This is a genomic window from Pseudomonas sp. BS-2016, assembly GCF_001806145.1.
Classification (GTDB): domain Bacteria; phylum Pseudomonadota; class Gammaproteobacteria; order Pseudomonadales; family Pseudomonadaceae; genus Aquipseudomonas; species Aquipseudomonas lundensis.
Genome location: NZ_MLCT01000022.1, coordinates 57,672 through 99,202 on the forward strand (window position 1 = coordinate 57,672; position 41,531 = coordinate 99,202).

The following is a 41,531-nucleotide window of genomic DNA, read 5'->3' on the forward strand; positions in this document are numbered from 1 at the left end:
CCAGCATGCCTATATACCTTTTGCGGCGCTTTTCGCGCAGCCACTCACGCCATGGCAACAAATTGATTCGCGCCATCAATCGAACCCCCTCAAGGCCAGACCACAGGCTGTCAACAGCTGCGCAGCATCGCAGAAGAGTGCTTCGGGCGCGAGGCGGGGATGGATTTTCACCCCGGCAAACGGGTTGTCCGGCTGATAACCGGGCACGCCACTCAACCAGTGCAGGCCCCGGGCATGGGCGTGATCGCGCACATCAATGACCTTCGCCTGCAAGCCAGCCTGCACCAGAACCGATTGATGCCACTCAAGCGCTTGCTGGCGGCACACCACCAGCAATACGTTCGTGCGGTACGGGTCATCGGCGCAAGGCCCCAACACGTCGAAATCCAGCGCGGCTTCATCGAGGTTGTATGGGACGTAGTGTTCCGCTTCAAGGCGCACGTGCAGTTCAAGGTCCTGCTCGTTCAGGCCGGTTTCAACTTGAATGGTTTTACACATCACCAGTGTGTCTGGCATCGACATCGCGGCACTGCGGGCCTGGATGCCTGCCTTGCTCAGCGCAACGGACAACACGTGGGCGACACTTTTTGCCGTGTCGCCGGTCAGATCGTGCAACGCCATGGTCGGCAAGGGCTCAATGGCATAGGCTTGCAGCTCAAAGCCGCTGCGCGACTGGCTTAATTCGACCACATTGATCGCGTGTTGGCCGACCTCGACACCCGCGTAACGCTGAGGTTTTTGTGTGAACAATCCGGGCACTGCTGTTTTCCCTAATGCAATCCGTGACTTACGGAGGGTGAAAAATGAGATCCGTTCATAACCCGACCCGACATGAGGCCCATGACGCCCATGACCGAAAAATGCTTATAATGCCGGGCGTTTTTTCCCGCATTGTCGACCCGTCGCGCCTGCGCACTGCCCTGACGTGCAACCCACTTCTTAATCTGGAAATCCAAAAGCCTTGATTCGTCTGCTGAAGTTTTTCGGGTGGTCATTCGTTGCTGTGATCTGCGGGCTCGTGCTCGGGTTGAGTGGCGCGTTTCTCTATCTTAGTCCTGGCTTGCCGTCCGTAGAGTCGTTGAGAAGCATCCAGTTGCAGATTCCTTTGCGGGTCTACACCAGCGACGGAAAGTTAATCGCAGAGTTTGGCGAAATGCGCCGCTCTCCGATCAAGTTCGCCGACATTCCCCCCAACTTCATCAATGCATTGCTGTCGGCCGAAGATGACAACTTCGCCAATCATTACGGGGTCGACCCCAGCAGCCTGATGCGTGCCGCGACCCAGTTGGTAAAAAGCGGACACATACAATCGGGTGGCAGCACCATCACGATGCAGGTGGCGAAGAACTATTTCCTATCCAGTGAGCGGAGCTTTTCCCGCAAAACCAACGAAATTCTGTTGGCACTGCAAATCGAACGCGAGCTGACCAAGGACGAAATCCTTGAGCTGTACGTGAACAAGATTTACCTGGGCAACCGCGCCTACGGCATCGAATCGGCCGCCCAGGTGTATTACGGCAAATCGATCCGCGACTTGAGCCTGGCGCAAATGGCGATGATCGCTGGCCTGCCCAAAGCCCCCTCGCGCTTCAACCCGCTGGCCAACCCGGTACGCAGTAAAGAACGTCGCGACTGGATTCTGGGCCGCATGTACAAGCTGGGCAAAATCGATCAGGCCAGCTACGAAGCAGCGATTGCCGAACCGGTCAACGCCAGTTATCACGTGCCGACACCGGAAGTGAACGCCCCTTACATTGCTGAAATGGCCCGTGCCGAAATGGTCGGTCGTTATGGCAGCGAGGCCTACACCGAAGGCTATCGCGTCACCACCACGGTGCCGAGTGACCTGCAGGAACTGGCCAACAAGTCCGTCGAAGACGGGCTGATCACCTACGACCAGCGCCACGGCTATCGCGGCCCTGAGTCGCGCTTGCCCGGCAAGACGCTGGCGGTCTGGAAGCAAGAGCTGGCCAAGCAGCGCCCGATTAGCGGCCTTGAGCCAGCCATCGTGACTGAGGTCGACAAAGATGGCTTGCATGTCCTGACCCGCACGGGTGAAGGCCGCGTGAGCTGGGACAGCATGAAGTGGGCGCGACGCTTCCTGAACACCAACAGCATGGGCCCGATGCCCAAACAGCCAGCCGACGTGGCGCAGGTGGGCGATCTGATTCGCGTCCAGCCGCAAGCCGACGGCAGTTTCAAGTTCAGCCAGGTGCCGACCGTACAAGGCGCGCTGGTTTCACTTGACCCGAACAATGGGGCCATCCGCGCCTTGGTGGGCGGGTTCGCGTTTGAGCAGAGCAACTACAACCGTGCAATGCAGGCCAAGCGCCAGCCAGGTTCGAGTTTCAAGCCTTTCATTTATAGCGCAGCACTGGATAACGGCTACACCGCCGCCACGCTGGTGAACGATGCGCCGATCGTGTTTGTTGACGACTACCAGGACAAAGTCTGGCGGCCGAAAAACGACAACAACACCTTCCTCGGCCCTATCCGCGTGCGTGAAGCGCTGTACAAGTCGCGCAACCTGGTGTCGATCCGCCTGCTGCAAAGCCTGGGCGTCGACAAGACCGTCGACTACATCAGCAAATTCGGCTTCAGCAAACAGGACTTGCCGCGCAACCTGTCGCTGGCACTGGGGACCGCGACCTTGACGCCCATGGAGATCGCCATGGGCTGGAGCACCTTTGCCAACGGCGGTTATAAAATCACGCCGTACCTGATCGACAAGGTTGAAAGCCGTAACGGCGAGACCCTGTTCGTGGCCAACCCGCCGAGCGTGCCTAAAGAGGCCCGCAAAGACGTGCCGCCCGAAGCCGAAGCGCTGACCATCGACACCCTCAATGCCGCGCCGGGCTTGCCGACCACTGAAACCCAGGCCGTGGCCGAGCGCATCGTAGACGGGCGCACCACGTACATCCTGACCAGCATGCTGCAAGACGTGATCAAGCTCGGCACTGGCCGCCGCGCCTTGTCGCTGGGGCGTACCGATCTGGCCGGTAAAACCGGTACGACCAACGAATCGAAGGATGCGTGGTTCTCGGGCTATAACGCCGATTACGTGACCACGGTGTGGACCGGCTTCGACCAGCCCGAAAGCCTCGGTCGTCGCGAATACGGCGGCACGGTGGCGCTACCGATCTGGATCAACTACATGGGCGGCGCATTGAAGGACAAGCCGCCTCACACCCAGCCCGAGCCCGAAGGGATTCTCAGCCTGCGGGTTGACCCGATCAGCGGCCGCGTGGCGTCGCCGGGCACACCGGGCGCGTACTTCGAGCTGTTTAAAAGCGAAGACACGCCGCCGTCCAACAGCGAGTTGGGCAATGGTGTTGCACCGGGCAGCCCGCTGCCCGCAGAGGATGGCGCCCCGATCGACTTGTTCTGACGGCATCACCCTTCGCCAGAGGCCGCGCCCTTCGGGTCGGCCTCTCATGCTGACAAACCGCCCGCCTGGGCCATGCCCTTTCTCGCAGAACCAAAAAAGCCCCGACACTCGCGTGCCGGGGCTTTTTGTTTAGCGCTGTCGAACCTTAGCCGTTGAACACGTCATCCACGCTTTTGAGCGGGTAGTTCTTCGGATACGGCAGGGTGGCAACGCCGGTCTCGATGGCGGCTTTGGCCACAGCATCGGAGATCACGGTGATCAGGCGAGCGTCCATTGGTTTAGGAATGATGTACTCACGACCGAATTCCAGCTTGATGCCGCCGTAGGCGTCACACACGTCCTGTGGCACTGGCAGTTTGGCCAGTTCGCGCAGGGCGTTGGCCGCAGCGATCTTCATCTCTTCGTTGATGCGCTTGGCGCGAACGTCCAGTGCCCCACGGAAGATGAACGGGAAACCCAACACGTTGTTGACCTGGTTCGGGTAGTCCGAACGGCCGGTGGCCATGATCACGTCGTCACGGGTGGCGTGCGCCAGTTCCGGGGCGATTTCCGGATCCGGGTTCGAGCAGGCGAACACGATCGGGTTGGCCGCCATGGACTTCAGGCCTTCAGCGCTCAGCAGGTTAGGACCCGACAGGCCGACAAACACGTCAGCGCCTTCCAGGGCATCGGCCAGGGAACGCTTCTCGGTGGCGTGGGCAAACACTGCCTTGTACTGATTCAGGTCATCACGGCCGGAGTGAATCACACCGGTGCGGTCAACCATGAAGATGTTTTCGATGGTTGCACCCATGCTCACCAGCAATTTCATGCAGGAGATGGCGGCTGCACCAGCGCCCAGGCAGACGATTTTGGCGTCAGACAGGGTTTTACCGGCGATTTCCAGGGCGTTGATCATGCCGGCTGCGGTCACGATCGCGGTGCCGTGCTGGTCATCGTGGAATACCGGGATGTCGCACTGCTCGATCAGCGCACGTTCGATCTCAAAGCACTCAGGGGCCTTGATGTCTTCGAGATTGATACCGCCGAAGGTGATGGAAATGCGTTTAACGGTATCGATGAAAGCCTGTGGGCTCTCGGAATCGACTTCGATATCGAACACATCGATACCGGCGAAGCGCTTGAACAGGACGCCCTTGCCTTCCATCACAGGTTTGGAAGCCAACGGACCCAGGTTACCCAGGCCCAGAATGGCGGTACCGTCAGAAATAACGGCAACCAGGTTGCCCTTGCCGGTGTACTTGTAGGCCAGCTCGGGATCGCGGGCGATTTCGCGCACTGGTTCGGCTACACCCGGGCTGTAGGCCAACGCGAGATCGCGGGCAGTTGCGGTGGGCTTGGTGAGCTCGACACTCAGTTTCCCTGGACGGGGCTGGGCATGATATTCGAGAGCGGCGGTTTTCAAATCAGACATGTGGGCATTCCGCTTTTTTGCTGTTGGACAGACGGATCGCCGAGCATACGCGTGTCGCAAAGTCCCGACAAGACTGGCCGGTCAGCAGTGTCAAGGGCTTTACCCTACGACTTTGGGCCAAGAGCCGCAGCCCGTAAGGGCTGGAGTGTTCACAATCCACATTTAAAATTGTCTACAATTTTTAGCGAGAAACGACTTTCAGCATCCCCGGATGCGTCAAAGGCAACATCCAGCGTGCCTGCCCCGCTTTCAAACCGCCCCGGCGCGAGCGATCAAGTACCCAGCCACGCGCCTCAAGCTGCGCCCCTTGTAAACCGGATAAGGTTTTTGGGTCGAAACTGGCCAGATGATTGGGTGCAATGTGCAGCACCAATCCCCCTTCCAGGTCGATCCAGAGCCCACCGCGATTGCGTTGCACCTTGCTCACCGTTCCGCTCACCAGCAAGAAGCCCGAGCGACTGATTTGCGACGGCGCCAGCACCGGTGAATGCCGCCACAGCCCCGCCCCCGCCGAACGTGCGCGCTGTTCAGCCGTTTGTTGGCAAGCCTGCAGCTCTACGTTGGGCGCAATCGCCACCTGATACGCCAAGCCGTCGGCCAGCAATTGCGCTTCGAAATTGCTGCCATCTGCGCCGAATACGTGGGCAAGCGTGCGACCGAAGCGATCCTTGGGTTGCTTGCTCGCCAACAACCCGACCCGCCCGTCGCTGCGCGCCACCAGGGCCTGCAAACGCTTGCGGGCCGCATCCGCATAGGGCTCGGCGCTTTGCCCCTTTTTACCGGTCTCCGGCGCATTAAGGCCGATCATGCGCACACTGCGTCCGTCTTTGAGCCGCAAGGTGTCGCCATCGACCACGCGCTCGACCTGAGCGGGCGTGACCGCACGCGGCGCCGGGCACAACACCTCGGCCTGAACCGAAGAAAGCCAAATCGCGGGCACAAAAAAGGCGCCCGCAAGGGACGCCTTTTTCAATAACCCGGTCAGACCCAAGAGCCTGTCCAGAGTCATACGCCTTACTCGGCGGCTTTTTTGGTAGTACCGAAAGCACCGAAACGAGTTTTGAAACGATCAACACGACCGCCAACGTCCAGAGTTTTCTGCTTACCGGTGTAGAACGGGTGGCACTCGTTGCATACGTCAGTGTTCAGTGGCTTGCACAGGTTCGAACGGGTTTCGAACTTGTTGCCGCAGCTGCAAGTTACTTCGATCACTTCGTACGCTGGATGGATATCGGCTTTCATGGGTATTCCTCAGGCTAGCGTGCCGCCACTCAACACCATTGTTGAATACCGCACGTAAATTTAGGGCGCCGATAATACCAGACCTTTGCATTGACGCAAGCGGCCAAGCATGCTCCTTCTAAAATCATTGCGCTTTAAAGGGCCTGCCTTTTAGTCCCCAAGTACGTTGTCTGCTAGTCTGCGGGCCATCTTTGCCGTTCATCACTTGAGAGCCTCGCGTGCCCGACGCCATTTTGCGCCTTGCCCTGCCTTCCCCTTTGCGCCGCTTGTTTGATTACCGGGCGCCTGCGGGCGTGCGCCGCGATCAGTTGCAGCCGGGCATGCGCTTGCGGGTGCCGTTCGGTCGACGCGAGATGATTGGCATATTGGTTGAAGTGGTCGATCACAGCGATGTGCCCGCCGATAAGCTCAAGCCCGCGATTGCGCTGCTCGACACCACCGCGCCCCTGCCCCCTTCGTTGTTCAAACTGTGCCTGTGGACGTCGCAGTACTACCAGCACAGCCTGGGCGACACCCTGAGCTGGGCATTGCCGGTACTGTTGCGTCAGGGCGAATTGGCCGAAGCGCGTCAGGAGCGCTTTTGGCAGGTGGCCCCCGGTGCTCGCCTGGACGACCCGCGCATCGCCCGCGCACCCCGTCAGCGGGAGGCACTGGCGACCTTGGCGCAGCACCCCCATGGCGTTGCGCACGCGCTGTTGAGCAAGCTGATGCTGAGCAAGGACAGCCTGGACCTGTTGCTGGCCAAAGAGCTGGTCACCGTGGAAATCCGCCGTCATGCGCCAAGCCAGCGCCACGAACACTGGCTGGCGCAGCCCGAACTGCCGCTCAACAGCGAGCAACGGGCCGCGTATGAGGCCATCCACGCCGGGCTCGGCAGTTTTCATGCGTTTTTGCTGGCCGGGGTAACGGGCAGCGGCAAGACCGAAGTGTATTTGCAACTGATCCGCGAGACCCTGGAAGCCGGCAAGCAGGCGCTGGTGCTGATCCCGGAGATCAACCTCGGCCCGCAAACCCTGGCCCGCTTCGAGCAACGCTTCAATGCGCGCATCGCGCTGGTGCATTCGGCGGTCAATGACCGTGAGCGCCTTGAAAGCTGGCTGGCCGCGCGAGATGGCGAAGCCGACATTATTATTGGCACCCGCTCGGCACTGTTCACTCCGATGAAAAACCCGGGGCTGATCATCATCGACGAAGAACACGACGGCTCTTATAAACAGCAGGAAGGCTTGCGTTACCACGCCCGCGACCTGGCACTGGTGCGCGCACGGCAGGAAAACATCCCGATCGTGCTCGGATCTGCCACCCCGTCGCTCGAAAGTCTGCATAACGCCTACACCGGCCGTTATGGGTTGCTGCGCCTCAATGAACGCGCGGGGGGAGCCAAACAACCGCGCTTCCTGCGACTTGATGTAAAAAGCCGTCCGCTGGACAGCGGTATTTCCGGCCCGATGCAACAAGCCATTGGGCAGACGCTGGCAGCAGGCCAGCAAGTGCTGGTGTTCCTCAATCGCCGGGGTTTTGCCCCCACACTGCTGTGCCACGATTGCGGCTGGATGTCGGAATGCCAGCGTTGCGACGCACGCATGACGGTTCACCAGCGTTCGGGCGAGTTGCGGTGCCACCATTGCGGCTATGTCGAACGCGTCCCGCGCAACTGCCCGCAATGCGGCAAGGTTGACTTACGCCCCGTCGGCGCGGGCACCGAGCGCGCCGAAGAGCGGCTGGGTATTCTGTTCCCGGATTACCCGGTGCTGCGCGTCGACCGGGACAGCACCTCGCGCAAAGACGCGATGAACCAACTGTTTGCCACCATCCAGAAAGGCAAACCGTGCATTTTGATCGGCACGCAAATGCTCGCCAAAGGCCACCACTTCCCGCGGGTCACGCTGGTGTCAATCCTGGACGCCGATGGCGGTTTGTTTTCCGGCGACTTCCGCGCCAGTGAGCGCATGGCGCAGTTGATTGTGCAGGTGGCCGGACGCGCCGGGCGCGCCGAGGAGCCGGGCAAGGTGATTATCCAGACCCACCTGGCCGACCACCCGTTGCTGATCCAGCTGACGGAGCAAGGCTACTTCGCCTTTGCCGAGCAAGCGCTCAGTGAACGCCGCACGGCCGGGTTGCCACCGTTCGCGCACCTGGCCTTGTTGCGGGCCGAAGCGCATAAACCGGGGCAGGCCGAAGGGTTTCTGGATCAAGCGTGCAGCGAGGCAGAGCGCCTGCTGGGTGAGCTGAACCTGACCGGTGTCGAACTGCTCGGCCCGGTGCCCGCGCCAATGGAACGCCGGGCCGGGCGCTACCGCGCGCAATTGCTGTTGCAGGCCAACGCCCGCGCGCCGTTGCACCGGTTGCTGAATCAATGGCTGCTGGTGCTCGAACAAATGCCCGCCGGGCGACAAGTGCGCTGGTCGCTGGACGTTGATCCGGTTGACCTCTATTGACCGCACAGTCGTTGATCGAGAGCAACTGCGCCCCTATCTATATAGGCACCCTTAAAGGTGTGAATGGATCCCGGATCACACAGGGATCGTCACCACAGATCCATTACCCGACTGCCAAGGTTGGCAAGGCCGACCCGGCAACGGATAATGCCCAGTTTTTCCACCTGCGCACTGAAGCGCTACCGCGCTTGCGGTCGAAAGAGAAGACCATGAAAGACACCATTCGCCAGCTTATTCAACAAGCCCTTGCTCAACTCGTCACAGAAGGTGTGTTGCCTGAAGGCCTGACGCCAGCGATTCAGGTGGAAAACGCCCGTGACAAAACCCACGGTGACTTCGCCAGCAACATCGCCATGATGCTGGCCAAGCCTGCTGGCATGAAGCCGCGCGACCTGGCTGAAAAAATCATCGCTGCCCTGCCGGCCGATGAGCAGATCAGCAAGACTGAAATCGCCGGCCCCGGCTTCCTGAACTTCTTCCAGAACACCCAGGCGCTGGCATCGCGTCTCGACGCCGCGCTGGCCGACGAGAAAATCGGCGTGCGCAAGGCCACCCCGGCCATGCGCACGGTCATCGACATGTCCGCCCCCAACCTGGCCAAAGAGATGCACGTCGGCCACCTGCGCTCGACCATCATTGGTGACGGCGTGGCGCGCGTGCTGGAATTCCTTGGCGATGAAGTGATCCGTCAGAACCACGTGGGCGACTGGGGCACCCAGTTCGGCATGCTGATGGCTTATCTGGAAGAAAACCCGATCACCAGCGACGAGCTGTCTGACCTCGAAAACTTCTACCGTGCCGCCAAACAGCGTTTCGACGAGTCGCCGGAGTTCGCCGACCGTGCCCGTAGCCTGGTGGTCAAGCTGCAAGCCGGCGACCCGGACTGCCTGGCGCTGTGGTCCAAGTTCAAGGACATCTCGCTGTCGCACTGTCAGAAGATCTACGAACTGCTGAACGTGAAACTGACCATGGCCGACGTGATGGGTGAAAGCGCCTACAACGACGACCTGATCAACGTGGTCAACGACCTCAAGGCCAAAGGCATGCTGGTCGAGAGCAACGGCGCACAATGCGTGTTCCTCGACGAGTTCAAAAACGCGGAAGGCGAGCCGCTGCCGGTGATCATCGTCAAGGCCGACGGCGGTTACCTGTACGCCACCACTGACCTGGCGGCCATCCGCTACCGCAGTGGCGTTCTGAAAGCCGACCGCGCGCTGTACTTTGTCGACCAGCGTCAGGCCCTGCACTTCCAGCAAGTGTTTGCCGTGGCGCGCAAGGCTGGTTTCGTGACGCACCCGATGGACATGGAACACATGGGCTTCGGCACCATGAACGGCGCTGACGGCCGCCCCTTCAAAACCCGCGACGGTGGCACGGTAAAACTGATCGACCTGCTCAACGAAGCCAAAGAGCGCGCCTACACGCTGGTTAAAGAGAAAAACCCGGAGCTGCCGGAAGAAGAACTGCGTGCCATCGCCAAAGTGGTCGGCATCGATGCGGTCAAATACGCCGACTTGTCCAAGCACCGTGCCAGCGACTACAGCTTCAACTTCGATCTGATGTTGAACTTCGAAGGCAATACCGCGCCTTACTTGCTGTACGCGTACACCCGTGTGGCGGGCGTGTTCCGCAAGCTGGGCAAAAACTTCAACGAAGTTGAAGGTCATATCGTGCTGCAAGCACCACAAGAGCTGGAGCTGGCCGCCAAGCTGGCGCAGTTCGGCGAAGTGCTGAACAACGTGGCCGAGAAAGGCACGCCGCACATTCTGTGTACCTATCTGTACGAAGTGGCAGGCCTGTTCTCCAGCTTCTATGAGAACTGCCCGATCCTGAACGCAGAAGACGAAACACAAAAGCAAAGCCGCCTGCGCCTGGCTGCCCTGGCGGGCCGTACCCTCAAGCAAGGTCTGGAATTGCTGGGCCTGGAAACTCTGGAGCGCATGTAAGTTGGCCGCCAAGAAAAAACCTGCACCCAAGCGTGGCGCCAGTCGGTATCAGGCGCCCGCCAAACAACCGATTCCCGGTTGGCTGTGGATGGCCATCGGCCTGACCGTGGGCGCATTTATCGTGTTTCTGATGAAACTCGAACCCGGCAAGGGCGACGACGTCAAACGGGTCAAGCAAGAGCAGCAGAAGGCTTCGCAAACGGCACAAGCCAATAAAACACCGCCCAGCCCGACGCAACCGGCCAAGCCAAAGTACGACTTCTATACCTTGCTGCCCGAGTCTGAAGTGATCGTGCCGCCAGAAGCCGTGCCGGAAAAAACCCCGCCGACGCCGCAAACCGCGCCGCTGGCACCCGTGACCCCGGCCGAGGCTGCCAAGATCGACACCGCGCGTGCCCAGGCGGCATTGAGCGGCATCACGCCACCGCCTGCACCACCGGTGGCCAAAGCAGCGCCGGTCACCAAGTTCTTCTTGCAGGCGGGCTCGTTCCGCAAGCAGGCAGACGCGGAAAAGGTGCGCGCACAGATCATCCTGCTCGGCCAGACCGCCACGGTGGAAGCCGGGACAGTGAAGGATGAAACCTGGTATCGCGTGCTGGTGGGTCCGTTCAGCAACCGCGACCAGCTCACCGTCGCCCAAAAGCAATTGGCGGGCAGCGGCTTTAGCAACCTGTTGCTACAGCAGCGCCGCTAACCCTCGCCAGCCCGGCGCCCCTGCAGATCCCACGCAAGATCTGCAGGCGCTGGCTGACGGGCGATTGTTTGTTCACCACTCATCCGCATTCCCTCCCCACAGTTGAAATACTCGACTGCACCCCCATATGTATCTCCATCAGGCATTTTCGCCCCGCTGCGTGGAGACTCTTCCCTTGACCACCATCGTTTCAGTACGCCGTCACGGCAAAGTTGTCATGGCTGGCGACGGCCAGGTTTCACTTGGCAACACCGTCATGAAAGGCAACGCGAAAAAAGTCCGCCGTCTCTATCACGGTCAGGTCATTGCCGGTTTCGCTGGCGCCACCGCTGATGCATTTACCCTCTTCGAACGTTTTGAAGGCCAACTGGAAAAACACCAGGGCCATCTGGTTCGCGCTGCCGTCGAGTTGGCCAAAGAATGGCGTACCGACCGCTCGCTGAGCCGCCTTGAAGCCATGCTGGCCGTAGCCAACAAAGACGCTTCATTGATCATCACGGGCAACGGTGATGTGGTTGAGCCCGAAGACGGCTTGATCGCCATGGGTTCGGGCGGTGCATTCGCTCAAGCCGCGGCACGCGCCCTGCTGATGAAAACCGAGCTGTCGGCCCGCGAAATTGCCGAAACCGCTTTGGGCATCGCGGGCGACATCTGTGTATTCACCAACCACAACATCACTATCGAGGAGCAGGACCTCGCCGAATAAGCCGCCTGCCGGGTCAATTCACCGACCCGTATGTGCCCTTCATTCAGCTAGAGGAACGCCAACTACTATGTCCATGACCCCCCGCGAAATCGTCCACGAACTCAATCGCCATATCATCGGCCAGGACGATGCCAAACGCGCCGTCGCCATTGCGCTGCGTAACCGCTGGCGCCGCATGCAGCTCCCTGAAGAGCTGCGCGTTGAAGTGACCCCCAAGAACATCCTGATGATCGGCCCGACCGGTGTCGGTAAAACCGAAATTGCACGTCGCCTGGCCAAACTTGCCAATGCACCGTTCATCAAGGTAGAAGCCACCAAGTTCACGGAAGTGGGCTATGTGGGCCGCGACGTAGAGTCGATCATTCGCGATCTGGCAGACGCTGCCATCAAATTGCTGCGCGAACAGGAAATCGTCAAAGTTCGCCACCGTGCCGAAGACGCGGCCGAAGAGCGCATCCTCGACGCCCTGCTGCCACCGGCGCGCACCTTTGGCGAAGAAGCCGCTGCCCCGCAGGACACAAACACTCGCCAGCTGTTCCGCAAGCGCCTGCGTGAAGGCCAGCTGGACGACAAAGAGATCGAAATCGAAGTGGCTGATGCCGTTGGCGTCGATATCTCCGCGCCCCCAGGCATGGAAGAAATGACCAACCAATTGCAGAGCCTGTTTGCCAACATGGGCAAAGGCAAGCGCAAGAGCCGCAAGCTGAAAGTCAAAGAAGCCCTGAAAATGGTGCGTGACGAAGAAGCCGGCCGTCTGGTGAACGACGAAGAACTCAAAGCCAAAGCGCTGGAAGCCGTTGAGCAGCACGGCATTGTGTTCATCGACGAAATCGACAAAGTGGCCAAGCGCGGTAACGTGGGCGGCGCCGATGTTTCCCGCGAAGGCGTCCAGCGTGACCTGCTGCCGCTGATCGAAGGCTGCACCGTGAACACCAAGCTGGGCATGGTCAAAACTGACCATATCCTGTTCATTGCCTCGGGCGCCTTCCACCTGAGCAAGCCCAGCGACCTGGTGCCTGAGCTGCAAGGCCGTCTGCCGATCCGCGTAGAACTCAAAGCGCTGTCGCCGGAAGACTTCGAACGCATCCTTAGCGAGCCGCATGCTTCGCTGACCGAGCAATACCGCGAGCTGTTGAAAACCGAAGGCCTGAACATCGAGTTCATGCCTGAAGGGATCAAGCGTCTGGCCGAAATTGCCTGGAAGGTGAACGAAAAAACCGAAAACATCGGTGCGCGCCGTTTGCACACCCTACTAGAGCGCCTGCTGGAAGAGGTGTCCTTCAGTGCAGGTGATATCGCCAGCGCACAAAAAGATGAGCCGATCCGGATCGACGCCGAGTACGTCAACAGCCACTTGGGCGAGTTGGCAGAAAACGAAGACCTGTCGCGCTACATCTTGTAAGTCCACTGGCCCACAAGGGCAAACATGACACCTGTAGCCGCTGCTGCAGGTTACGAAACGGGTTAACGCCTGTTCGTAACCCGCGCCAGCGGCTACGGTGTTTGTGAAGACCAAAGGTTATGACCATGATTCCTAGCGCCATCAACCTGCATAAAGCCTCGAAAACACTCACGCTGAAGTACCCCTCGGGCGAGGAGTACCATCTGCCTGCCGAATTCTTGCGCGTGCACTCACCGTCCGCCGAGGTACAAGGCCACGGCAATCCAATCCTGCAATTTGGCAAGATCAATGTAGGTATCAGCCACGTCGAGCCCGCAGGGCAATACGCACTGAAGATCACCTTTGATGACGGCCACGACAGCGGGCTGTTTACGTGGGAGTACCTGTACCAGTTAGGGCAGCGTCAAACTGAACTCTGGGCGGAGTATCTGGCAGATCTGAAAAAAGCCGGGAAATCTCGCGACCCGTCCGAGTCCATCGTCAAATTGATGCTGTGAAAAAACGCTGTTATCGCGCTTCGACCCTGTGTAGTCGCCAACGCGTCATACGCAGCGGCCATCAGTCGGAAACTGCGAGGCTGCGCTGTAACGCCATATGAAACTGGCCGCAGACTCGCATTGCTGGTCAGGACGCCGGGGTTTCCGTTTTTGGCGCGCTAGCAGCAGGCGCTGAAACGGCTGGGGTTTTGGGCGCTGCCGGTTTTTTGCTGGCGGCGGGCTTTGAAGCCGCGGGTGTAGCGGGTTTGGTCGGTGCCGGTTTTGTCACAGGTTTACTGGCAGACGCAGGGGCTTTTTTGGGCGCAGGTTTTGCAGCCGGTTTAACCGCTGGTTTGGCTGTGGTTTTGCTGGCAGCTCTGACGGGCGACGCCTTGGCTGCAACCGGTTTGGCCGCAGGCTTTGCAGAGGCCGGTTTGCTGGCCGCAGGCGCTTTGGTCCCCGCCACTTTGGCGGCGGCAGCTGACAGCTTTTCAATGTGCTTGGTCAGCGTCTCGACTTTGGCCTGTAACACTTTCACTTCATCGCGACTGGGGACACCCAGACGGGCAATTGCCCCGCTCAGACGCTTATCAAACGCCTCCTCCAGTTCACCCCATTTACCCAGTGCCAACTCTTTAACATCCTCGACCTTGGAACGGGCGGACGACTTGGTTGATTTGGGTTCAGCCGCTTTAGTCAGCTTCTCGGCTTTCTCGCCATCCTTGACCAGACTGTCAAACACCTTGCTGCCATCTGTATCAATTTTCGAATACACACCCAAGCCTGCCAGCCAGATTTTGCGTGAATACTCTTCTACCTTGCCTACCCATGAATTGCTTTCTTTAGCAGGTGCAGCTTTTGCAGATGCAGCCGGTTTTTTAGCAGCCATCGTGTTCCCCTCAATGTTCAGTCGCGACACCCGTAGCCAAACTGTCGAATCATCAAGATGAACAAAATGTTCACCTCCATCAGGTTTAGACGCTAAAGCCGTGTATTTCAAGGGTTGGAGACGGGCGCTAAAACCATGGCCGGCGAAGGCCATGGTGGTTAAAAAACAAACGCTATAGGCGCCAGGCCTTAAATCAGTTCTTTCGCCAGGATCGAATTGATCGTGGACTCAATAACGCCCTTGAAAGCGCTTTGCAGAAAACTCAGCTCCACAAACACAGTGACCGTTTTTTCGGAGACTTCCAGCGTCCCGGTGATACCGGTCATTCCATGTTTAACCGTCACGCCTTTATCAGACCAATAGGTTTTCAAACCATACTGCTCGGCCAAGCCATCGACCAAGCCTCGCGCACGGATCATAGCCTGTGCAATACCCAGATTATGCTCACGTGTAATTTTTACATTCGCCATAACAAACATCCTTTTAAATTATAGGGGTGAATTAATATAACCACGCGCCATCCTGGCACCCGGCAGAGCAACTACTGCAACTTCATGCGATGTTAATAACGTCAATTTCGCGCCCACATGAGCGAACAACACAGTCATCCACGACCACAACACTGTGGATTGGCGAGTACCGAACCGCCTTAAGCACGACTGCAATCGAACAAAACACTGACTGATGAGCCATTGCTCTATTCGCTATAAATAACTGTAGCCCCCCTTGACCAACATACAAATACATCAATTTGACTGCCTGTTTACGGCGAACGCTCTAATACGCACTTGAAATAGCTTTCACTGTTTTAACTTCATGCTTTACAGCGCTTTAAAGTAAAACCACCTACAGCCTGGAGCACCAATGCGCGTTTACATCCCTCTATAAATCCAACCTTTCTAGCCTGTGCTTCAGCCAGCGGTTAATCCATTGGCGAAGCGCTCAGGGCCAGGCGTGCTCTCTGTGCCTCTCGCCTCCTCCTTTGATACACCCCATCTCAGTACCAACCCCACTGCAACGCACAAAACGCCATCCCATTGAAGGGATAGCGTGGTCGATAAAGCGTAACGAGGGGCTAATTAATGCAGGCGTGAATCAGGAAAAGCCTCTTCCATCAGATCGGCCGCATCAATTTCCATACGCCAGTTATCTTTCTCGGCGACGGGCCCAACCAAGGTGAAAATCACACTATTGCGATAAACAATAAGGCTACCGACATCTGCTTCCTGGGTGTCTTGGAGAATAAATTTGGTGAGGTCTTCATCGCTGTGTTGCTCATCCACTCGTAGATGTTCACGATCTTTGACGAAGGCATGGATAAGGGCGCGTGATTGTTCAAGCGCTTCTTTATGTTCAATTTTAGGGGCGTACGCGAGCATATAACGATAGACAGACATTTAATAATCCCACGGTGGTTTTTGAGTCCTGAAAAACAATAACCACTGACAGAGCATTATCAAAACGAACAGCCCGACTCATGCCGCCCCGATAAAACTTAAACAAATAAGTCACTTAAGAAAATTCTCAAGCCTACTTCCATCGTTAGTGCATTGATCGCTGATGACTCTCACACAACAAAGGGCAATGCGCTAACACATGAATACGCGAACCACGGTTCACTTGCTGCCCGTCTGGACTTTCACCGCAGGGGCAGCAAGCCGTGTTGCTTTTTAAGCCAAGGCTTTATCCAGCGAACGCTCGATTTCAGATTTGATCATGCCGCTCATCGCTGACATCAACATGCCCAGTTTCACGTCGACCTTGACGGTGTTCTCGCTGATCTCCAGCACACCATCCACACCTGAGCGCTTGAAGGCGACCTTGTCTCCTGACCATTGAGGTTTGAGCCCGTATTGCGACTCAAGCTTGGCAACCACGTCCCGCGCCTTCACGCGTGCGACCTCCAGGCCAAGGGTGTGGGTGCGTTCAACGTTGATGTGCGCCATGGCGGTTCTCCTCATAAATAAGCCGCTCACTATACTTACATTGACCCTCGCCAAGACAAAGTCGGCCACCGGGATTAGAATGGCCAGCATTCTCTTTTGGTGACAGCGATATGACTGATCAGCGCAAAGGCAGCGATGCCGAACCCACCACGCACTTCGGTTTCAAAAACGTTCCGGAAAGCCAGAAAGCGGAAAAAGTCGCTGAGGTGTTCCATTCCGTAGCGGGCAAATATGACCTGATGAACGACGTTCTGTCGGGCGGCATGCACCGCCTGTGGAAGCGTTTCACCATCGAGCTTTCGGGCGTTCGCCCTGGCAACAAAGTGCTGGACATCGCAGGCGGCACGGGCGATCTGGCACGCAAGTTCTCGCATCTGGTCGGTCCAACCGGTCAAGTGGTGCTGGCCGACATCAACGCCTCGATGCTCAAGGTTGGCCGAGACCGCCTGTTGGACAAAGGCGTGGCGGGCAATATCGAATTTGTTCAGGCCGACGCTGAAAAGCTGCCGTTCCCGGACAACTACTTTGATTGCGTGACCATCGCTTTCGGCCTGCGCAATGTGACCCACAAAGAAGACGCCCTGCGTTCGATGCTGCGCGTGCTCAAGCCAGGGGGTCGCCTGCTGGTGCTGGAATTCTCCAAGCCGACCAATGCCCTGATGTCCAAGGTCTACGACGCCTATTCGTTCGCGTTCATGCCGATGGTTGGCAAGCTCGTCCTCAACGACCCGGAAAGCTACCGCTACCTGGCCGAATCGATCCGCATGCACCCGAATCAGGAAACCCTGAAATCGATGATGGTCGAAGCCGGTTTTGACCGCGTGACGTACCACAACATGACCTCGGGCATTGTTGCCCTGCATCGCGGCATCAAGCCCTGATGTTGCTCAGCGGCCTTCTCGCCAGCGTCGAGAGCGGTGTTAACCGCATCTTGCGCCTGGACAGCACTGCACTGGCGCGCATGCGGCCTTTGACCGGCAAGGTCATTGCGGTCGAATGCGCGAGCCCCGCCTTGCACTTGTTTATCCTGCCCAGCGATGAAGGTTTGCTGCTGGCTGCCCAATGGGCGGCCGATGCCGATTGCACCCTGCGCGCCCCGGCGTCCAGCTTGCTGCACCTGGCCTTGAGCAAAGACAAAACCGCTGTGTTACATGGCCCGCAGGTCGACCTCGAAGGCGACAGCCATGTGCTGATGGAGCTGGCGGCCATCCTTCAAGATCTGGAGCTGGACTGGGAGTTCGAGCTTTCGCGCTGGATTGGCCCGGTCGCGACCGCCCTGATCGCTGGTCATGTGCGCAGCCGCGCCAACTGGTATCAACACGGGTTCGCCAGCCTGAATCAGAATCTGGCCGAATACCTGAGCGAAGAAGCCCGCACTTTGGTCGGAGAACGTGAAGCGCAAGCGCGCTTTAACGAACTGGATCAACTCAAACTCGACCTGGACCGACTCGAAGCGCGTGTTGAACGCCTTTCTCGATCCCTCAATACCAGCGATCCCGCATGAAGCTGCTTGCCATTCGTCGCCTGTTTCGCATCCAGCGCGTTGTCATTCGTTACCGACTCGATGACCTGCTATTCGCCCTGCCATTGCCCTGGTGGATGCTGTCGTTGCGCTATGTATTGCCGTGGCGTTGGTTCCCGCGCAAAAAGCTTGAGCTGAGCCGCGGCGCTGCGTTGCGCCTGGCGTTGCAGGATCTGGGGCCGATTTTCATCAAATTCGGGCAGATCCTCTCCACCCGCCGCGATTTGCTGCCGCCCGACATCGCCGACGAGTTGATGCTGCTGCAAGACCGCGTACCGCCGTTCGACCCGCAAGTGGCGGTGAAGCTGATCGAAGAGCAACTGGGGGCCACCATCAGCGACGTGTTCAGCCGCTTCGATATCGAACCGCTGGCTTCGGCATCCGTCGCGCAGGTTCACGCCGCCAAGCTCAAGACCGGCGAAGAAGTGGTGGTCAAGGTGGTTCGCCCGGGCCTGAAGCCGATCATCGGTTCGGATCTGGCCTGGCTGTTCATTCTGGCCAAGACCGCCGAACGCCTGAGCGCCGATGCGCGTCTGTTGCACCCGGTGGATGTGGTCAGCGATTACGAAAAGACCATTTACGACGAACTCGATCTGTTGCGCGAAGCGGCCAATGCCAGCCAGCTCAAGCGCAATTTCGACGGTTCGCCGCTGCTGTATGTACCGCAGATTTACTGGGACTGGTGCCGCCCGAAAGTCTTGGTCATGGAGCGCATTTACGGGATTCAGGTCACTGATCTGGCCGCCCTCGCTGACCAGCGCACCGACATGAAGCTGCTGGCTGAACGCGGCGTCGAGATTTTCTTCACCCAGGTGTTTCGCGACAGCTTCTTCCACGCAGACATGCACCCCGGCAATATTTTCGTCAGCACCGTGAGCCCCTGGAGTCCGCAGTACATCGCGATCGACTGCGGCATTGTCGGCAGCCTCACGCCTGAAGATCAGGACTATCTGGCGCGCAACCTGTTTGCGTTCTTCAAGCGCGACTACCGCCGTGTGGCGCAGTTGCACATTGATTCGGGCTGGGTGCCGGCGCACACCAAACTCAACGAGTTCGAAGCCGCTATCCGTACCGTGTGCGAGCCGATCTTCGAGAAGCCGCTGAAAGAAATTTCCTTTGGCCAAGTGCTGATGCGCCTGTTCCAGACCGCGCGGCGCTTCAATATGGAAGTCCAGCCGCAATTGGTATTGCTGCAAAAAACCCTGCTTAATATCGAAGGCCTCGGGCGTCAGCTTTACCCCGACCTCGACCTCTGGAGCACGGCGCAACCCTTCCTCGAGCGCTGGATGCGCGAACGCGTCAGCCCGAAAACCCTGCTGCGCAACTTGCACAGCCAGGTCGAGCAGATTCCGCACCTGGCAGGCATGACCCGCGACCTGCTCGAGCGCCTCTCGCAGCCCCATGCGAAAAACCAGAAGTTGGTCGTGACCGAGCCGCGGGACAGCTGGTTCTTGCGTTTGCTCGGGGCGGGACATTTGGCCGCAGGTGCCTTGTTGGCCTCCGTTGGCCCGCTGCACACCCTGGGCTATTGGCCGGCTGGCATCATGCTGGCCGTGGGCTTGTATCTGATCGTGCGCCGATAGCCAGCCCCAGGCGAGGCTGGCAAACTGTGCATTCGCCGGTCCGGACCATCAGGTGCGGGCCCGTTGTCGGAGTCATACATGAAAGACTGGCTGGACGAGATCAAATGGGACAACGACGGCCTGGTGCCAGCGATTGCCCAGGACCATAAAACCGGGCGCGTCTTGATGATGGCCTGGATGAACCGCGAGGCCTTGAGCCTGACTGCCGCCGAAAACCGTGCCATTTACTGGTCACGTTCGCGTGGCAAGCTGTGGCGCAAGGGCGAGGAATCGGGCCATGTGCAAAAACTGCACGAGATGCGCCTGGACTGCGACGCCGACGTCATCATTCTGATGGTCGAGCAGATCGGCGACATCGCCTGCCATACCGGACGTCAGAGCTGCTTCTACCGCGTGTACGAAAACGCCGAGTGGAAAACCGTTGATCCGGTCCTGAAAGACCCGCACGCCATTTACCAAGCAGGGCACACCCATGACTGACACCTTGAGCCGCGTTGCCCAAGTCATCGAAGCGCGCAAGAATGCCGAACCGGGCAGCTCTTACGTCGCCAGCCTGTACCACAAGGGCTTGAACAAGATTCTGGAGAAGGTCGGTGAAGAATCGGTCGAGACCATCATCGCCGCCAAGGACGCTGCCATCAGCGGCGATTGCAGCGATGTGATCTACGAAACCGCCGACTTGTGGTTCCACAGCATGATCATGCTCGCCCAACTGGGGCAGCATCCGCAGGCTGTACTGGATGAACTGGAGCGTCGCATCGGCACCTCCGGCCACGTGGAAAAAGCCTCACGGCCGTCCGCCTAACCTCTTTTGCAAAGGAACAGATCATGGGCATTTTTGACTGGAAACACTGGATCGTCATTCTGGTAGTCGTGGTACTGGTCTTCGGCACCAAAAAACTGAAAAACCTCGGCACTGATGTCGGCGAATCGATCAAGGGCTTTCGCAAGGCCATGAACGACGACGAAAAACCGGCCGAGCCTGTGGTGCCACCTGCGCAGCCAACGGCCGCGCCGCAGCCGCACACCACCTCGACCCTGAACGAGCCGCACACCATCGACGTGCAGGCCCAAAAAGTCGAAGAGCCAACCCGTAAAGACGTGTGAGCCAAAACCCATGTTCGGTATCAGCTTCAGTGAACTGCTGCTCGTCGGCCTCGTGGCCCTGCTGGTGCTCGGCCCCGAGCGCCTGCCGGGGGCCGCACGCACGGCAGGGCTGTGGGTCGGGCGCCTGAAACGCAGTTTCAACGCGATCAAACAGGAAGTTGAACGTGAAATCGGTGCCGACGAAATCCGTCGACAACTGCACAACGAACACATCCTGTCGATGGAAGAGGAAGCCAAGAAGATCATGGCGCCCCTGCAGGACGCCATGAAGCCGGTCACGCCGGTCGAGCCGCCTGCGCCGCCCGCCGCCGTGCCTGCCGAACCCGCCAGCCCCGCGCCTGTGAGCCTGAGCAAAACCGCGTCCGAACCTGCGCCTGAACCGGCAGCGCCACACGACCCAACCCTGCCACCGCGAGCCCCTTAAGCGCATGAGCGACATTCCTGAAAATGACCAGCCAATGCCGCTGGTCTCGCACTTGACCGAGCTGCGCACCCGCTTGTTGCGTTGCATCGCGGCGATTTTCATCATCTTCGCCGGCTTGTTCGCCTTCACGCAGCAGATCTACACACTGGTCTCCACCCCGCTGCGTGAATACCTGCCGGTGGGCGCCACGATGATCGCCACCGACGTGGCATCGCCCTTCCTGACGCCGCTCAAGCTGACCTTGATGGTCTCGCTGTTCATTGCCATCCCGGTGATCCTGCACCAGATCTGGGGCTTCATTGCGCCCGGCCTCTACAAGCACGAAAAACGCATCGCCGTGCCGCTGCTGATCTCCAGCATCTTTCTGTTCTACGCCGGGATGGCTTTTGCCTACTTCCTGGTGTTCCCGCTGGTGTTCAAGTTCTTCGCCGCCGCCACCCCGGAAGGCGTGGCCATGATGACCGACATCAGCAGCTACCTCGATTTCGTCATGACCCTGTTCTTCGCCTTTGGCGTGGCCTTTGAAATCCCGGTGGCCGTGGTGTTGCTGGTCTGGATCGGCATTGTCGACGTCAAATACCTGCGCAAGATCCGTCCGTACGTGATCATCGGCTGTTTTGTGGTCGGTATGATCCTGACCCCGCCGGACATCTTCTCCCAGACCCTGCTGGCGATCCCGATGTGGATGCTGTTTGAAATCGGCATTCTGTTCGGCAGCCTGGTCAGCAAAAACAAACGCGGCAATGACGCAGACGAGCAACCGGCTGACCAAAACGCCCAACCGCCAGCGCCGCACGCGTGAACCTTCTGCTCCTCGAAGAGGCTGACTTCATTGCCGCCGACCGCGTGATCCTGCGTGATCGGCGCCTCACGCACATGCAGGAAGTTCACCGTGCCGCTGTCGGTGACAGCCTGCGCGTGGGTCGGATTGGCGGCTTGATGGGCAGCGCCGAGTTGGTGCGCCTGGAGCCCAAAGAGGCTGAGCTGGTGATACACAGCCTCGACCAGCCGCCACCGGCCAAACTGCCCCTGACCCTGCTGCTGGCCCTGCCGCGTCCAAAAATGTTGCGCCGTGTGCTGCAAACCGTGGCCTCAATGGGCGTGCCCAAGGTGGTACTGGTGAACAGTTACCGGGTCGAAAAAAGCTTTTGGCAGACCCCGTTCCTGGAGCCCGAGGCGATTCGCGAGCAACTGATCCTAGGGCTGGAGCAGGCCCGCGACAGCGTGTTGCCTGAGATCATCATCGAAAAGCGCTTCAAACCGTTTGTCGAGGATCGCCTGCCTGCCCTGGTGCAAGGCACGCGTGGGCTAGTGGGCCATCCGGGCGATTACCCGCCCTGCCCGCGCGGGCTGGATGAAGCCGTTACCCTGGCCATCGGCCCGGAAGGCGGCTGGATTCCTTACGAAATCGACCTGCTGGCCAACGCCGGATTGCAACCGGTGCAACTGGGCGCTCGCATCCTGCGGGTTGAAACCGCCGTCACCGCCCTGCTTGCCCGTCTTTTTTGAGGCTGTAACCGCCCACAGCCTCGCGCCTCCCCCATCACGGCCATAGCAGCAGCCGTCTCCCTGAAACATCTTGCATTTAATACATTTCGTATAAACCCCTCAAGTTCACCGTTTGAGGGCCGATAGCCAAGCTCCGCAAAAGATACTCAGTGGCCATGGACGGCTTATATCGATGTGAATCGATCAGATAAGGAGCATCACCATGAATACGTGGTTGACCACTACGCTTGGCAACATCAGCGTCCATCGCAAACTCAGCCTGGGCTTCGGCCTGGTGCTGATGCTGACGCTGTTAATCACACTCACAGGCTGGATAGGGCTGGCGTCGATCATCGATCGGAGCAACAAGCTCAGTACCATTTCCGACACCGTGGCGCTGGTCAAAGACCTGCGCATCGCCCGCGTGTCCTACGATCGCGACAACGGCGCAAACGGCCCCGCCGAGGTCAACGATCTGTTGAACCGGATCGAAAACAACCTCAAGCAAGCCAGCACGCAGTTGGTCTTGTCGCAAGACCTGGCCATGATCCATCAGGAATTACAGGCCGTCGCGCAGTACACAACCATCTTCAGCCAGATCGATGAAGCCACCCAGGCCCGCGAAGTGAGCCGAACGCAACTGGGCGCCAGTGCAGACAGCGCTGTCGCCCGCATCGAAACCATTGAGCAGGATGTGCTCAAAGGCAATGACCTGGGCATGCTCAACCGGGTCGATCAACTGGCGCGCTCCGTGCAAAATGCGCGCTTTCACGTGCGCGGTTACACCTACAGCGGCGCGGCGGATACCGCGCAACCGGCGCTGGACGCGATCAACCAGGCGCAGGCCCAACTCACCCGCCTGTCAGCCACCCTGCCTGCTGAATACGCCCTCCCGTTGCAACACATCAAACAAGCACTCACGCGCTACGGCGATACCTTTGTGCAGTTTCGCGACTCGCAAATGCTCAGCGATCAGCAACAGAGCACCCTCAAAACCCTGGGCGACAGCCTGGTGGACGTCAGCCATCAATTGGCTGACCTGCAAACCGAGAAACGCGACAGCGATGCGCAACAAGCCAAGACCGCGCTCGCCCTGTGCGCCACGCTGGCGCTGGTGTTGGGCACACTGGCGGCCTGGCTGATTACCCGCCAAATCGTCAACCCGCTGCAACACACCCTGCGCATCGTGCAAGCCGTGGCCGCAGGCGACCTGACGCAGGATCACCCCACGCAACGCCGTGATGAACTGGGTCAGGTGCAGAACGCCATTGCCCGCATGACCGGCGAGCTGCGGGAGCTGATCGGCGGCATCTGCGACAGCGTGACCCAGATCGCCAGCGCCGCTGAACAGCTGTCCGCGGTGACCGAGCAGACCAGCGCCGGGGTCAACAGCCAAAAAGACGAGACCGATCAAGTCGCCTCGGCGATGCATGAAATGGCCGCCACCGTGCAGGAGGTGGCGCGCAACGCTGAAGATGCATCGGTGGCCGCCGTCACCGCCGACCAGCAAGCGCGCGAAGGTGACACGGTCGTGGCTCAGGCCATCGAGCAGATCGAGCATCTGGCCGCCGAAGTCGAAAAATCCACTGACGCGATGACGCACCTGCGGCAGGAAAGCGGCAAGATCGGCAGCGTGCTCGATGTCATCAAGTCGGTGTCACAACAAACCAACCTGCTGGCCCTCAACGCGGCCATCGAAGCGGCCCGCGCAGGCGAAGCCGGTCGCGGCTTTGCCGTGGTGGCCGATGAAGTGCGCAGCCTGGCGCAACGCACTCAGGCGTCCACCGAAGAAATCGAAGAGCTGATTGTCGGCCTGCAAACCGGCACCCAACGGGTCTCCGCGAGCATGGACAACAGCCGCGTGCTGACCGACAGCAGTGTCGAACTGACGCGCCGCGCCGGTGCCTCGTTGAGCACCATCACCCGCACGGTGTCGACCATTCAGGGCATGAACCAGCAAATCGCAGCCGCCGCCGAACAGCAAAGCAGCGTGGCGCAAGAAATCAATCGCAGCGTGCTCAACGTGCGCGATGTGTCCGAGCAAACGGCGTCCGCCAGCGAAGAAACCGCAGCCTCCAGCATTGAACTGGCCAGGCTGGGCACTCACCTGCAAGGGTTGGTGGGTCGATTCAAGGTGTAACGCCTTAGCGCGAAGTGGTGTGGGCCACCCCTTGCCGCTTCGCGTTGCCCGACAGCGACTACACTCGTGATGGCATAAAGCCTGCGATGTCCGTCACAGTCTGACCATCGGTGCTTACAGTTCTGCGCGGGCGCGCCGATGACCTGAGAACTAATAAAAAGACCGCGATGCACTGGACAGCCTGCCATGGAGTCGATTCGGTCAAAAAAGGAGCACCGCCATGTACCGTTGGTTGGCCCACACGCTAGGCAATATCAGCGTCAATCGTAAACTCAGCCTGGGCTTTGGCCTGGTATTGCTGTTGACCCTGCTGATTACCGCTACCGGCTGGAACGGCCTGGTGTCCGTGATCGATCGCGGCGACAAACTGGCGAATATCTCCAAAATCATCGCCCTGACCAAAGACTTGCGTATCGCGCGCCTGGACTATGAAAAGGACAGAGGCGAACACGGACCCGCTCAACTCAATGCCCGCTTGACCGAGCTGGACGAGACGCTGGAAACGTCCCGCCGCCAACTCACACAACCGGCAGATATCGCGCTGGTGCAACAACAATTGGCGGCTGTGGCCGATTATCGCCGGGCCGTGTCCGACATCACACAGGCCACCCAGGCCCGCGAAAACAGCCGCACCCAATTGGGGGCGACCGCCGATAACGCGGTGGCCAAGGTGGCGGACATCGAAAAAGCCCTGCTGCAAGGCGACAGCGTGGCGCAGTTCAACAGCGTGATCGAACTGAGCAAATTGCTGCAACAAGCCCGTTTCCAGGTGCGTGGCTACACCTACAGCGGCAAACCTGAAGCCGAGCAACCGGCGCTGGACGCCATCGACAACGCCATCAAGGACGCCACCCGCCTGGCTGGCACCCTGCCAGTCGAGTACACCGCCAACCTGCAACAGGCCAGCGAATCCTTGCAAAACTACCGTGCCGCCGTGACCAGCTTTCGAGACGCTCAGGTGGCCAACGCCCAGGTACTGGAGCGCATGCACGGCTTGGGCAATACGCTGATCGATCTGAGCAAACAACTTTCGGGCATGCAAACCGCCAAGCGTGATCTCGACAGCCAGCACGCGAAAAACCTGTTGTTCGGCTGCACCGTGCTGGCGCTGCTGCTGGGCGCCATCGCGGCGTGGAGCATCACACGCCAGATTGTGATCCCGTTGCGTCAAACCTTGAGCACCGTCGAGCGCGTGGCTGCAGGCGACCTGACGAACAACTACGACACCCCGCGCCGCGATGAAATGGGCCAGTTGCAACGCGCCGTACAGCGCATGACGGTGGGCCTTCGCGAGTTGATTGGTGGCATCTCCGAGGGCGTGACGCAGATCGCCAGTGCAGCCGAAGAGCTGTCAGCCGTGACGGAACAGACCAGCGCCGGGGTCAACAGCCAAAAGGTCGAAACTGACCAGGTGGCCACCGCGATGCATGAAATGGCCGCCACCGTGCAGGAAGTGGCGCGCAATGCCGAAGAAGCGTCCGAAGCGGCTGTCGCCGCCGACCAACAGGCGCGTGAAGGCGACAAGGTCGTGGGGGAAGCCATCGCCCAGATCGAGAAACTGGCGATGGAAGTCGGCAATTCCACCGAGGCCATGAGCCATCTCAAACGCGAAAGCGACAAAATCGGTAGCGTGCTGGACGTGATCAAATCCGTGGCCCAGCAAACTAACTTGCTGGCGCTCAACGCAGCCATTGAAGCGGCACGGGCGGGCGAAGCGGGACGCGGCTTTGCCGTCGTGGCCGATGAAGTGCGCAGCCTGGCGCAACGTACTCAGCAATCGACTGAGGAAATCGAAGAGCTGATTGCGGGCCTGCAAAGCGGCACGTTGCAAGTGGCCACCAGCATGGACAGCAGTCGCAGCCTGACCGACAGCAGCGTCGAGCTGACCCGTCGCGCGGGTGAGTCGCTGGGCAACATCAAACGCACGGTCTCAACCATTCAGGGGATGAACCAGCAGATCGCGGCGGCGGCCGAACAGCAAAGTGCGGTGGCTGATGAAATCAACCGCAGCGTATTGAACGTGCGCGATGTGTCAGAGCAGACCTCCGCCGCCAGTGAAGAAACGGCTGCATCGAGCATCGAATTGGCGCGACTGGGCACGCATCTGCAAGGGTTGGTGGGACGCTTCAAAGTGTAGACAGGCCGCTGCCCTCACCTCAGCCCTCCCTCAAAGGGAGGGGGCCAAGGTGAGGGCGACGTTTACAGCACCTGCCGCAAAAACGCCTGGGCACGCAGGTCTTTGGGCGAGTGGAAGAAGTCCTCCGGGGCAGAGTCTTCAAGCAATTTGCCGTGATCAAAGAACAACACGCGGTTGGCCACTTCCCGGGCAAACCCCATTTCGTGGGTCACGCAAACCATGGTCATGCCTTCAAGCGCCAGGGTTTTCATCACGTCCAGCACTTCGCCGACCATCTCCGGGTCGAGCGCGGAGGTCGGCTCGTCGAACAGCATGACCTTGGGTTCCATCGCCAGCGCGCGAGCAATGGCCACCCGTTGCTGCTGTCCACCCGAGAGGCGCGACGGATATTCATTGGCTTTCTGCCCGATACCGACCTTTTCCAGCAGGGCGCGGGCCTTGGCTTCGCGCTCGGCCTTGCCCCGTTTGCGCACGACTTTCTGCGCCAGGCACAGGTTCTCAAGCACGGTCATGTGCGGGAACAAGTTGAAATGCTGGAACACCATGCCGACTTCACGACGGTAGGCGTTCACGTCCGTTTTCGGGTTGGCGAGGTCGACCCCGTCGATGCTGACCGAGCCCGAATCGAAATCTTCCAGGCCATTCAAACACCGCAAAAACGTCGACTTGCCCGACCCGGACGGGCCAATTACCACCAGCACTTCGCCCTTGGCGACCGTGGTGCTGACGTTATCCACCGCGCGAACAACCTGCCCGCGGGTGTCGAAGACTTTTACCAGTTCGCGGACTTCAATCACTTTGCGCGAGCCTCCGCTCAAGACGGCTGGCCAGGTTGGACAGCGGCAGGTTGATCAACAGGTACAGGCCCGCCACGCAGAACAAAATCTCGAACGGCGAGAACGAGGTGGTAATGACTTCGCGCCCGCTCTTGAGCAGCTCGGTAATGGCAATCACCGACACCAACGAGGTGTCTTTGACCAGGCTGATGAACTGTCCGGCCAGCGGGGGCAGCACGCGTTTGAAGGCTTGCGGCAACACCACGTAACGCATCGACTGGGTGGCATTGAGCCCCAGCGAACGCGCCGCTTCGTTTTGCCCGCGGGCAATGGACTGCACGCCCGAACGGACGATTTCAGCCACGTACGCCCCGGTGAACAACGACAGCGCAGCAATGCCGGCAAACTCGCGGGACAGGTTGAGTACGGTGCCAATGAAGAAGTAGAAGATGAAAATCTGCACCAGCAGGGGCGTGCCCCGTACCAGCTCGACGTACAGGGTCGATAGGTCGCGCAGGGTCGGGTTATTCGACAGCCTGCACAGGCCGGTGGTCAGGCCAATCATCAGGCCCAGCACCCCCGACACCAACGACAACCACACGGTGGTCCACAACCCCAGCAACAACGGGCCAGCGGCCCAGTGCCGGGTCACGCCAATCACATCGCCTTCGGCAACGTCGTCGCCTTCAGCCAGTTGCACACTGTTGTCGGCCACTGTCAGGCGTTGCTCGGTGCCATCATCGGCGCGCAACACCACTTCGGCCTGATCGCCTTTGCGCACCAGCTCGATCACGGTCGAGGTTTCAGCGGCTCGCTGAGCTTCCTCCGCCTGATAGACGAAGTACTGCGGAACTCGGTTCCAGCGCCACTCGTAGGACATCAGCGAGGTGGCGTAATACAGCGCGCCCGCCAGACCGATGAGCACCAGCACGGTCAACACGTGCCAGGGCCACTGTGCTTTTTTTTGTTTGATCACGTTGCAATATTTCCGTCGAGGTCAGCGCGGCAGACTGTGTGGGGTCGCTGCCGCAGGCTGCAATGGGCTGCGTGGCAGCCCTGATAACAGAAGGCCTTCGGGCCTTGGCGCAGCCTTGGGCAGCGACTACAGGAGACCGCGTTTATTCCATGTCTTTGAGCCAAGTGGTGTCTTTGAACCACTTGTCATGGATGCGATCGTAGGTGCCGTCTTCGTGGATCTGGTGCAGGAAGTTATTGATGAAGTTGAGGCTGTCGTAGTCGCCCTTCTTCAGACCGAAGGCCAATGGCTCGTAGGTGAACGGCTGATCGAGGAACACCAGTTTGCCGTCGCCGAACTTGTTAACGGCCACCACGTTGTAGGGCGCGTCGTAAACAAAGGCATCGGCCTTGCCGTTCACCACGTCCAGCACGCCTTCAGGCTCGTTGTCATAGCCGTGGTACTGGGCCTTGGACATCAGCTTTTTGGCGATCATTTCGCCTGTGGTGCCCAGCTTCGAGGTCAGGCGGTATTGCGGGTCGTTGAGGTCTTTGTAGCTTTTGACCTTGTCAGCCAGTTCCTTGCGGATCAGCAGGGTCTGACCGACCACGATGAACGGTTCGCTGAAGTTCAGGCGCAGGTTGCGTTCCTGGGTCAGGGTCATGCCGCTGCCGATCATGTCGAATTTGTTGGTCATCAACGCCGGGATAATGCCGTCATAGCCGGTGGAAACCAGCTCCAGCTTGACGCCCATGGACTTGGCCATGGCTTTGAGCAAGTCCACTTCGAAACCAATAATCTGGCCACGCTTATTGGTCATTTCGAACGGCATGTAGGTGGGGTCCATGCCCACCTTTAACGTGCCGCGTTTGACCGCATCATCAATCGCGCCTGCGTGGGCTGCGCTGACCGCCAGTAGTGCAGTGACACCGAACATCAGTTTCGACAGAAACTTCTTCATCATCAACTCCCCGGAACCTACTCAATAAAGGCGTTGGCCAACGGTGGGCCCGATACTCAAAGCCAACACAGCCGGGCATTCGCCCACTCGGAGACGGATGCTAACTCAGAGCAGAGAGAGCACAAAGGTTTTGCGTAAGAAAAGCGCAGCGCACGCCGGGATAAGTACCCGCCATTGCTGACGAAGGGAGTGCCAACGCCTGTGGGCCTTTGTGATAACGGCTGGCGGTATCTCGCCTGGCCGGCGCCGGTGGCGACTTCAGACGCACCGTAAAAAGCCCAAAAAAAAACCCCACCGAAGTGGGGTTTTGTCTGCATCAAGCGGCCGGTTGCAACGGCAACAACGGCGCGTGAGGATCAGCGGCGATCGACTCACGCCACGCGTTGAGCCAGTCTTCATGGCCTTCGTCCCACACCAACGCGTGCAAGCGTGCCAGGGCGACAGGGTCGCTCAGCAGCGCCATGCGCTCGTTGTTGTTCAGACCGCCAGGTCCGACTTTCAGGGCGTGACGCACCCGCTCGGCACGCAACCATTCAATCGGTTCGGCCTGACGGTGACGCGACGTGGCCAATGCACAGGCCAGCGCGTTCTGCTGCGGGTCCACCACTGAACGGATAAACCCGTCATGCAAGGCGTGGTAACGATTCTCGTGGGTGTATTCGGCAGTGGCCGACAACTCACGGGGCGGCGCGTATTCCTCAGGGATCAGGAACAGGCTGGCGTCACGAGACTTGAGGCCCAGCTTCACACGGCTGGAAATCACCGACACCGGGATCGACAACATCAACGAACCCACAATCGGCACCAACCACCACAGGAAGCTCGGGTTCAACCACAACACCAAGGCCGCCCAGGCTGCACCCAGCAGGGTTTGCGGCCCATGGCGACGTACCGCTTCGCTCCACGGCGTGGAGTCATCGTCACGTTGTGGCGAGTTCCACGTCGCGGCCCAGCCCAAAAATGCAGCCAGTACGAAACGGGTGTGGAAGATCATGCGCACCGGCGCCAGCAGCATGGAGAACAGCATCTCCAGCAGCATCGACAGCGTGACCTTGAACTTGCCGCCAAACTGTTTCGCGCCTTTGGCCCAGATCAGGATGATGCTCAGCAACTTGGGCAAAAACAGCAGCACGATGGTGGTCGAGAACAACGCCACGGCTTTTTCCGGGTGCCACTGCGGCCACAGCGGGTAGAGCTGACGCGGTTCCATAAAGTACTGCGGCTCCATCAGCGTGTTGACCGCCAGCAGCGCCGTCGACAGCAGCAAGAAGAAGAACCACAGCGGCGCCGACAGGTAGGACATCACGCCCGTCAGGAACACGGCCCGGTGAACCGGGTGCATGCCCTTGACCAGGAACAGGCGGAAGTTCATCAAGTTACCGTGGCACCAGCGACGGTCGCGCTTGAGTTCGTCCAGCAAGTTGGGCGGCAATTCTTCATAGCTGCCCGGCAAGTCGTAGGCAATCCACACGCCCCAGCCCGCACGGCGCATCAACGCCGCTTCAACGAAGTCGTGGGACAGAATCGCACCCGCGAACGCCCCTTTGCCCGGCAACGGCGCGAGGGCGCAGTGCTCGATAAAAGGCTTCATGCGGATGATGGCGTTGTGGCCCCAGTAGTGGGATTCACCCAACTGCCAGAAGTGCAGACCGGCCGTAAACAGTGGGCCGTAGACCCGCGTGGCGAACTGCTGCATGCGCGCATACAGCGTGTCCATGCCCGACGCCCGTGGCGCGGTCTGAATGATGCCCGCGTCCGGTGTGGCTTCCATCAAGCGCACCAGGCTGGTCAGGCATTCGCCGCTCATCACGCTGTCGGCGTCAAGCACCACCATGTACTTGTAATCGCCGCCCCAGCGACGGCAGAAGTCGTCGAGGTTGCCGCTTTTACGTTTCACACGGCGACGGCGACGGCGATAGAAAATCCGCCCGAAGCCTCCGGTCTCGCGGCACACATCCAGCCAGGCCTGCTGTTCAGCCACGCAGATGTCGGGATCGTTACTGTCACTGAGGACGAAGAAGTCGAAACGGTCCAGGTCACCGGTGGCAGCCACCGATTCGTACGTCGCACGCAAGCCCGCAAACACGCGGGTCACGTCTTCGTTACAGATCGGCATGACCAACGCTGTGCGAGCGTCTTGCGGGATCGGCTCATTACCGGCGCTCGCGCCCGAGATGCGGTACTTGTCGTGACCGGTCAGCAGTTCCAGAAACCCCATCAGGGCGGTCCAGAAACCCGCCGATACCCAGCAGAACAGAATCCCGAACAGAATCAGAATGCTGGTTTGCAGCGCATACGGCAGCACTTGCTGCGCGGTTTGCAGCAGCGGCTGATGGATCACTTCGTCCAGATCGACGAACGACCAGCCCTGATACGGCATGATGCCTTTCATGTACCAGCCGGCAACGATGGTCTGGCCGAGCATCAGAATCAGCAAGATGTAACGGCGGATCGAACCCACCGTGCGCCAGCGCGCCTTGGGCAACACGCGTTCATCTTTGGGCGGTGCCGGCGGATTGCTGCGCCCGGTCAGGCGCCGCCAACCACGCACCAGGATATTGGTGCGCCACGGCTCGGGCACCACTTTGGTGCGACGAATCGGCGGCGTGGCCTTGAGCATCACCCGGCCGCTGGCATCGACGCCGAGCATTTCGGCGTCTTCCAGCGCGTGCGCCGAGCTGAGTTTAAGGCGTGAGCCCACCGACGCCTGAGCGGCCTCGGCGGTGCTCACGTCGTGATGGGCCGACAGGCGCTCGTGCAACGCCTCGAACGATGTGCAACTGGCCAGCTCGGCGCGCTGCTCATCGCTCAAGGGTAGGTGCGCCAGGTACTCGCTGAGCGAGGCTGACTCTGCGTGAGCGTTACTCATCGGCTGGCAACTGGTAGCTCCAGGTCTCGGTCAGGACTTTTTCAGTCTTGACTGGCGCTGGTGTGGCTGGGGCCGCTTCGGCCGCAGGCGCTTTAGCGTCCTTGGCTTTGTGCTGTTCTTTCTTTTCCTGAGCCTTGGCCGCCGCTTTCTCGGCCTTGGTCAAGGGGGCGGCAGGGGCCGGTTCTTCATCGGCGACCAGCGCGGCACGCAGCTCGGTGGACTTGCTCGGGTCTTTGACCTTCAAGCGCAACGTCAAACGCCAGCCCTTGGTTTCCGGGTTGTGGCGCAGGTTGTTTTCCACCAGCTCGGCGTTATCGCCCACGCTGACCTGGCTACGCACGGCGGCGTCTGCTGGCAACTTCTCAAGCGACGGGCCTTCGAAGTCGATCAGGTAAGCCACGCTGCCGTCCGGTTGACGGATCAGGTTGGACTGCTTGACGTCACCGGTCGAGCGCAGTGTTTGCTGGGCCCAGGCGCTGTCTTTAGGGTGCAGGGCGGCTTCGTTCATCGTCCAGTGCAAGCGATAGGCAAAGTCGAAAGGCTTGAGCGGCTCAGGCTGAGTTTCCGGGCTCCAGAACGCAACGATGTTGTCGTTGGTCTCGTCAGCGGTCGGGATTTCGACCAGATCCACCGTCCCCTTGCCCCAGTCGCCTTGTGGCTCGATCCAGGCACTTGGACGCTTGTGGTAGTTGTCGTCGAGGTCTTCGTAGTGGCTGAAATCACGGCCGCGTTGCAGCAGGCCAAAGCCCAGCGGGTTTTCAACCGAGAAGTTGCTCACCGACAAATGCTTGGGGTTGTTCAGCGGACGCCAGATCCACTCACCGTTGCCGGCGTGAATCGCCAGGCCCGACGAATCGTGCAGTTCGCGGCGGTAGTTGAGCACTTTGGACGGCTGGTTGGCGCCGAACAGGTACATGCTGGTCAGCGGGGCGATGCCCAGCTTGCCGACTTTGTCACGCAGGAACATTTGCGCCTTGACGTCGACCACCGTGTCGACACCCGGGCGCAGCGTGAAGCGGTAAGCGCCGGTAGCACGAGGCGAATCCAGCAGGGCGAAAATCACCAGATGCTTGTCACCGGCTTTCGGACGTTCAATCCAGAACTCGGTGAAACGCGGGAATTCTTCGCCGGACGGCAAAGCGGTGTCGATGGCCAGACCACGAGCCGACAGGCCGTAGGTTTGGTCCTTACCGACAACGCGGAAATAACTGGCGCCGAGCATGGTCATGACTTCGTCCTGCTTATCGGCTTTGTTCAGCGGATAAAGGACACGGAAGCCCGCCCAACCGAGGTTCTCGGTAGCTTTCGGGTCAAATTGAACATCACCGAAATCGAAACGACTGGCGTCGTACTTGATCTCTTCCACCTTGGTGGCGGTGACTTCGTTGATTTTCACCGGCGTGTCGAAATGCATGCCCTGGTGATAGAACGACAATTTGAAAGGCGTTTTGTCGTCAGCCCACTGAGCTTTCTCGTTGCGGAAACGAATCTTCTGGTAGTCCGCGAACTTCATGTCGCGAAATTCGTTAGGCAGATTGCTGCGCGGAGCTTGGTACTTCTGCTCGGCGAGGGTTTTAGCCTGCGCCGCCACGTCATCCAGACTGAATGCCCACAGTTGACCCGCACCGAACAAGCAAAAGAGCGCAGAGCCCGTCACCAGTGCGTTGCGTAACCGCTTGGCAGACTTTTTTGGTGCATTAAATGGACTAACAATCACGAGCAAACCTCGCCGAATACAGATGATGAAACCAACCGCCAGCGATTGAATGCCGGGTTGGCGAGCACTGTTCCGACCTTCAAAGGAATGAATGATTCCCCCAACGCGTCGGATTAGTCTCTGTGTAGCGCGCGATTATCTAGTAGCCCGCGTTACAACGCATCTAGTGACAGCAAGTATTTGTGCTTAAAAAACCCTGTTTTCTGACGAAATCACGGTTTTTCAGGGTTTTAGGTTTGTAACAAAAATGTCACGGGGCCATCATTGACCAAATGCACCTGCATATCGGCACCAAAACGGCCTGCTGCCACGTTCGGATGCAGCCGTTTTGCCTCGCTCAGCAGGTGGTCAAACAACGATTCGGCCAGAGCCGGTGGCGCAGCCGTAGAGAAACTCGGCCGCAGGCCACTTTTGGTGTCGGCGGCCAGCGTGAACTGCGACACCAGCAGCAAACCGCCGCCGATATCCGCCAGTGACAGGTTCATTTTGCCGTCGGCATCGCTGAACACCCGGTAATTGAGCAGCTTGTGCAGCAGCTTCGCGGCATTGGCCTCGGTGTCGCCGGGTTCGACAGCCACCAGCACCATCAACCCTTGATCAATCGAACCGACGATCTCCCCCGCCACTTCAACCCGCGCGCCGGTCACCCGTTGTAAAAGTCCCTTCATGCTTCATCCGGTTGCAGGTTGAGCAGACGACGCGCCATCTCTTCGGTGGCCCTGACCAGTGCGTCGGTGATCCCGGGCTCAGTGGCGGAGTGGCCTGCTTCGCGGATGATCTGCAGCTCGCTGTCCGGCCAGGCCTGATGCAACGCCCATGCGTTATCCAGCGGGCAAATCACGTCATAGCGCCCATGCACGATCACGCCCGGCAAATGCGCAATCTTGGGCATGTCACGGATCAGTTGGTTGGGCTCAAGGAACGCGTTATGGGTGAAGTAATGGCATTCAATGCGCGCAATCGACAACGCACGCTGGGCCTCGCAAAAGCGTTCCACCACTTGCACATTGGGCCGCAGCGTGGCGGTGCGCCCTTCCCACGTTGACCAGGCTTTGGCGCAATGCATTTGCGCGATCTGATCATTGCCGGTCAGGCGCTTGTAGTAGGCCGTGAGCAAATCATGGCGTTCGTCTTCAGGGATGGGCGCCAGGTAGTCTTCCCAATAGTCGGGAAACAGGCGGCTGGCCCCGGCCTGGTAGAACCATTCAATTTCTTGCGGGCGGGCCAAAAAGATCCCGCGCAGAATCAGGCCATGCACGCGCTCCGGGTGGCTTTGCGCGTAGGCAAGCGCCAGCGTCGAGCCCCACGAGCCACCGAACAGCACCCATTTCTCGATCCCCAGATACGAGCGGATCCGCTCCATGTCGGCGACCAGATCCCAGGTGGTGTTGTTTTCAAGGCTGGCGTGGGGGGTGGAGCGCCCGCACCCGCGCTGGTCGAACGTAATGATGCGGTACTTGCTGGGGTCGAAATAGCAGCGACTGTTGGCATCACAGCCCGAGCCCGGCCCCCCGTGAATGAAGACCACCGGCAGGCCATCGGGTGAACCGCTTTCATCGACATAAAGAACATGCGGCCCATCGACAGCCAGATCGTGCCGGGCGTAGGGTTTGATCTGCGGGAACAAGGTCTGCATTGCGCGCTCCATGGGGTTGAGGTCATCCCTGTGGGGGACTTCAAAAAATGTGCCGTCTGGCATCATAAACCCGATTCGCAGGAATGAGCATGCCCTTATAGAAGCCAGGGTTGAAGAGCCACACGATGCCCTGGCCCTCACCCCTGCGCACGAGGGTCCAGCTGACGGCCTGTCACTTCAGGCACGCCCATAGCGCTCATGTCCCCACGCGATAAACCGCTCCAGCAATTGCCTGAGCACCACCTGCGTGGGCTTCGCCAGATCCTCGCGGTAATCAAACGGTTCAAACTCCTCCATATAGGTGCTCTGCGCCAACTCCAGTTGCACGGCATGAATGTTGTCCGTCGGGTTGCCGTAATGACGAGTGATATGCCCTCCCTTGAAGCGGCCGTTCAGCACATGACTGTAGGCCCGGTGTTCGGCGCAAATCCCTTGCAGCTCAGTCGCCACGTGCGGATCGCAGCTGGCGCCATTGAACGTCCCCAGGTTGAAGTCCGGCAGTTTGCCGTCAAACAGGTGCGGGATGTACGAACGGATCGAATGCGCATCAAACAGCAATGCATAGCCGAACTCGGCTTTAAGTCGCGCCAGTTCTTGCTGCAAGGTCTGGTGATAGGGCTTCCAGATCTGCTCAAGGTACGTCGCGCGCTCTGCCTTCGAAGGCGCCAACCCCTCGTGAAACAAGGGCACCCCGGTGAACAGCGTGTCCGGGAACAACCCGGTGGTCGCGCCCACGTACATCGGCGCATCGTCCTGCGGGCGGTTGAGGTCAATCACAAAACGCGAATACTCAGCCGCCAGTGTGCTGGCCCCCAACTCGCTCGCGAACGCATAGAGCCTGGGAATGTGCCAGTCCGTGTCGGGCAGGCTTTGCGCCTCGGGAATCAGCCCGGCCTTGACCTCTGGCGTCAGGCGCAGCCCCGCGTGGGGCATGCTGATCAGCAATGGCACACGGCCTTGTTTGAATGTCAGAACCTTTTCCACACGCGTTTCTCCTAAAGCACTACGTCGGCGCCGTTGCGCACGACGCGTTTATCCAGATCACCGCCCAACCAGTACGCCAGGTCCGCCGGGCGATCTATATTCCAGGCCACGAAGTCCGCTACTTTGCCCGGCTCCAGCGAACCATGGGTCTCGCCCATCCCCAACGCTGTGGCCGCGTGCAGGGTCACGCCTGCCAGCGCTTCTTCAGGCGTCATGCGAAACAGGGTGCAGGCCATGTTCATCATCAAACGCAATGACAACGCAGGCGAAGTACCCGGATTGAGGTCGCTGGCGATGGCGATTTTCACACCGTGCTTGCGCAGGGCCTGCATCGGCGGCAACTGGGTCTCACGCAGGAAATAGAACGCGCCCGGCAGCAGCACCGCGACAGTGCCCGCCGCCGCCATGGCCATGGCGTCTTCTTCGGTCATGAACTCCAGATGGTCCGCCGACAACGCGTGATAGCGCGCCGCAAGGCTGGAGCCGTGCAGCGACGACAGTTGCTCGGCGTGCAGCTTGACCGGCAACCCCAAGCCCTGCGCCACCTTGAACACCCGCTCCACCTGCGCCGGGGAGAACGCCAGGTATTCGCAGAAGGCATCCACGGCGTCGACCAGCCCTTCGGCTGCCAGCGCGGGAAGCATTTCGTTGCAGATCAGATCGATGTAGTCGTCTGCACGGTCCTTGTACTCGGGCGGTAATGCGTGGGCCGCCAGACAGGTACTGCGCACCGTGACCGGCAGCGTGTCGCCCAGACGGCGAATCACGCGCAAGATTTTGCGCTCGCTTTCAAGGCTCAAACCGTAGCCGGATTTGATCTCCACGCTGGTAACACCGTCGCGCAGCAGACACATCAAACGCTGACGCGCACTGGCGAACAATTCCTCTTCGCTGGCAGCACGGGTCGCACGCACGGTGCTGGCAATTCCGCCCCCGGCGGCCGCAATGTCGGCATAGCTGACGCCTTGCAGACGCTGCTCGAACTCACCGCTGCGGTTGCCGCCGAACACCGTGTGCGTGTGGCAATCGATCAGGCCCGGCGTCACCCACGCGCCTTCCAGGCCATGGGTCTGGCTGTACTCACCGTGGGGCACGTGCAGCCGTGGGCCGATCCACTCAATGAAGCCTTCACACGTCACAATGGCGGCGTCCTCGATGATCGAGTACGCACCCTCGGCCATGGTTGCGACATTGCAGTGTTGCCAAAGCGTTTTCATTCACTCACTCCGCCGTTAAACGTTGGGATCAGGACAACTCGGGCTGGGCTTTGACCGCATGCCCGGCTAACGGTTTTACCCACAACCGATACGCCACGATCAGCAATACAATCCAGACGGCGCCCACAATCAGTGCCGCACGGGTGTCAGGGAAATAGCCCAGCACGCCGAAGATAAACACCATGAACACCGTGGCCGCGATCGGAGCATACGGCCAGAACGGCACCGGAAACTTGAGCTGCGCCACTTCTTCGGCCGTCATCGAGCGGCGCATGGCGATTTGCGTGACCAGAATCATCAGCCACACCCACACCGTGGCGAAGGTCGCAATCGAGGCAATGATGAGGAAGATGTCTTCCGGGATCAGGTAATTGAGTACTACACCGGCCAGCAAGGTCACGCCCATCACCAGCACGGTCATCCACGGCACGCCATGGCGCGAAATCTGTGCGAAGCCTTTTGGCGCATGGCCTTGCTGGGCCAGGCCATACATCATGCGACCCGCCCCGAAGATGTCGCTGTTGATCGCCGACACCGCCGCAGTAATCACCACGATATTGAGCAGGGTCGCCGCCGAGCTGATGCCCAGGCTGTCGAAAATTTGTACAAACGGACTGCCCTGGCTACCGATCTGCGTCCAAGGGTAAATGGCCATCAGTACAAACAGGGTCAGCACGTAGAACAGCAAGATACGCAACGGCACGGCGTTGATCGCTTTGGGGATCACACGTTCCGGGTCTTTGGCCTCACCGGCCGTGATGCCAATGATTTCAATGCCGCCGAACGCGAACATCACCACCGCAAACGAGGCAATCAACCCGCCCACGCCATTGGGCATAAAGCCGCCAAACGACCACAAATTGCTGATCCCGGTCGCGGCGGCGTCTGCACTGCCCGCGCTGCCGATGCCAAACAGCATGATGCCGAAACCGGCCAGAATCATCGCCACGATGGCGGCGACTTTGAGCAGCGACAGCCAGAATTCCATCTCGCCAAAGACTTTGACGCTGCACAGGTTCAGGCCGCCAATCAGCAGCACGATGCCCAGTACCCAGATCCAGCGCGCCACGTCGGGGAACCAGAACCCCATGTAAATGCCGAATGCCGTGATATCGGCCAGGCACACGATGATCATTTCAAACGCGTAGGTCCAACCGAGGATGAACCCCGACATCGGGCCCAAATAGGTGCTGGCGTAATGGCCAAACGACCCGGACACCGGATCGCGCACGGCCATTTCGCCCAGTGCGCGCATGACCATGAATACGGCGGCGCCACCTATCAGGTACGCCAGCAAGACCGCGGGGCCAGCCATCTGGATGGCCGCAGCCGAACCGTAAAACAACCCCGTCCCGATCGCTGAACCCAGCGCCATGAAACGGATGTGGCGAGCCGTCAGCCCGCGCTTCAAACCTTGAGCTTGCTTGTGCATTTCGCGCGTCCTTAATTATTTTTGTCGGCGCACACCACCGCACAGAGGGCTCAAGGCCCTCTGCCGCGACGTGATTACAGGCTTGGCAGCATCCGCGCAGGCACTAGCGCGTTCAGGCAACGCGAGGCCAGCAGTTGCATGGCCGCATCGATGTCCGGGGCGAAGAAACGGTCTTTTTCATAGAACGCCACTTTTTCACGCAGCGTGGTGCGCGCAATTTCCAGCTTCGGCGAGGTTTTCAGGCCATCGCGCAAGTCGAGCCCCTGACAAGCCGCCAGCCACTCGATAGCTAATACACCGCGCACGTTTTCAGCCATTTCCCACAAGCGCTTGCCCGCAGCAGGCGCCATGGACACGTGGTCTTCCTGGTTCGCCGACGTCGGAATGCTATCGACACTGTGGGGGTGGGACAACGCTTTGTTCTCGCTGGCCAAAGCTGCGGCGGTCACTTGAGCAATCATGAAACCGGAGTTGACGCCGCCATTGCCCACCAGAAACGGCGGCAGTTGCGACATGTGTTTGTCCATCATCAGCGAGATGCGACGCTCGCTCAGCGAGCCGATTTCAGCGATGGCCAGCGCCATGTTGTCGGCTGCCATGGCCACGGGCTCGGCGTGGAAGTTACCGCCGGAAATCACGTCGCCCTGCTCAGCGAACACCAGCGGGTTATCCGACACAGCGTTGGCCTCAATACCGAGCACCTCGGCCGCCTGACGGAACTGGGTCAGGCAGGCGCCCATCACCTGTGGCTGACAACGCAGGGAGTACGGGTCCTGCACCTTGTCGCAGTGCTTGTGGGACAGCGACACTTCACTGCTGTCGCCCAGCAGGTCGCGATAAATGGCAGCAGCGTCGATTTGCCCACGCTGGCCACGCGCGGCGTGAATGCGCGGGTCGAACGGCGAGCGCGAACCCAACACCGCCTCAACAGTCAGGCCGCCACACGCCATGGCCGCGGCAAACAGGTCTTCGCCTTCAAACAAGCCGCGCAGCGCAAAGGCGGTGGACACCTGCGTGCCATTGAGCAACGCCAGGCCTTCTTTGGCGGCCAGTGTCAACGGCTCCAGACCGGCCTGTTTCAAGGCAGCACGGGCGTCGAGCCATTCACCTTTGTAGCGCGCTTTGCCTTCGCCCAGCAGCACCAGCGACATGTGCGCCAAGGGCGCCAGGTCACCTGATGCGCCGACCGAACCTTTGAGCGGAATATGCGGATAGACCTCGGCATTGATCAGCGCGATCAAGGCATTGATCACCACCCGGCGGATACCGGAAAAACCGCGGCTCAGGCTGTTGACCTTGAGCACCATGATCAGGCGCACCAGCGCATCACTGATCGGCTCACCAATCCCCGCCGCGTGGGACAACACCAACGAACGCTGAAGGTTTTCGAGGTCATCGCTGGCGATTTTGGTCGACGCCAACAGTCCGAAACCGGTGTTGATGCCGTAAGTCGTGCGGTTTTCGGCAAGAATCTGTTCAACACACGCGACACTGGCATCGATCTGCGCCAATGCACGTTCATCCAGCGTGAGGACCACTGGCTGCTGATAAATGTCTCGCAGTTGGGCAAGGCTCAGCTGGCCGGGAATCAGGTTTAACTCAAGCACGTTAATACTCCTTCACGCGTGTTGATAAATGACGTTTTTGTTGTGGGCTGACGTGCTCGCAGGGGGACGGATCCACGCCTGCGCACGCGCGTCAGCAAAATACAGCTCAGCCGTTAATCATCGGCAGGTTCAGGCCCTGTTCGTTGGCGCAGTCGATGGCAATTTCATACCCAGCGTCGGCATGGCGCATCACGCCGGTGGCCGGGTCGTTGTGCAGCACGCGGGCGATGCGTTCGGCCGCTTCGTCGGTGCCATCACACACAATCACCATGCCCGAATGCTGCGAGAAGCCCATGCCCACGCCACCGCCGTGGTGCAGCGAAACCCAGGTCGCGCCGCTGGCGGTGTTGAGCAAGGCATTGAGCAGCGGCCAGTCGGACACCGCGTCCGAGCCATCCTGCATGGCTTCGGTTTCGCGGTTGGGGCTGGCCACGG

38 protein-coding genes and 2 pseudogenes (1 of these 40 only partly in view) are annotated in these 41,531 nt (G+C 59.6%); 19 read left to right on the top strand and 21 right to left on the bottom strand.

What is annotated here, in order from left to right; all coding sequences use genetic code 11:
• Positions 1 to 76, bottom strand: partial view of a PilN domain-containing protein gene (locus BKD70_RS13345; RefSeq protein ID WP_047272991.1) — the start only. Its footprint begins 491 nt before the window's first position; 76 of the gene's 567 nt are visible here — the first part of the coding sequence; its start codon is at positions 74 to 76; its stop codon lies beyond the left edge, outside the window.
• Positions 76 to 759 (bottom strand): type IV pilus assembly protein PilM, encoded by a 684-nt coding sequence (gene pilM / locus BKD70_RS13350; RefSeq protein WP_047272990.1) that lies wholly within the window; start codon positions 757 to 759, stop codon positions 76 to 78. The genes BKD70_RS13345 and pilM overlap by 1 nt, the downstream gene beginning before the upstream one ends.
• A gap of 205 nt (positions 760 to 964) precedes the next feature.
• Here pilM and BKD70_RS13355 point away from each other — a divergent pair, with 205 nt between their 5' ends.
• Positions 965 to 3,388, top strand: a complete 2,424-nt coding sequence (locus BKD70_RS13355) for a penicillin-binding protein 1A (RefSeq protein WP_371913995.1) — start codon at positions 965 to 967, stop codon at positions 3,386 to 3,388.
• 145 nt (positions 3,389 to 3,533) lie between these two features.
• Here the strand turns inward: BKD70_RS13355 and BKD70_RS13360 are convergent, their stop codons facing one another.
• The 3 genes from BKD70_RS13360 to rpmE all read right to left on the bottom strand — a co-directional run bounded on the left by BKD70_RS13360 (position 3,534) and on the right by rpmE (position 6,044).
• The gene (locus BKD70_RS13360; protein ID WP_047272988.1) at positions 3,534 to 4,802 is read right to left on the bottom strand and encodes a malic enzyme-like NAD(P)-binding protein; all 1,269 of its coding nucleotides are present in this window, start codon (positions 4,800 to 4,802) and stop codon (positions 3,534 to 3,536) included.
• A 181-nt stretch (positions 4,803 to 4,983) separates the two neighbouring features.
• Positions 4,984 to 5,811: a thermonuclease family protein gene (locus BKD70_RS13365; protein WP_047272987.1), complete on the bottom strand. Its 828-nt coding sequence runs from the start codon at positions 5,809 to 5,811 to the stop codon at positions 4,984 to 4,986.
• Between the two features lie 5 nt (positions 5,812 to 5,816).
• Entirely contained in the window at positions 5,817 to 6,044 is a 228-nt protein-coding gene (gene rpmE / locus BKD70_RS13370; protein ID WP_047272986.1) for a 50S ribosomal protein L31, read from the bottom strand.
• 218 nt (positions 6,045 to 6,262) lie between these two features.
• On the opposite strand from rpmE, the gene BKD70_RS13375 reads away from it, so the two are divergent.
• The 6 genes from BKD70_RS13375 to BKD70_RS13400 all read left to right on the top strand — a co-directional run bounded on the left by BKD70_RS13375 (position 6,263) and on the right by BKD70_RS13400 (position 13,727).
• Positions 6,263 to 8,482, top strand: a complete 2,220-nt coding sequence (locus BKD70_RS13375) for a primosomal protein N' (RefSeq protein ID WP_047272985.1) — start codon at positions 6,263 to 6,265, stop codon at positions 8,480 to 8,482.
• Positions 8,483 to 8,691: 209 nt separating this feature from the next.
• Positions 8,692 to 10,428: an arginine--tRNA ligase gene (gene argS / locus BKD70_RS13380; RefSeq protein ID WP_047272984.1), complete on the top strand. Its 1,737-nt coding sequence runs from the start codon at positions 8,692 to 8,694 to the stop codon at positions 10,426 to 10,428.
• Between the two features lies 1 nt (position 10,429).
• A complete protein-coding gene (locus BKD70_RS13385) occupies positions 10,430 to 11,122 on the top strand; it encodes an SPOR domain-containing protein (RefSeq protein ID WP_047272983.1) in 693 nt (230 codons plus the stop codon).
• Positions 11,123 to 11,297: 175 nt separating this feature from the next.
• Complete coding sequence (gene hslV, locus BKD70_RS13390; protein WP_016783176.1) at positions 11,298 to 11,828, top strand: ATP-dependent protease subunit HslV; 531 nt, start codon at positions 11,298 to 11,300, stop codon at positions 11,826 to 11,828.
• A 67-nt stretch (positions 11,829 to 11,895) separates the two neighbouring features.
• Entirely contained in the window at positions 11,896 to 13,230 is a 1,335-nt protein-coding gene (gene hslU, locus BKD70_RS13395) for an ATP-dependent protease ATPase subunit HslU (RefSeq protein ID WP_047272982.1), read from the top strand.
• A 125-nt stretch (positions 13,231 to 13,355) separates the two neighbouring features.
• Positions 13,356 to 13,727: a gamma-butyrobetaine hydroxylase-like domain-containing protein gene (locus tag BKD70_RS13400; RefSeq protein WP_371058213.1), complete on the top strand. Its 372-nt coding sequence runs from the start codon at positions 13,356 to 13,358 to the stop codon at positions 13,725 to 13,727.
• Between the two features lie 127 nt (positions 13,728 to 13,854).
• On the opposite strand, the gene BKD70_RS13405 is transcribed toward BKD70_RS13400, so the two are convergent.
• The 4 genes from BKD70_RS13405 to BKD70_RS13420 all read right to left on the bottom strand — a co-directional run bounded on the left by BKD70_RS13405 (position 13,855) and on the right by BKD70_RS13420 (position 16,541).
• Positions 13,855 to 14,595: a phasin family protein gene (locus tag BKD70_RS13405; RefSeq protein WP_047272980.1), complete on the bottom strand. Its 741-nt coding sequence runs from the start codon at positions 14,593 to 14,595 to the stop codon at positions 13,855 to 13,857.
• Between the two features lie 188 nt (positions 14,596 to 14,783).
• Positions 14,784 to 15,065: a polyhydroxyalkanoic acid system family protein gene (locus tag BKD70_RS13410; RefSeq protein ID WP_047272979.1), complete on the bottom strand. Its 282-nt coding sequence runs from the start codon at positions 15,063 to 15,065 to the stop codon at positions 14,784 to 14,786.
• Between the two features lie 609 nt (positions 15,066 to 15,674).
• Positions 15,675 to 15,992 carry a hypothetical protein gene (locus BKD70_RS13415; RefSeq protein ID WP_047272978.1) on the bottom strand — a complete coding sequence of 106 codons (318 nt, stop codon included), beginning with the start codon at positions 15,990 to 15,992 and terminating at the stop codon, positions 15,675 to 15,677.
• 273 nt (positions 15,993 to 16,265) lie between these two features.
• Complete coding sequence (locus BKD70_RS13420; RefSeq protein WP_047272977.1) at positions 16,266 to 16,541, bottom strand: polyhydroxyalkanoic acid system family protein; 276 nt, start codon at positions 16,539 to 16,541, stop codon at positions 16,266 to 16,268.
• A gap of 110 nt (positions 16,542 to 16,651) precedes the next feature.
• Between BKD70_RS13420 and ubiE the strand changes: the two genes are divergently transcribed.
• The 12 genes and pseudogenes from ubiE to BKD70_RS25670 all read left to right on the top strand — a co-directional run bounded on the left by ubiE (position 16,652) and on the right by BKD70_RS25670 (position 26,942).
• Entirely contained in the window at positions 16,652 to 17,422 is a 771-nt protein-coding gene (gene ubiE, locus BKD70_RS13425) for a bifunctional demethylmenaquinone methyltransferase/2-methoxy-6-polyprenyl-1,4-benzoquinol methylase UbiE (protein WP_047272976.1), read from the top strand.
• Positions 17,422 to 18,045 (top strand): SCP2 domain-containing protein, encoded by a 624-nt coding sequence (locus tag BKD70_RS13430; RefSeq protein ID WP_047272975.1) that lies wholly within the window; start codon positions 17,422 to 17,424, stop codon positions 18,043 to 18,045. The genes ubiE and BKD70_RS13430 overlap by 1 nt, the downstream gene beginning before the upstream one ends.
• Positions 18,042 to 19,646: a ubiquinone biosynthesis regulatory protein kinase UbiB gene (gene ubiB, locus BKD70_RS13435; RefSeq protein WP_047272974.1), complete on the top strand. Its 1,605-nt coding sequence runs from the start codon at positions 18,042 to 18,044 to the stop codon at positions 19,644 to 19,646. Before BKD70_RS13430 ends, ubiB begins: the two co-directional genes overlap by 4 nt.
• Positions 19,647 to 19,724: 78 nt before the next feature.
• Positions 19,725 to 20,126, top strand: coding sequence for a phosphoribosyl-AMP cyclohydrolase (hisI, locus tag BKD70_RS13440; protein ID WP_047272973.1), 402 nt, complete (start codon positions 19,725 to 19,727; stop codon positions 20,124 to 20,126).
• Positions 20,119 to 20,451 carry a phosphoribosyl-ATP diphosphatase gene (locus tag BKD70_RS13445; protein WP_047272972.1) on the top strand — a complete coding sequence of 111 codons (333 nt, stop codon included), beginning with the start codon at positions 20,119 to 20,121 and terminating at the stop codon, positions 20,449 to 20,451. The genes hisI and BKD70_RS13445 overlap by 8 nt, the downstream gene beginning before the upstream one ends.
• A 23-nt stretch (positions 20,452 to 20,474) precedes the next feature.
• The gene (locus BKD70_RS13450) at positions 20,475 to 20,753 is read left to right on the top strand and encodes a twin-arginine translocase TatA/TatE family subunit (RefSeq protein ID WP_019825245.1); all 279 of its coding nucleotides are present in this window, start codon (positions 20,475 to 20,477) and stop codon (positions 20,751 to 20,753) included.
• 10 nt (positions 20,754 to 20,763) lie between these two features.
• Positions 20,764 to 21,177: a Sec-independent protein translocase protein TatB gene (tatB, locus tag BKD70_RS13455; RefSeq protein WP_047272971.1), complete on the top strand. Its 414-nt coding sequence runs from the start codon at positions 20,764 to 20,766 to the stop codon at positions 21,175 to 21,177.
• Positions 21,178 to 21,181: 4 nt separating this feature from the next.
• Positions 21,182 to 21,979: a twin-arginine translocase subunit TatC gene (gene tatC / locus BKD70_RS13460; protein ID WP_047272970.1), complete on the top strand. Its 798-nt coding sequence runs from the start codon at positions 21,182 to 21,184 to the stop codon at positions 21,977 to 21,979.
• Entirely contained in the window at positions 21,976 to 22,686 is a 711-nt protein-coding gene (locus tag BKD70_RS13465; RefSeq protein WP_047272969.1) for a 16S rRNA (uracil(1498)-N(3))-methyltransferase, read from the top strand. The genes tatC and BKD70_RS13465 overlap by 4 nt, the downstream gene beginning before the upstream one ends.
• 202 nt (positions 22,687 to 22,888) lie before the next feature.
• A complete protein-coding gene (locus tag BKD70_RS13470; RefSeq protein WP_047272968.1) occupies positions 22,889 to 24,805 on the top strand; it encodes a methyl-accepting chemotaxis protein in 1,917 nt (638 codons plus the stop codon).
• 220 nt (positions 24,806 to 25,025) lie between these two features.
• Positions 25,026 to 26,084: pseudogene (locus tag BKD70_RS25665) on the top strand (methyl-accepting chemotaxis protein); the annotation flags it as partial.
• Positions 26,085 to 26,228: 144 nt separating this feature from the next.
• Complete coding sequence (locus BKD70_RS25670; RefSeq protein WP_371058215.1) at positions 26,229 to 26,942, top strand: methyl-accepting chemotaxis protein; 714 nt, start codon at positions 26,229 to 26,231, stop codon at positions 26,940 to 26,942.
• A 62-nt stretch (positions 26,943 to 27,004) separates the two neighbouring features.
• Here BKD70_RS25670 and BKD70_RS13480 read toward each other — a convergent pair whose 3' ends face one another.
• From BKD70_RS13480 to BKD70_RS13535, 12 genes and pseudogenes are all read right to left on the bottom strand, one after another.
• Positions 27,005 to 27,739 carry an amino acid ABC transporter ATP-binding protein gene (locus tag BKD70_RS13480; RefSeq protein WP_047272966.1) on the bottom strand — a complete coding sequence of 245 codons (735 nt, stop codon included), beginning with the start codon at positions 27,737 to 27,739 and terminating at the stop codon, positions 27,005 to 27,007.
• On the bottom strand, positions 27,732 to 28,691 hold the full coding sequence (locus BKD70_RS13485; protein ID WP_371058216.1) for an amino acid ABC transporter permease: 960 nt from the start codon (positions 28,689 to 28,691) through the stop codon (positions 27,732 to 27,734). The genes BKD70_RS13480 and BKD70_RS13485 overlap by 8 nt, the downstream gene beginning before the upstream one ends.
• 145 nt (positions 28,692 to 28,836) lie before the next feature.
• The gene (locus BKD70_RS13490) at positions 28,837 to 29,634 is read right to left on the bottom strand and encodes a transporter substrate-binding domain-containing protein (protein ID WP_047272964.1); all 798 of its coding nucleotides are present in this window, start codon (positions 29,632 to 29,634) and stop codon (positions 28,837 to 28,839) included.
• A 316-nt stretch (positions 29,635 to 29,950) separates the two neighbouring features.
• Positions 29,951 to 32,503, bottom strand: a complete 2,553-nt coding sequence (mdoH, locus tag BKD70_RS13495) for a glucans biosynthesis glucosyltransferase MdoH (protein WP_047272963.1) — start codon at positions 32,501 to 32,503, stop codon at positions 29,951 to 29,953.
• On the bottom strand, positions 32,496 to 34,163 hold the full coding sequence (locus tag BKD70_RS13500; protein ID WP_169859789.1) for a glucan biosynthesis protein G: 1,668 nt from the start codon (positions 34,161 to 34,163) through the stop codon (positions 32,496 to 32,498). Before BKD70_RS13500 ends, mdoH begins: the two co-directional genes overlap by 8 nt.
• A 287-nt stretch (positions 34,164 to 34,450) precedes the next feature.
• Entirely contained in the window at positions 34,451 to 34,888 is a 438-nt protein-coding gene (gene dtd / locus BKD70_RS13505; RefSeq protein WP_047272961.1) for a D-aminoacyl-tRNA deacylase, read from the bottom strand.
• A complete protein-coding gene (gene pip / locus BKD70_RS13510) occupies positions 34,885 to 35,856 on the bottom strand; it encodes a prolyl aminopeptidase (protein ID WP_047272960.1) in 972 nt (323 codons plus the stop codon). The genes dtd and pip overlap by 4 nt, the downstream gene beginning before the upstream one ends.
• 177 nt (positions 35,857 to 36,033) lie before the next feature.
• Positions 36,034 to 36,840 carry an N-formylglutamate deformylase gene (gene hutG / locus BKD70_RS13515; protein ID WP_047272959.1) on the bottom strand — a complete coding sequence of 269 codons (807 nt, stop codon included), beginning with the start codon at positions 36,838 to 36,840 and terminating at the stop codon, positions 36,034 to 36,036.
• A gap of 11 nt (positions 36,841 to 36,851) precedes the next feature.
• Positions 36,852 to 38,057, bottom strand: a complete 1,206-nt coding sequence (hutI, locus tag BKD70_RS13520; protein ID WP_047272958.1) for an imidazolonepropionase — start codon at positions 38,055 to 38,057, stop codon at positions 36,852 to 36,854.
• A 28-nt stretch (positions 38,058 to 38,085) separates the two neighbouring features.
• Positions 38,086 to 39,489, bottom strand: coding sequence for an amino acid permease (locus BKD70_RS13525; protein ID WP_047272957.1), 1,404 nt, complete (start codon positions 39,487 to 39,489; stop codon positions 38,086 to 38,088).
• A gap of 74 nt (positions 39,490 to 39,563) precedes the next feature.
• Entirely contained in the window at positions 39,564 to 41,096 is a 1,533-nt protein-coding gene (gene hutH / locus BKD70_RS13530) for a histidine ammonia-lyase (protein WP_047272956.1), read from the bottom strand.
• Between the two features lie 106 nt (positions 41,097 to 41,202).
• Positions 41,203 to 41,531, bottom strand: a pseudogene (locus BKD70_RS13535) (urocanate hydratase); the annotation flags it as partial.

Bases quoted from the DNA above. Each gene is read 5' to 3' on its own strand.
- BKD70_RS13360 (WP_047272988.1), bottom strand. From the start codon at position 4,802: ATGTCTGATTTGAAAACCGCCGCTCTCGAATATCATGCCCAGCCCCGT.
- BKD70_RS13365 (WP_047272987.1), bottom strand. From the start codon at position 5,811: ATGACTCTGGACAGGCTCTTGGGTCTGACCGGGTTATTGAAAAAGGCG.
- rpmE (WP_047272986.1), bottom strand. From the start codon at position 6,044: ATGAAAGCCGATATCCATCCAGCGTACGAAGTGATCGAAGTAACTTGC.
- argS (WP_047272984.1), top strand. From the start codon at position 8,692: ATGAAAGACACCATTCGCCAGCTTATTCAACAAGCCCTTGCTCAACTC.
- hslU (WP_047272982.1), top strand. From the start codon at position 11,896: ATGTCCATGACCCCCCGCGAAATCGTCCACGAACTCAATCGCCATATC.
- BKD70_RS13400 (WP_371058213.1), top strand. From the start codon at position 13,356: ATGATTCCTAGCGCCATCAACCTGCATAAAGCCTCGAAAACACTCACG.
- BKD70_RS13405 (WP_047272980.1), bottom strand. From the start codon at position 14,595: ATGGCTGCTAAAAAACCGGCTGCATCTGCAAAAGCTGCACCTGCTAAA.
- BKD70_RS13410 (WP_047272979.1), bottom strand. From the start codon at position 15,065: ATGGCGAATGTAAAAATTACACGTGAGCATAATCTGGGTATTGCACAG.
- BKD70_RS13415 (WP_047272978.1), bottom strand. From the start codon at position 15,992: ATGTCTGTCTATCGTTATATGCTCGCGTACGCCCCTAAAATTGAACAT.
- BKD70_RS13420 (WP_047272977.1), bottom strand. From the start codon at position 16,541: ATGGCGCACATCAACGTTGAACGCACCCACACCCTTGGCCTGGAGGTC.
- ubiE (WP_047272976.1), top strand. From the start codon at position 16,652: ATGACTGATCAGCGCAAAGGCAGCGATGCCGAACCCACCACGCACTTC.
- BKD70_RS13430 (WP_047272975.1), top strand. From the start codon at position 17,422: ATGTTGCTCAGCGGCCTTCTCGCCAGCGTCGAGAGCGGTGTTAACCGC.
- ubiB (WP_047272974.1), top strand. From the start codon at position 18,042: ATGAAGCTGCTTGCCATTCGTCGCCTGTTTCGCATCCAGCGCGTTGTC.
- hisI (WP_047272973.1), top strand. From the start codon at position 19,725: ATGAAAGACTGGCTGGACGAGATCAAATGGGACAACGACGGCCTGGTG.
- BKD70_RS13445 (WP_047272972.1), top strand. From the start codon at position 20,119: ATGACTGACACCTTGAGCCGCGTTGCCCAAGTCATCGAAGCGCGCAAG.
- BKD70_RS13450 (WP_019825245.1), top strand. From the start codon at position 20,475: ATGGGCATTTTTGACTGGAAACACTGGATCGTCATTCTGGTAGTCGTG.
- tatB (WP_047272971.1), top strand. From the start codon at position 20,764: ATGTTCGGTATCAGCTTCAGTGAACTGCTGCTCGTCGGCCTCGTGGCC.
- tatC (WP_047272970.1), top strand. From the start codon at position 21,182: ATGAGCGACATTCCTGAAAATGACCAGCCAATGCCGCTGGTCTCGCAC.
- BKD70_RS13470 (WP_047272968.1), top strand. From the start codon at position 22,889: ATGAATACGTGGTTGACCACTACGCTTGGCAACATCAGCGTCCATCGC.
- BKD70_RS25670 (WP_371058215.1), top strand. From the start codon at position 26,229: ATGCATGAAATGGCCGCCACCGTGCAGGAAGTGGCGCGCAATGCCGAA.
- BKD70_RS13490 (WP_047272964.1), bottom strand. From the start codon at position 29,634: ATGAAGAAGTTTCTGTCGAAACTGATGTTCGGTGTCACTGCACTACTG.
- mdoH (WP_047272963.1), bottom strand. From the start codon at position 32,503: ATGAGTAACGCTCACGCAGAGTCAGCCTCGCTCAGCGAGTACCTGGCG.
- dtd (WP_047272961.1), bottom strand. From the start codon at position 34,888: ATGAAGGGACTTTTACAACGGGTGACCGGCGCGCGGGTTGAAGTGGCG.
- pip (WP_047272960.1), bottom strand. From the start codon at position 35,856: ATGCAGACCTTGTTCCCGCAGATCAAACCCTACGCCCGGCACGATCTG.
- hutI (WP_047272958.1), bottom strand. From the start codon at position 38,057: ATGAAAACGCTTTGGCAACACTGCAATGTCGCAACCATGGCCGAGGGT.
- BKD70_RS13525 (WP_047272957.1), bottom strand. From the start codon at position 39,489: ATGCACAAGCAAGCTCAAGGTTTGAAGCGCGGGCTGACGGCTCGCCAC.